Raw genomic sequence first — 40848 nt, forward strand, 5'->3', positions numbered from 1 at the left:
GAACCCTCACCCGAACCCCCCAAGGCGGCCTTGGGTGCGTCAGACGCACCGAAGGCCGCCTTGGGTGCGTCTGACGCACCGAAGGCCACATTGGGGCGCTCGGGTCAGGGGCGCAGCGGGCGGCCTTCGGCGTCGAGACCGCCGTGGGCCAGCAGCGCGATGCCGTCGATGATCGGCCAGATCACGCCGAAGCCGAAGGTGATCATGCAGACGAACAGCTGCAGCAGGCCCAGGCCGATCTGGCCGGTGTAGAACCGGCCCACGCCGAAGGGCAGCACGATCTGCAGCACGCCGGCGACGGTCTTCGACCGGTAGGAGTAGGGGACCGGCATCGGCTGCGAGTAGGGCATCGGCATCGGGGGCTGGGTGTACATCGGCACGGGCATCGGCATCGCGGTCGATGGCGGCCCGAAGAACCCCGGGTGCGGCTGCGGCAGGTCGGCGAACAGCGGCCGCAGGTCGCCCAGGGTGGCCGCCGCGTAGGCGTCCGTCACCCGCGTCTCGTACTCGTCCGGCGTGATGCGGCCCATGCCGAAGTGGTCGGCGAGCAGCCTCGCCGCTTCTTCGCGCTCGGCCGTGCCGATGCGGAGCTGGTCCGACTCCATGAATCCAAGGTAACCGCGTCAAGCTGAGAACGGGGTTTCTGCCGGGTCACAGGTCTCGCGCGGCCTAAGGTGTCCGACGTGGCAGTCGCGGGCAGCACGGCCGAGGCGATCGCCGCGTACCTCGACCACCTGGTCGTCGAACGCGGGACCGCGCGCAACACGCTGGACAGCTACGCCCGTGACCTGCGCCGGTACGCCGCGCACCTCGACGGCGCGGGCATCGCGAAGATCGCCGACGTCACCGCCGCGCACGTCACGTCCTTCGGCGCCGCTCTCCGGGAAGGCGACGGCGAGCACAAGCCGCTGGCCGCGTCGTCGGCCGCGCGGGCGCTCGTCGCCGCGCGGGGCCTGCACAAGTTCGCCCACGCCGAGGGCCTCACCGAGCACAACCCCGCCCGCGAGGTCCGGCCGCCGACCCCCGCGAAGCGGCTGCCGAAGGCACTGCCGGTCGACGACGTCCTGCGGTTGCTGGAGACCCCACCGCCGGACGGCGAACGGCCGTTGCGCGACCGGGCGCTGCTGGAAGTGCTCTACTCCACCGGCGCCCGGATCTCCGAGGCGGTCGGCCTGGACGTCGACGACGTCGACGACACCGAACGCACCGTGCTGCTCGACGGCAAGGGCGGCAAGCAGCGGCTGGTCCCGATCGGCCGTCCCGCGCTCGCCGCGTTGCACGCCTACACCGTCCGCGCGCGGCCCGCGCTGGCCGCCCACGGCCGCGGCACCGCGGCGCTGTTCCTCAACGCCCGCGGCAGCCGGCTTTCGCGGCAGAGCGCGTGGCAGGTCCTCAAGGACACCGCCGAACGGGCGGGGATCGTCGCCGCGGTCTCGCCGCACACGCTCCGCCACTCCTTCGCCACGCACCTGCTCGAAGGCGGCGCGGACGTCCGTGTCGTCCAGGAACTGCTCGGCCACGCTTCGGTGACCACGACGCAGGTGTACACGCTGGTCACGGTCAACACGCTGCGCGAGGTGTACGCGACGGCGCATCCGCGGGCGTTGGGCTAGACGGCCCTATAGAGGGCGAACAGCCTTCCTACGCTGGACCGACGGTCGAGTGACATTGCCCCCTCGGGTCCGGCGCGTTGCTTTGCCGGGGCTCCGGCTCCGCGCATAGGCTGCGGCGGACTCGACCAACAAGGAGCTTTCCCGCCATGTCGACACCGAACCAGCCGGCCCACCCGGCCGAGTCCGCCGGGTCGGCGGCGGCGAACCTCAACGACATCAAGATCGCGACCCCGGCCGTGCACGACGGGGACGACCCGGGCGAGCGCAACGGCAAGAAGGTGAAGCTCGAAGGGATCGGGCCGACCGGCCGCCCGATCCGCGAGCACGCCGATCCGGCGCCGCTGGAGCGGCACGGCCCGGCCAAGATCATGGCGATGTGCAACCAGAAGGGCGGCGTCGGCAAGACGACGTCGACCATCAACCTGGGCGCCGCCCTCGCCGAGTACGGCCGCAAGGTGCTGCTCGTCGACTTCGACCCGCAGGGCGCGCTCGCGGTCGGTCTCGGCATCCAGCCGCACGAACTGGACCAGACGGTCTACAACGCCATCATGGAGCGGTCGGTCAGCGCGACCGACGTGCTGATGAAAACCCGCGTCGACGGCGTTGACCTGCTGCCGAGCAACATCGACCTGTCCGCGGCGGAGGTCCAGCTCGTCGCTGAGGTAGGGCGCGAGCACACGTTGTTACGGGTCCTTCGTCCGGTCATGAACGACTACGACTATGTTCTTGTCGACTGCCAGCCCTCACTCGGCTTGCTCACGGTGAACGCGCTGACCGCCGCGGACGGCGTGATCATCCCGCTCGAGTGCGAGTTCTTCAGTCTCCGAGGCGTCGCGCTCCTGATCGACACGATCGAGAAGGTGCAGGAACGCCTCAACCCCAAACTGGACATAGTCGGGATTCTCGCCACCATGTACGACCCGAGAACCCTGCACTCGAAGGAGGTCATGGCTCGCGTGGTGGAGGCATTCGGCGAGACCGTGTTCGACACGGTCATCAACCGCACGGTGCGGTTCCCCGAGACGACGGTCGCGGGTGAGCCGATCACGACCTGGGCGCCCAAGTCGGCCGGCGCCGCGGCGTACCGCCAGCTTGCTCGCGAGGTGATCGCTCGGTGAGCAGGCGCGCCTCCCTGCCCGGAGCGTCGGAGCTCTTCCGCCTCACCTCCAGTCCCGCTCTCGACCTCCCGCCCCAGACGCCACCGGCGCCCGCCGAGCCCGTCGAACCGGCGGGCAACGGCCGGACGGAGCAGCTCGCCCGCAGCGCTGCCCCGCACGGGTCCGGCCGGACCAAGCACGACGCGAAGATCACCGTGTACGTGTCCGGGGACGAGCTCGTGGCCATGGAACAGGCCCGGCTGACGCTGCGGGCCAAGCACGAGCTGGTCGTCGACCGCGGCCGGCTGGTCCGCGAGGCCGTCGCGGTGCTCCTGGCGGACTTCGACCAGAACGGCGAAGAGTCGGTGCTGGTGCAGCGGCTGCGGGTGGTCGGCTCAGACGGCGGCGAAACCGAGGGCTGATGGACGAGTCGGCACCGGCCCCGGCTGACGCGCCGGAGGCCCCGGAGCCGCATCAGACGGTGCACGGCGGGATGATTCCCGAAGGCGTGAACACCGAGGAACTGAGCACGTCGAAGTTCAAGGTGCGGCTGGCCAACTTCGAGGGGCCGTTCGACCTGCTGCTGCAGCTGATCTCGCAGCACCAGCTCGACGTCACCGAGGTGGCCCTGCACCGGGTCACCGACGACTTCATCGCGTACACCCGGGCGCTGGGCACCGACTGGAACCTCGACGAGACGACCGAGTTCCTGGTCATCGCGGCGACGCTGCTGGACCTCAAGGCGGCGCGGCTGCTGCCGTCGGCCGAGGTGGAGAGCGAAGACGACCTCGCGCTGCTCGAAGCCCGCGACCTGCTGTTCGCGCGGATCCTGCAGTACCGCGCGTACAAGCAGGTGGCGGCCCTGTTCGGCGAGCTGGAGCAGGGCGCGCTGCGGCGCTACCCGCGGTCGGTGGCGCTGGAGGAGCGGTTCGTCGGGCTGCTGCCCGAGGTCATGCTGGGCGTGACACCGGCGAAGTTCGCGGAGATCGCGGTGGCGGTGTTCCGGCCGAAGCCGCCGCCCACGGTGTCGATCGCCCACATCCACATGGGCCGCATCTCGGTGCGCGAGCACGCGGCGATCCTGCGGGTGATGCTGGCCGAGCGCGGCCAGGCGACGTTCGGCGAGCTGGTCGACGACTGCGAGCACACGGTCGAGATCGTGGCGCGGTTCCTGGCGCTGCTGGAGCTCTACCGCGAGGCGACGGTCCAGTTCGAGCAGACCGAGGCACTGGCCGAGCTGCACGTCCGCTGGACGGGCGGCTCGAAGGAAGAAGCCTCCGCGGCGGCCGAGCTGGACCGTGCTGCCGGAGACGAAGAGGAGTACGGGTGACCTCCGAAGAGAACGAGCCGTCGGCTGAGCCGTCGGCGACGGCGGCCGAGGTGGCGCTGGAAGAGGCCGCGGCGGAGCTGGCACTGGACGAGGCCCTGTCCGGCGAACCGGTGACCGAAGACGGCGACCCGGTGGAGCCCGTGGCCGAGGTGTTCGCCACCGAGCCCGCACTTTCACGTGAAAGTGCGGGTCCCGAGGTGGACCTTTCACGTGAAAGTGCGCCCGCGGGGGAGCCCGAGGCCGCCGATGACCCCGCGTCCGACCTGGTCGCCGCCGGGGACGCCGACGCCTTCCCCGACCTCGCCGCCGACGAGGCCCTCGAAGCCGCCCTCGAGGCCCTTCTCCTGGTCGTCGACTCTCCCGCGAGTGAAGAGCTCCTCGCCGAAACCCTCGGCCAACCCAAGTCGCGCATCGTCGTGGCCCTGCGGACCATGGCGCAGAAGTTCACCGACCGGACCAGCGGGATCGACCTGCGGCGCGTCGGTGAAGGGTGGCGGTTCTACACTAGGGACGTCCATGCCCCGTTCGTGGAGAAGCTCCTGCTGGACGGCCAGCGGTCGAAGCTGACCCGGGCCGCGCTGGAGAGCCTCGCCGTGATCGCCTACCGGCAGCCGGTGACCCGGGCCAGGGTCGCCGCGGTGCGGGGTGTGAACGTGGATGGCGTCATCCGGACGCTGCTCGCGCGCGGCCTCATCGAAGAGATGGGGACCGACCCCGAGACGACCGGGACGCTGTACGTGACGACCGAGCTGTTCCTGGAGCGACTGGGGCTGTCGTCACTGAACGACCTGCCCGCGATCGCTCCGTTGCTACCCGAAGTGGACACCATCGATGACATCCAGTGAACACCCCGACGGCATCCGCCTGCAGAAGGTGCTGTCGCAGGCCGGGGTCGCCTCCCGGCGGGCGGCGGAAGACCTGATCGTGGCCGGCCGGGTCGAGGTGGACGGCCAGGTCGTCACCGAGCTGGGTCGCCGCGTCAACCCGGACGAGGCGGTCATCCACGTCGACGGCACCCGCGTGAACCTGCGCGACGACCTCATCTACCTCGCCCTGAACAAACCCAAGGGCGTGCACTCGACGATGTCGGACGACCGCGGCCGCCCGTGCGTGGGCGACTACCTGGCCGGCCGCTACGAGGAGACCCCGGGCGTCGTCCACGTCGGTCGGCTCGACGAGAACACCGAGGGCCTGCTGCTGCTGACCAACGACGGTGACCTCGGCCACCGGCTGATGCACCCGTCCTACCGGGTGCTCAAGACCTACCTCGCCGAGGTCGACGGCCTGGTGCCGCGCGGGCTCGGCAAGGAGCTGCGGGGCGGCTGGGAGCTGCCGGACGGCATCGTCAAGGTCGACCAGTTCCGGGTCAAGGACATGCACTCCGGCAAGTCGCTGGTCGAGCTGGTCATCCACGAGGGCAAGAAGCACATCGTGCGCCGCCTGCTCAAGGACACCGGCCACCCGGTGCTGAAGCTGGTCCGCACCGCGGTCGGCGACGTCCAGCTCGGCAACCAGCGCGTCGGCTCGATCCGGCGGCTGACGAAGGGCGAGGTCGGCGCGCTTTACCGCAACGTGGAGCTCTGACCGCTTTTCGGGGGTCCGGGTGGCGAAGCCCCGGTTGGCACAGTCCCGACTTTCCGCCGTGGCGCGCGCCCGCCGCCACTGCCAGCGTGGAGCCATGCGACCCGGTCTGGCACTGCTCGCGCTCATCCTCTTCACGACGTTCCTCCCCGGGGTGGCGCACGCGGCGCCCAGGGCGAGCGAACCGGTCTACGACTACACGAAGGCGATCCGCGAGACCGTCTGGGTGGACATCGGCCACGACGGGGACGGTGACGGCAAGCCCGACCGCGTCGCCGCCGACATCGTGCGGCCCAGTGAAGCGACCGGCCGCGTCCCGGTGATCATGGACGCGAGCCCGTACTACTCGTGCTGCGGGCGCGGCAACGAGAGCGAGCTGAAGACGTACGACAGCGCCGGGAAACCGGTGAAGTTCCCGCTGTTCTACGACAACTACTTCGTGCCGCGCGGGTACGCCGTGGTGCTCGTGGACCTCGCCGGGACGAACCGGTCGGCCGGCTGCGCGGACGTCGGCGGCAGCTCCGACGTCGATTCGGCGCGCAAGGTCGTCGACTGGCTCAACGGCCGCGCGACCGGCTACAGCGCGAAGACCGGTGGCAGCGCCGTGAGCGCGGGCTGGAGCACCGGGAACGTCGGCATGATCGGCAAGTCCTACGACGGCACGATCGCCAACGGCGTCGCGGCGACCGGGGTCGCCGGGCTGAAGACCATCGTGCCGATCTCCGCGATCAGCTCCTGGTACGACTACTACCGCTCCGACGGCGCGACCTTCGGCTTCAACCCGGACGGGCTGGCGCAGACCGTCGAAGCGCGCAACAGCGGCCAGAACTGCTCGGCGCAGAACCAGGTGCTCCGGCAGGGCGCGACGGCCAACGGCGACTACGGGCCGCTCTGGGCCGATCGCGACTACGTCACCCACGCGGGCACCGTGCGGGCGAGCGTGCTGCTGTCCCACGGGGTCAACGACCTCAACGTCAAGACGATCCACTTCGGGCAGTGGTGGGACGCGCTGAAGGTCGAGAAGAAGATCTGGCTGTCGCAGACCGGGCACGTCGACCCGTTCGACTACCGCCGCGACGGCTGGGTGGACCTGCTGCACCGGTGGTTCGACCACTACCTGCTCGGCCTCGACAACGGCGTCCAGAACGGGCCGCAGGCCAGCGTCGAGCGGCAGCCGGACCAGTGGGTGGACCAGAGCGCCTACCCGGCCGCCAACGCCGTGACCACGGCACTGCGGCCGCACACCGGTGGCACGCTCGGGACGGCGGCGGCGAGCGGGACGGCGTCGTTCACCGACAACCCGAACCTCGGCGAAGACACCTGGGTGACGAACCCGGGCACCGCCGCGCTGACCTACTCGACCGGGACGCTGGCCTCGGCCCTGCAGGTGTCCGGGACGTCGAAGATCACGGTGACGGCGACGCCGAGCACGGCGTCGGCGCGGCTTTCGGCGCTGCTGGTGGACCTCGGCCCGGCGACGATCCGCAACTTCGCGGGCAGCGGCGAGGGCATCAAGACGGGGACGACGGAGAACTGCTGGGGCTCGTCGACGACGGGCGACGACGCCTGTTACCGCGTGGCGTCCGCGGACGTGAAGAAGGTGAACTACACCATCCTCAGCCGTGGCTGGGCGGACCTGGCGAACTACGCTTCCCTTTCCCAGGAACAGGTCCTGACGCCGGGCACGCCGTACACGATGACGTTCGACCTGGCTTCCACGGACCACGTCGTGCCGAAGGGCCACGCGCTGGCGTTGGTCATCGGCGGCACGGACGGCAGCTTCATCCGCGGGCCGGCCCAGCCGGGCCGGGTGACGCTGGACCTGGCGAAGACGTCGGTGTCGGTCCCGCTGGCCGGAGTCGTCCCGGCCGCCTCGACCCACCCGTCCCTCGGCGGTGGCGTGTTCGTGCCGTCGGCGGGCCGGGCGGACCTGCGCTAGTCGTACTCGCGGGAAAGGACGTCGACGCGGCCGGTCGCGTGGTCGGCCCGGACGGTGTCCAGGCCCATGCCGTCCAGCTCGGCGATGGCCGCGGCGTGCGCCGTGGTGTTCACCGGCAGCATGCCCACCGGGCCATGGCTCCATCAGCCGGCTCGCCGACGCCGAGGGCAGGTCCTCGTCGACGGCGATGTGCACCAGCAGGTGTTCCCTCGCCGTGTCGAGCCGGCGCGCGTGGGAGACTCAAACCGTGCGGACCGCCGGGAACTCGCGGATCCGGCGCATCGCGGCGTCGCGCAGGGCCACCGCCGCCGGGTCGCGCGACCAGGTGAGCTCCAGCCGCTCGCCGGGGAGCTCGGGCCCAGCCGCCCGGCGAGTGGAGCGCCAGGGTCTCGACCCCGGTGTTCAGGACGATGTCCAGCAGCCGCACTGCGTCGCAGAGGACGGCCCCGGTCGCATCGGAAGCCGGTCCGCGCAGTACGCCTCGCTGACGAAGCCCGGGATCGCGGGCGTGCTGGGCGGACCTGCGCTGACCCCAGCACCCCAAGGCGGCCCTGGTTGCGTTCAACGCACCGAAGGCCGCTTTGGGTGCGTTGAACGCACCGAAGGCCACATTGGGGCGCTCGGGACCTGCGTCAGCTTGCCTCGGCGGGAGCGGTCTTCGCAGCCGATTTCCGTTGCAGGGCGCGGGAGACCGGCTCGACGACGCGCGCGGCCGTCGGGCCGAGGATGGCCATCAGCAGGACGTACGCCGTGGCCAGCGCGGCCAGTTCGCCGTCCACCGCGCCCGCCGTCACCGCCAGGCCCGCGATCACGATCGAGAACTCGCCGCGGGCCACCAGCGCCGCTCCGGCGCGGGCCCGGCCCATCTTCCCGATGCCCTGGCGGCGCGCGGCCCACCAGCCGGTGCCGACCTTCGTCAACGTCGTCACCACGGCCAGCACGACGGCCCAGCCGAGCACCGGCGGGATCGACGCCGGGTTCGTGTTGAGGCCGAACACCACGAAGAACACCGCGGCGAACAGGTCCCGCAGCGGCTCGAGCATGTGCGTCGCGTTCTCCGCCGTCGAGCCGGAGATCGCGATGCCGAGCAGGAACGCGCCGACCGCGGCCGACACCTGCATCGCCGACGCCAGCCCGGCCACCAGCAGCGCCGCGCCGAGCACCTTGAGCAGGAACACCTCGCGGTCCGGGCTGTCGACGGCGGCCGAGACGTACCGGCCGAACTTCAGCGCGATCACCAGCACGACCGTGATCACCATGAGCGAGATCCCGACGGCTTCCAGGCCGCCGAGGAAGCTGACGCCGCCCAGCACCGCCGTGAGGATCGGCAGGTAGAGCGCCATCACCAGGTCTTCGAAGACGAGGATCGACAGCACCACCGGCGTCTCGCGGTTGCCGAGCCGGCCGAGGTCGCCGAGGACCTTCGCGACGATCCCGGACGACGAGATGTACGTGACACCCGCCATCACCATCGCGCCGACCGGGCCCCAGCCCAGCAGCAGCGCGACGGCCGCGCCGGGGGCGGCGTTGAGGACGATGTCGAGCACCCCCGCCGTCCAGGAGCGGCGCAGCCCGGTGAACAGCTCGGCCGCGGAGTACTCCAGGCCCAGCAGCAACAGCAGCAGGACAACGCCGATTTCGCTGGCCAGGTGCGTGAAGCCGCCGATGTCGGTCAGCGGGATCAGCCCGCCGGAGCCGAAGCAGAGGCCGCCGAGCAGGTAGAGCGGGATGGGGGAGAGGCCGATCTTCCCGGCCAGGCGCCCGAGTGCGCCCAGCACGAAGAAGACCGCCCCCAGTTCGATCAGGGACAGCGCGGTGTGGTCCATCGTGCGCTCAGCCGTACTTCAAGATCTTGACGGCGGCCTCGAGACCCTCGCTCGTCCCCACCGCCACCAGCAGGTCGCCGCCGGTGAGAGCGAAGTCCGGCGTGGGCGAGGGGTGGACCTGACCCGCCCGCGCCACCGCGACCACCGAGACGCCGGTGCGCGTGCGCATCGCGGTGTCGCCGAGCGTCCGGCCGTCGAACGGGCCGGACGGCTTGATCGGCAGCTGCTTCGTGCTGATCCCCGGCAGGTCCTGGTGCTCTTCGGTGAGCTGGGCGACCAGCTGCGGCGCGCCGAGCAGGTTGGCCAGCGTGCCCGCCTCGTCCGCGGTCAGCGGGATCGAGGCGGCGCAGGCGTCGGCGTCATCGGCCTTGGACACGATGAGCTCGGTGTGGCCGTCCCGCTGGGTCACGACGCCGATGCGGCGGCCGGTCCGGGTGCTGAAGTCCTTGCGGACCCCGATGCCGGGCAGGGGGGTTACTTCGACGTTCACCCAACCACCGTAACCCACGTGTCCGATTCGCGACGTTCAGCCGAGCAGGAGCAGCAGTGCGGCGACGATCATCACGACGGAAGTCAGGCCGTGGACGCCGAAGGCGATGACCTTCTTCCCGTGGTGGCGCAGGACGATCAGCATGTCGAAGAGGGGCCAGGCGGCCGCGACGAGGAAGGCCCAGCCCAGCGCGTGCGGGTCGCCGTAGACCATCAGGGCCAGCGGGACCAGGCCCGCGCCGATGTCGCGGCCGCCCTTGACGTTGAGGAAAGCTTCGGCGTTTTCGGGGACGTCGGTGAAGCCGAAGCCCGCGGCGAACTTCGTCGGCGCGAAAAGGTAGTTGAGGCCGACGTAGATGATGCCGAGCGAGACGAGCGCGACGAGGACGTAACCGGTGACGATCATGGTGTTCCCTCCAGTTTTCTAGCGTTGCTAGCGATACTAGCAACGCTAACCTAGCGGCGCTAGTTTGTCTAGCGGTGCTAGTATCACCGGCATGACCCAGCGACAGCGCCGAGTGCGCGACCGGACCGAGCGCGGGCAGCGGATCGTCTCCGCGGCCCGCGAGCTCGCCGAAGCGGAGGGCTGGGACGCGGTCACCACCCGGAAGCTGGCGGCGCTGATCGAGTACAGCCAGCCGGTGCTCTACAGCCACTTCCCCGGCGGCAAGGACGCGATCATGACGGCGGCCGCGCTGGAGGGCTTCGGCGAGCTGGCGACGGAGCTGGCTTCGGCCGGCGACGGCGGCGTCGCGGGGGTGTCGGCGGCGTACGTGGCGTTCGCCGAGGCCAGGCCCGCGTTGTACGACGCGATGTTCACGCTGGCTTCGGAGCTGCCGTTCGCCAGGGACGAGACCCCGGACGTGATGAAGGCCTGCTTCACGGGGCTGCTGGCGGTGATCGAGCCGGTGGCGGACGGCCAGGACGCGGGCGCGCTGACGGAGGTGTTCTGGAGCACCCTGCACGGCTTGGTGACCCTGGACCGCGGTGGCCGCCTGTCCCCGGAGTACCGGAAGGAACGGCTGGCGCTGGTGGTCACCCGCTTCGGCGCGCGGGGCGACTGATCTCCTCCGCGGCCCGACCGGCAGAATGGACCCCGGCGGAGACCAGGACGAGTACGCGAGGAGAGTGCCGGTGACGGGAGCCCTACGAGGTGTGGTCGCGCTGGACGGCCCGTCGGGGACCGGGAAGACCACCGTCGCCCGCAAGCTCGCCCAGCGTCTCGGCGCCGGGTACCTCGACACCGGCGCCATGTACCGGATGGTGACCCTCGCCGTGCTGCGCGCGGGCGTCGACCCGGCCGATCCCCAAGCCGTCGCGCAGCTCGCCGACACCGCCGACTTCGCCATCGGCACCAGCCCCGACCGGCTCGAGATCCGGCTCGCCGGCGAGGACGTCGCCGCCGACATCCGGGGGCCCGAGGTCACCAAGGCCGTTTCGCCCGTCTCGGCCGTGCCGCACGTGCGTGAGCTGCTGGTCGCCCGGCAGCGGCGGATCATCGGCGAGGTCCTCGAGGGGCTCGGCGGCATCGTCGTCGAAGGCCGGGACATCGGCACCGTCGTCGCGCCGGACTCGCCGCTCAAGGTCTACCTGACCGCCTCGGCCGACGTCCGCGCGTCGCGGCGCAGCACCCAGGACAGCGCGGCCGGGCGGAAGTCGTCCGTGGCCGACGCCCTGGCGAGCGTCGAGCGCCGTGACCACCTCGACTCCACCCGCGTGACGTCGCCGCTGCGCGCGGCCGACGACGCCGTGCACGTCGACACCTCGGAACTGTCCATCGACCAGGTGATCGTCGCGCTCAGCGAACTGGCCAGCCACCGCGGCCTGCTGGCGGGGTGCAACGCCGAGGTCGCGCGATGAAAGCTGACGGACTGCCGGAAGGCTCCGTCGGCGCACTCCACGACGCCGGGCGGACTTTCGCCCGGTACCATCTGCGGTCGGCCTTCCGCATCCGCGTGCACGGTCGTGAGCGCATGCCCGCCACCGGGCCGGTGCTCGTGATCGCGAACCACAGCTCCATGGTCGAACCGCAGCTGATCTTCGGAATGCTGCCGCGGCGTTCGGCGTTCCTGGTCAAGGCCGAGCTGTTCAAGGGCCTCGCCGGGAAGTTCCTGGTGGCCATCGGGCAGATCCCGGTCAAGCGCGGCGAGATCGACCGCAAACCGCTGATGACGGCGGTCGGCGTGCTGAAGGACGGCGGTGTGGTCGGGATCTTTCCCGAGGGCACCCGCGGCGCCGGTGACGTCGGCGCGGCCGAGCGTGGCGCGGCGTGGCTGGTCCGGGCGTCCGGCGCGGTCGTGCTGCCGGTCGCGACCCGCGGGACGCTCAAGCCCGCGGACGGCAGGCGGCGCTGGCGCCCTCGCGTGGACATCCTCGTGGGGGAGCCGTTCTCGCCGAAGGTCGGCCCCGGCAAGACCGGGCTCGACCAGGGCACCGAAGAGCTCCGCGGGGAGCTCGCGGCGCTCGTGAAGACTTTGGACGATTGGCGTGGCGAAAACGGATTCGCCACGCCATAAGGGAAATTGGGTTCTGATGGATGAGTTGGACGGCGTCGGCGAGATCGACGGCACCTGGTCGGACGAGACCGAGTTCGCCAGGCTCGACGCGCAGGTCGAGGCGGCGGAAGCAGCCGAAGAGGCGGCTCTCGCGCAACCGGTCCTCGCCGTGGTCGGCCGGCCGAACGTGGGCAAGTCCACGCTGGTCAACCGCATCATCGGCCGCCGCGAAGCCGTGGTGCAGGACGTGCCGGGCGTGACCCGTGACCGCGTCGCCTACGACGCCTTCTGGGGCGGGCGCAAGTTCACCCTGGTCGACACGGGCGGCTGGGAGCCGGACGCGACCGGGCTGCAGGCCTCCGTCGCCGCCCAGGCCGAGCTGGCCATGCAGACCGCGGACGCGATCCTGCTGGTGATCGACGCCTCGGTCGGGGCCACGGCCACCGACGAAGCCGCTTCCAAGGTGCTGCGCCGCTCGAAGAAGCCGGTGCTGCTCGTGGCGAACAAGGTGGACGACGACCGGCTGCTCGCGGACACCGCGTCGCTGTGGTCGCTCGGCCTCGGTGAGCCGCACCCGGTCAGCGCGCTGCACGGCCGCAGCTCCGGCGACCTGCTCGACGCCATCCTCAAGACCCTGCCCGAGGCGCCGCGCGAAGGCGTCGCCGCGACGGCGGGCCCGCGGCGCGTCGCGCTGGTCGGGAAGCCGAACGTCGGCAAGTCGAGCCTGCTGAACAAGCTCTCCGGCGAGCAGCGCTCGGTCGTCGACTCGGTGGCGGGCACCACCGTCGACCCGGTCGACTCGCTGGTCGAGCTGGACGGCGAGACCTGGCGGTTCGTCGACACGGCGGGCCTGCGCAAGCGCGTCAACTTCGCCGCCGGCGCCGAGTACTACGCCTCGCTGCGCACCAAGACCGCGATCGACGCGGCCGAGGTCGCGGTCGTGCTGCTGGACGCGGGCGAGCCCATCTCGGAGCAGGACCTACGGGTGCTGACCATGGTCGTCGAGGCCGGGCGCGCCTGCGTGCTCGTGTTCAACAAGTGGGACCTGGTCGACGAGGACCGGCGGCACGCGATGGTCCGCGAGCTGGAGCGCGGCCTGGTCCGCGTGCCGTGGGCGGAGAAGGTCAACGTCTCGGCGCTGACCGGTCGTTCGGTGCGCAAGATCGCCCCGGCGCTGCGGACGGCGCTGGCGTCGTGGGACAAGCGGGTGCCGACCGGCCAGCTCAACGCGTGGCTGTCCGACCTGATCGCGGCCACCCCGCCGCCGGTGCGCTCCGGCAAGCAGCCGAAGGTGCTGTTCGCGACACAGGCGGGCATCCGGCCGCCGACGCTGGTGCTGTTCACCACCGGGTTCCTCGAGGCGGGCTACCGCCGCTTCATCGAGCGCAAGTTCCGCGAGCGGTTCGGCTTCGAAGGCAGCCCTGTTCGGGTGAATGTGCGCGTCCGCGAAAAGAAGGCAAAGCCGAAGGTGGGCGGAAAAGCGGCGCGGCCCGCCAAATCCCGGTGATTTCCTGACGTCCAGCCTGACGCCCTGGCCTGCGTGCTCTCCGGTGCGACCTGGATCACGCTGGTCAGGGCGGTCTCGGTGAGGTCCGACACTCCATCGTGATCTGGCAGATATGTTTCCTTCACCCGGGAGTATGGTGGAGGGTCGTTGCGGGCGCCTCATTCAGGAGTGCAAGCCCGGTGAGGCTTGCGGAAGGTGAGTGATGGGCTTGCGCGCCCATAGTTCGTCCCTGTTCGTCTTCGTCGCGGTCGAGGTGACGGCCCGATGACGGTGACTGTCGAACCTGCTGAATCGGCCGCGGAAATCACCGCGCCGCTCGCGTGTGTCGCGGAGGTGACGCACGCGCCCTCGACGGCCCCGGTCGCCGACCGGGCCCTCTTCTGGTCCGGTCTCGGCGCGAGCGAGCGCACGCTGCTCGACATCCTCGCCGCCACGGCCGAGCGCCACCCCAACGCCGCCGCGATCGACGACGGCGCCACCTCCCTGACCTACCGCCGGCTCCTCGAAGAGATCGACGCCTACGGCCGCCGCCTGCGCGGGTACGGCGTCGGCGTCGGGGACCGCGTCGGCATCCGGATCTCCTCCGGCACCGCCGAGCTGTATGTCGCGATCCTCGCCACCCTGTCCGTCGGCGCCGCCTACGTGCCGGTCGACGCGGACGACCCGGACGAGCGCGCCGAGCTGGTCTTCGAAGAGGCCCAGGTCGCCGCGGTGGCCACCGACGGCAAGATCACCGTCCACAGCACGCCCGGCGGCCGTGAGGGCACCCCCGGCCCGGGCGAGGACGCCTGGATCATCTTCACGTCCGGCTCGACCGGCAAGCCCAAGGGCGTCGCCGTGAGCCACGCGAGTGCCGCCGCGTTCGTCGACGCCGAAGCCGAGCTGTTCCTCACCGAGGAGCCGATCGGCCCGGGCGACCGCGTGCTGGCCGGGCTGAGCGTCGCCTTCGACGCCTCCTGCGAAGAGATGTGGCTGGCCTGGCGCCACGGCGCCTGCCTGGTGCCGGCGCCGCGCGCGCTGGTCCGCACCGGCGTCGACCTCGGCCCGTGGCTGGTCGCGCAGCAGATCACCGTCGTCTCGACCGTGCCGACGCTGGCCGCGCTGTGGCCCGCCGACGCCCTCGAAGACGTCCGCCTGCTCATCTTCGGCGGCGAAGCGTGCCCGCCGGAGCTGGCCGAGCGTGTCGCCGTCGAAGGCCGCGAGGTCTGGAACACCTACGGCCCCACCGAAGCCACCGTCGTCGCCTGCGCCGCGCAGCTGACCGGCGAGGGCCCGGTCCGGATCGGCCTGCCGCTGTCGGGCTGGCAGCTGGCCGTCGTCAACGACGAAGGACAGCCGGTCCCCATGGGCGAGACCGGTGAGCTGGTCATCGGCGGGGTCGGGCTGGCCCGCTACCTCGACGCCGCGAAGGACGCCGAGAAGTTCGCGCCGCTGCCGTCGCTGGGCTGGCAGCGTGCGTACCGCTCGGGTGACATGGTCCGCGCGGAAGCCGACGGCCTGCTGTTCCTCGGCCGCCTCGACGAGCAGGTCAAGCTCGGCGGCCGCCGCATCGAGCTGGGCGAGGTCGACGCCGCGCTGCAGGCCCTGCCGGGCGTGCAGGGCGCGGCCGCCGCGATCCGCCGCACCAAGGCCGGCAACCAGGTTCTCGTCGGGTACGTCGTGCCCGCCGCGGGCGTGCCGTTCGACCACGAGCAGTCCGCGACCCGGCTGCGCGAGCACCTGCCCGCCGCGCTGGTGCCGCTGCTCGCCGTCGTCGAAGACCTGCCGACCCGCACCTCCGGCAAGGTCGACCGCAACGCCCTCCCGTGGCCGCTGTCCACTGTGGACGCCACCGGGCTGTCGCCGACCGAGACGTGGCTCGCCGAAGGCTGGGCCGAGATCCTCGGTGTGTCGGTCGACGACCCGAAGGCCGACTTCTTCACCCACGGCGGCGGCAGCCTGACCGCCGCCCAGGTGGTCGCGCGCATCCGCACCCGGCACCCGCAGGTGTCGGTCGCCGACATCTACGCCCACCCCAGGCTGGGCGCGCTGGCCGCGATGCTGGACGCGCTCAGCGGCCAGGCCACCGAACGCCGCGACATCGCGCCGGCCCCGCGTCGCGCCGGAGTCATCCAGACGGCCCTGATGGTCCCGCTGATGGGGCTGGTCGGCCTGCGCTGGGCGTCGCTCGCCGCCGCGCTGTCGAACATCCTGGCGCTGCTCGGGTTCGCCTGGGCGCCGACGCTGAACTGGGCGTGGATCGGCCTGGCCTGGGTGGTGCTGTTCAGCCCGGCCGGCCGGATCGCGATCGCCGCGGGCGGTGCGCGGGTGCTGCTCTCCGGCGTGCGCCCCGGCACCTACCCGCGCGGCGGCAGTGTCCACTTGCGACTGTGGACGGCCGAGAAGCTCGCCGAGTTCAGCGGCGCGGACAGCGTTGCCGGCGCGTCCTGGATGACGACGTACGCCAAGGCGCTCGGCGCGCGGATCGGCAAGGACGTCGACCTGCACTCGCCGCCGCCGGTCACCGGCTTCCTCAAGCTGGGCCGCGGCGCCGCGATCGAGCCCGAGGTCGATCTCACCGGCCACTGGGTCGACGGCGACGTCGTGCACATCGGTAAGGTCCGCGTCGGCGCGGAAGCCCGCATCGGCGCGCGCAGCACGCTGTTCCCGGGCGTGCGCATCGGCAAGGGCGCGGAGATCGCGGCCGGCTCGACCGTCCGCGGCGCCGTCCCGGCCGGGCAGCGCTGGGCCGGTTCGCCCGCCGCCCGTGTGGCCAAGGACGAGCGCGACGCGCTGAAGTGGCCGTCGAGCCGCCCGCCACGGTCGCACTTCTGGGCCACCGTCTACGGCGCGACCTCGCTGCTCCTCGGGTTCCTGCCGGGCATCGCCGCGCTGGCCGGTGTCGCCGTGCTCGGGTCCGCCATCACCGGCGCCCCGACGCTGCTCGCCGCGTTCACCCAGGCGCTGATCTTCGTGCCGGTCGCGACCGCCGCGTACTTCCTGGCCTACATGCTGCTGGTGCTCGTCGGTGTCCGGTGCTTGAGCATCGGCATGGTCGAGGGCTACCACCCGGTGCATGGCCGCGTCGCGTGGCAGGTCTGGGCCACCGAACGCCTCATGAGCATGGCCCGCGAAGGTCTGTTCCCGTTGTACGCCAGCCTGTTCACGCCGGTGTGGCTGCGGCTGCTCGGCGCGAAGGTCGGCCGCAACGTCGAGGCGTCGACCGTGCTCGCGCTGCCGAAGATGACCAAGGTCGACAGCGGCGCGTTCCTGGCCGACGACACCATGGTCGCCACCTACGAGCTCGGCCACGGCTGGCTGCACGTCGCCCCGGCCCGGATCGGCAAGCAGGCCTTCCTCGGCAACTCGGGGATGACCGCACCCGGCCGTTCGGTGCCCAAGCGCGGGCTCGTGGGTGTGTTGTCCTCGACGCCGCTGAAGGCGAAGAAGGGCTCGTCGTACCTCGGCATGCCGCCGCTGCCGGTGCGCCGCGCGATCGGCGACGCCGACACGAGCCGCACCTACACCCCGGCGCTGCACCTCAAGGCGGCGCGGGCGCTGGTCGAGCTGTGCCGGATCATCCCGGTCATGTGCGGGGTCGCGCTGACCGTCTCGGTCGCCTTCGGGCTGCTGTGGGTCGCGTCCGTGCTCGGCTTCGGCGTCGCGTTGCTGCTGGCCGGGCCCGCCCTGCTGGCCGCCGGGATCGTCGCGGCGCTGACCGCGACCGTCATGAAGTGGCTGCTGGTCGGCAAGTTCCGCGAGGTCGACCACCCGCTGTGGAGCTCGTTCGTCTGGCGCAACGAGCTGGCCGACACCTTCGTCGAGGCCCTTGCGGTGCCGTGGCTGATCGGCTCGATCGGCGGCACACCGCTGCTGAGCGCCTGGCTGCGCACGATGGGGGTCAAGATCGGCCGCGGGGTGTGGCTGGAGACGTACTGGCTGCCCGAGGCCGACCTCGTCGAGCTCGGTGACGGCGCGACGATCAACCGTGGCTGCGTCGTGCAGACGCACCTGTTCCACGACCGGATCATGAGCATGTCGCGGGTGGTGCTCGGCCAGGGCGCGACCCTCGGCCCGCACGGCATCGTGCTGCCGGGCGCCGGCATCGGCGCGCGCACCACGGTCGGCCCGGGGTCCCTGGTGACCCGTGGCGACGAAGTGCCCGCCGACACCCGCTGGCTCGGCAACCCGATCTCCGCGTGGACGGGTAAGTAGAAGGTCACGAAGTATCCGCCTGGCTCGCCGGACTCACCCGTGGCGTGCGAGCCTGGTTTGGTACGTCGGCACGAGGAAAGGTTCGACACGGGTGATTGCGAAGGCTCCGGCACCGGCACCCGGCGCGGACACCTCCGGTGATCCCTACCTCCCGACCCACGGCAACGGCGGTTACCGGGTCCGGCACTACGACCTGACCCTCGACTACAAGGTGGCGCCGAACCGGCTGTCGGCTTCGGTGGTGATCACCGCGGAGGCGACGCAGGCGCTTTCCCGCGTCAGCCTGGACTTCGGCGAGTTCCGGATCAACCGCGTGCTGGTCGACGGGAAGCCCGCGAAGTACCTGAAGCGCGGGGTGAAGCTGCACGTCCGGCCGGCGAGGTCGATCGCGGCGGGTGCTGCGTTCACCGTCGAGGTGAACTACGTCGGCAACCCGCGCCCGGTGCACAGCCGCTGGGGCGACGTCGGCTGGGACGAGCTGACCGACGGGGTGCTCGTGGCGAGCCAGCCGGTCGGGGCGCCGTCGTGGTTCCCGTGCAACGACCACCCGTCGGACAAGGCGACCTACCGGGTGAGCATCACGACGGCGTCGCCGTACCTGGTCGCGGTGACCGGCGACCTGGTCGGCCGGTACACCTCGGCGAGCACCACGAAGTGGGTCTACGAACGCTCCGAGCCGACGGCGACGTACCTGATGAGCGTCCAGATCGGCCGCTACGACGACGTCGACCTCGCCGGCGGGGGCTGGTTCTCGCGCGTCGGGGCGGCCGCGCGCCGGCTGAGCGTCGACATCGGGCGCACGAGCGGGCAGGTGGAGGCGGTCCACGAGACGGTGCCGCAGCGGGCGGCCGTGCCGCCGCGGCTGCGCCGGCTGTTCGACCGCGACTTCGGGCGGCAGGGCCGGATGATGGAGGTCCTGCAACGGCTGTTCGGGCCGTACCCGTTCGGCGAGTACGTCGTGGTGGTCACCGACGACGACCTCGACGACCCGATCGAGGCCCAGGGCATGTCGATCTTCGGCGCCAACCACGTCGACGGCCGCCGCACGCACGAGCGGCTCGTGGTGCACGAGCTGGCCCACCAGTGGTTCGGCAACAGCCTGACGGTGGCCGACTGGCGTCACATCTGGCTCAACGAGGGTTTCGCGACGTACGCGGAGTGGCTGTGGTCGGAGGAGTCCGGCGGCCAGTCCACGCAGACGCTGGCCCGCGGCTGGCACACCCGGATCAAGGCCAAGCCCGCCGACGTCCGCATCGCCGACCCGGGGGTGTCGCGGATGTTCGACGAACGGGTCTACAAGCGTGGCGCGCTGACGCTCCACGCGTTGCGCGCGGAGATCGGCGATCCGGCGTTCTTCGCGCTGCTGAAGGCGTGGACGGGCGAGCACCAGCACGGCCTGGTCACGACGGACGCGTTCGTGCTGATGGCGGAGACGTACGCGGGGCGGTCGCTGACGCCGTTCTTCACCCGCTGGCTGATGACGCCGGCCTTGCCGCCGCTGCCCGGTCCGTAGACCTCAGGTCGCGCAGCGGAACAGCGAGCCACACGTGCAGCAGCGGACCCGCACCCGCCGGTCGACCGGCACCCGCGTCCCGTGGCCGCAGGCCGGGCACGGAAACGTGACCTGGCCCGCCTCGAAGCGGTAGTTCTCGGTCGGCCGGCCCACGCGCTTGTGGTGGGCGTACCGCTCGCGTGAGGCTCCGGCCAGCGGTGGGCGTGCGTAGTCCGCGAGAGCCAGCTGGTGCCCCAGCCGGTAGGCGCTGTCGGCCGCGCCGGTGAACGGGGGGACCTCCTCGCCGAACGCCAGCGACCGCTTGGCGAGCACGTACCCCATCTCCGGCGGGGACAGGTACCCGACGCGCGATGTCGTCCGGCGGCGTGTGTAGCTGCTCTGCAGCACCTCGACGCGGTACGCGGCCAGCATCGCGCGGCCGATGCCGAGGTAGAGCGTGGCCGTGTCGGTGAAGATCTCGTCCTGACGGAAGCCGTGGCGGTGCAGGAAGACGTGCATCACCTCGTGCGCCAGGATCGCCGGGACGTCGCGCGGGTCGTCCTGGTAGTGCGCGCTGAGCGTGACGAAGTACTCCGGCCCCGGGCCCAGCTCGACCTCGCCGACGTGCGTGCCGAGCGTGCCGAACCCGACGATCACCCGCGCGTCGCCGATGCCGAGGTGCCGGGTCAGCGCCGGGGCTGCCTGCTGGGCCTCCAGCAGCGGGTCGCGGCCCGGCAGCGGTGGCAGCTCCAGCGGGCCGAACGCCTTGACCACCGGCCCGGACAGCTTCGTGTAGAGCTCCCGGATCGAGCTCCGGACGTCGTCGATCCGGTCGAACGTCCCCGGTGGCGCCACCGGCCGGGGCCGCCGGAGAAAGGCCATACCGGGAGGACGTCCGGCGCGGGCGACGAGTTCCCTGCCGGAGATACATCGGATGTCTCTGCCGCTTTCTGGGTGAACAACCCTGGCCTTCTAGGGCACCGTCTGCAAATATGGCCGCACGCCGCCTGTGGATCTCGTGAAACGTAGTATGAATGCGAAAGGACGCTTCATGGACGCAGTGTCGCGGCGTACCGTGCTCCGCTCTGCCTCGGTCGTGGCGGGCGCCGCCGCGTTCGGCGGCCTGTGGGCCCGGGCGGCCCCGCCGGCGCTCGCCGCGGCGAACCCGCACCGGGACGTCGCCGTGGACGCGCGGATGGTGTGGAAGCGGCTGCCGAAGAACTGGCGCGAAGGGCCGTTCCTGGCCAACGGCTACCTCGGCGCGCAGGTCTACGCCGGGCGGACGCCGCAGGAGCTCAAGGTCATGCTGAGCCACACGCAGGTGCAGGACCAGCGGGTCCAGTGGGAAGCCGGGATCGGGCTGTCGCGGCTGCCGATCGGGTTCCTCACCCTCACGCTCGCCGGCGCGGTCACCGCCGTCGACTGGACGCTCGACCTGTACAACGCCGAGCTCGGCGGCACGATCACCACCACCCAGGGCTCGGTCGCGTTCTCCGCCGTCGTGCACAACGACCTCGGCGTGCTGCTCGTGTCGCTGACGCCGAGCGCGGGGGAGACCGGGGCGGCGTGGGCGTTCCAGCCGCTGGAGTCGGCGACCACCCGGACCGTCCGCAAGCCGCCCGAGTACGTCGCCAACCCGGCGCCCGGGATCGGCGACGGGTACTGCGCGCAGCCGATGCTCGCCGGCGGCGGGTACACCACGGCCTGGCGCGAACGCACGATCGGCGCACGACGGCTGTTCGCGGCCGCCATCGCCTACAGCTTCCCGGGCACCACGCACACCGCGGACGCGCTCGCCGCCGTCCGGAAAGCGCTTGCGGCGAACCCGGACGCGCTGCTGGCCCGCCACCGCCGCTGGTGGAACGACTTCCACCGGCGCAGCTTCGTTTCGGTGCCGGACAAGCAGGTCCAGCGCTTCTACTGGATCCAGCTGTACAAGATCGCGGCCGCCACCCGCGCCGGTGGCCCGGTCGTGTCCGAGTGGGGCCCGTGGTTCCCCGAGGTCGGCAACAGCTGGACCGCGGTGTGGTGGAACCTCAACGTCCAGGTCACCTACCCGATCGTCAACAGCAGCAACCACCCCGAGCTCGACGCCGTCACCGAGACGTTCCGGCGCGACCACGCCAACCTCGAGACGTCGGTCCCGCCCGCCTACCGCGACGGCGACACCTACGCGCTCTCGCACCCGGGTGACTGGCGGCTGCGCCCCGGCGGCACGCGCTCGGTCGGCGTCCCCGGGACGACGTCCAAGACCGACCAGACCGGGAACCTGCTCTGGGGCCTGCACAACGTCTGGCTGGCCTACCGCCACCACCTGGACCGGCGCGTGCTGCGCGACGTCCTGTACCCGACGCTGGCGAAGGCGCTGAACTTCTACCGCCACTTCCTCTTCACCGGCCCCGACGGCCGGCTGCACCTGCCGCTGACCCGGTCGCCGGAGTACGCCGACGCGCCCGACTGCACCTACGACCTCTCGCTGATCCGGTGGGCGGCCCGCACGCTCGTCGACTCGGCCCGCGTCCTGTGCCTCGACGAGCCGCGCGTGCCGATCTGGCGGGAGATCAGCGCAAAACTGGTGCCCTACCACGAAGATCCCGCGAACGGCGTGCTGATCGGTGACGGCGTGCCGCTGGCCGAATCGCACCGGCACTTCTCGCACCTGCTGTGGCTGTACCCGTTGCGGGAGAAGGTCTGGGACACGCCCGCCGACCGGGACGTCATGACCCGGACGTTCGCGCACTGGGTGGCCGACCAGAAGGCCTGGCACGGGTACAGCTACGCGGCCGCGTCGTCGATGAGCTCGGTGATGGACGCGCCGGAGGAGGCGTTGCGCTACCTGAAGTTCTTCCTCGACCGCAACGTCGTCGCCGACACCGAGCTGACCGCGAACACGATGTACCGCGAGGGCTCCAACTTCGCGATCGAGAGCCCGATCACCGCCGCCCAGTCCGTTGTGGACATGCTGATGCAGGGATCCGGTGGCGTGCTCAAGATCTTCCCGTCGGTGTCGGCTACCTGGCGGGATGCCTCGATAGCGGGCCTGCGCGCGGAAGGCGCGTTCCTCGTGGACGCTTCCCGTCGCGACGGGAAGACGGATTTCGTCCGCGTGCACAGCGAAGCCGGTGAGCCGCTGGTGCTCCAGCACGGTGTCGCCGGCGACGTCGACGTCCGCGACGAGCACGGCCGGCGGCTGCCGTGGCGCCCGGCCGGGCCCGGCCGGATCGCGATCGGGCTGCGTCGCGGCGGCACCGCCGTCGTCACCCCGCGCGGCGGGCGCCCGGACCTCGCACCCCGGAACGTCCCCGCCCTCGGCCCGGCTCCGGCGTGGGGCCTGCCCAGCTGAACTTCGACAAGGAGGCCGGAATGGACATCTCGCGAAGGACCGTGCTCGGCGGGGCGCTCGCCGGGATCGCGGCGGCGAGCGTCACTCCCGCGTTCGCCGACGAGCCGGGTGGCGACGACTTCGGCTGGGCCGGGTTCCTGGGCACCGCCGACCTGCGCTGGCGGCGCATGCCGGCCACCTGGTACGAGGGACCGTTCCTGGGCAACGGGTTCCTCGGCTCGGGCAGCTACGCCGAGCCGGGGCAGAACGCGATCCGGTTCACCGTCCAGCACAGCCAGGTGCAGGACCACCGCCCGGAGTTCGGCTCGCTCTTCGGCCTGGCCCGGCTGCCGATCGGCTACTTCACGCTCGAGCCGGTCGGCGCGATCACCGCGCTCGACTGGCGGCTGGACCTGTGGAACGCCGAGCTGACCGGCACGATCACGACGGCGTCCGGCAGCCTGAGCCTGTGCGCGATCGTCCATACCGGACAGTCACTGCTGGCCGTCGAGATTCGCCCGTCCGAAGGGGAACGCGGCTTCAAGTGGGTGTTCCACCCGGCGGTGGCGGTGAGCCCGCGGGCCGACCCGGTGTGGAACAAGCCGCCGCCGGACGGGTACACCGCGAACCCGCCGGTCCAGCTGTCCGGCAGCGGGGACGCCCGGCTGGCCGTGCAGCCGCTGCTGGCCGGCGGTGAGCACGTGACGGCCTGGCGCGAGGTCACCCGCGGGGGCGCGCGGACGCTGTACACCTCGGTGGCCTGGTCGCACCCGGAGAAGACGTCGGCGGCGCGGGCGCTGGCCACGGTCCGCCGGGCGCCGGCGTTCGACGCGCTGACCCGGGACCACCGGCGCTGGTGGCACGGCTACTACCGGGCGAGCTTCCTGTCCGTCCCGGACACCCGGCTGCAGAGCTTCTACTGGATCCAGCTGTACAAGGTGGCGTCGGCGGCGCGGCGGGAGGCGCCGGTGATGGCGACGTCCGGGCCGTGGCTGGAGAACACGCCGTGGCCGGCGACCTGGTGGAACCTCAACGTGCAGCTCGAGTACTGGCTGATCCACGGCTCGAACCACCTGGAGCTGGACGCCGTCAGCCACGCCCTCGGCAAGTACCGCGCCAACTTGACCGGTCAGGTCGCGCAGCCGTACCAGGCCGACTCCGCGGGCATCCCGCGCACGACGGACATGACGCTGCTCAACGGCGTCTCGAACGCCACCAGCGGGTTCCCCGTCGGCATCCCGGGGAAGGACACGCCCACGCCGGAGGTCGGCAACCTGACCTGGGCGCTGCACAACGTATGGCTGTCCTATCGCCACACGATGGACGCCGGGCTGCTCCGGGGCACGCTGTTCCCGTTGCTGCGCAAGGCGGTCAACTACTACCTGCACTTCCTCGCGCCGGGCCCGGACGGCAAGCTGCACCTGCCGCCGACGTTCTCCCCCGAGTACGGGGTCAACGCCCCGGACTGCAACTACGACCTGTCGCTGATCCGCTGGGGCTGCAAGACGCTCCTGGAGATCCAGCGGGACGACCCGCTCGCGCCGAAGTGGCGGAACGTGCTCGCGAACCTCGTCGCCTACCCGGCCGACGCCAACGGCTACATGATCGGCGCCGGTGTCCCGTTCGCGAAGTCGCACCGGCACTACTCGCACCTGCTGCAGATCTACCCGCTCCACGACGTCACCTGGGAGCAGCCGGAGCACCGGCAGATCATCGAGACGTCGCTGAACCACTGGGTCGGCTTCGAAGGCGCGCTGCAGGGCTACACGTTCACCGGGGCGGCGTCGATCTCGGCGCAGATGCTGCGCGGCGAGCAGGCGGCGTTCTACCTGGGTGAGCTGCAGCAGCGGTTCATCCAGCCGAACACGATGTACAAGGAGTCCGGGCCGGTCATCGAGACGCCGTTGTCGGCGGCCAAGTCCCTGCAGGACATGCTGGTGCAGAGCTGGGGCGGGGTCGTCCGGCTGTTCCCGGCGGTCCCCGCCGCGTGGGGCGACATCGCGCTGCGGGACTTCCGCACCGAGGGCGCGTTCCTGCTCAGCGCGTCGCGGGCGGGCGGGAAGACGCGGTGGCTGAAGGTGCACAGCGAGGCCGGGGCGCCGTGTGTGCTGCGGCCCGGCATCGAAGGCGACCTGGCGGTGACGGACGCGCGGGGCCGCGCCCGGCGCTGGCGGCGGCTGCCCGGCGGCGACGTCCAGGTCGAGCTCGGCCGGGACGAGGACGCCTTCGTGTACCGGAAGGGGGACAAGCCGGACTTCGGCGTCCGGCCGGTCACGCCGGCCGGGCCGAGCGCGCCGTGGGGGATGCCCTGATCGGGCGTTCCCACCCGGGCCGGCGGTCTTCGCGGCAGAATGGTGCTCTCGACGAGGGGAGCGCTGATGAGCGAGCCGGGGGAACGGCCTGACCAGGGCGGCGGCCACCCGTACGAGTACCCGCAGTGGCAGCCGCCGGTGCCGCCGAAGAAGACGTCACCGGCGGCCGTCGTGCTGATCACCGGCTCGGTCGTCGTGGTCGTCGTGATGGCGCTGGCCTTCCTGGCCTGGGGCTATCCCGGCTTCTTGCGCGAACCGGACGCCAAGGCCGGCGGCGGGTTCTTCCCCACGTCGTCCTCGCCGACGTCGTCCGCGCCGCCGTCGGTCACCCCGAGCGCCCCGGTGTCGATCGCGGGTGGCCGGGCCCCGATGCCGACCCGGCCGCGGCCGCTCGCCGACCCGATCGGGTGCGCGTTCACCCCCGCCCCCGGCTCACCCGCGCCGAAGCCGGCCACCCCGCCACCGGACGGCCCGGCGCCGTCGTCGGGCACCGTGAACGTGCAGCTCGCGACCAGCGCGGGCGCCATCGGGCTGACGCTGGACCGCGCGCTGGCGCCGTGCACCGTCGTGAACTTCCTGAGCCTCGCGAAGCAGGGCTTCTACACCGGCACGTCGTGCCACCGGCTGTCCGTGACGACGGGCCTGCAGATGCTGCAGTGCGGCGACCCGGTCGGCGACGGCACCGGCGGCCCCGGGTACACGATCAAGGACGAGACGTTCGCCGAGCTGACCTACGGCCGTGGCATCCTCGCGATGGCGAAGACGGCCGAGCCCGACAGCGGCGGCTCCCAGTTCTTCCTGGTCTTCGGCGAAACCCAGATCCCGCCGGAGTACACGGTGTTCGGCCGCATCGACGACGCAGGCCTGCAGGTCCTCGACACGGTGGCCGAGGGCGGCGTCGACCCGTCCAAGCCCGCCATCGGCGACGGCAGCGGCCCCCCGAAGATCCCGGTCACCTTCACCGCCGTCACCACGCCGTAACTCGCGTGTTCCGAGGGGCATCACGCGTGACCAGAGGGGCATCACGCGTGATTGGCGGGGCATCGCACGTGATGCCCCGCCAATCACAGGTGATGCCCGCTCAATCACGCATGATGCCCCTTCAATCACGGGCCAGGAGCGTGGTGAGAGCCTCCAGGAGGGACTTCGCCGCTTCAGGAGCGGCCGTGCCGTGGCGCCAGGCGACGTAACCGTCCGGGCGGACCAGGAGGCAGCCGTCCTCGTCGATCCCGCTCAGGCGGGACCAGTCGCCGTACGCGTCGCGGGTGCCCGGCTCGCCGACGCGCACCGCGCGCAGGTCGAGGCCCAGCTCGGCGCCCACCTTGGCCGCCGCGTCGCGCCAGGCCGTGCCGGTGAGGCCGGTCAGCACCGTCCAGCGGCCGCCGCCCACGAGGTCCAAAGTGGACACCCGGCGGCCGTGCGGGCCGACCAGCCACGCGTGCGGCAGCTTCGCGCCCGGCTCGGTGCTCGGCCGGTGGAACAGCTCGGGATCGCGGTCCGACGCCGCCACGACGCCGTCCGGCAGCACCGCTCCCGAGACGTACCGCTGGTCCAGCTCCACGCCGTGCGCGTTGAACTCGTAGTGCTTCAGCTCGATGGCCTTCTCCAGCTCACGCCGTTTCAGCGCGCCCTCGGCCGTCGGCGCGAGGCAGGTCTCGAGCCCGGCCGTGATGCCGTCGGCGTCGGTGTCCCCCGCGATCCCGAGCGCGGCGAAGATCGGCCCGAACTGGTCCCGGCTGAGGTTCGCCCGGTCGACGATCTGCTTGCCCACCGGCGCGCGCTCGGCCGTGTAGCTGTCCAGCAGCCCTTCGCCCGCCTCACCCCGCAGCACCATCGCGAGCTTCCACGCCAGGTTGTACGAGTCCTGGATCGACGTGTTCGACCCCAGCCCGTTGGACGGCGGGTGCCGGTGCACGGCGTCCCCGGCGCAGAACACCCGGCCGCTGCGGTACTCCGTCGCGTAGTTGTGGTTGACCGTCCACAGTGACGTCGAGGTGATCTCGACGTCCAGCCCGGGATCCCCGACGAGGTCGCGCACCAGCCGTGTCGCCTCCTCGACGTCGACCTCCGGTGGCTCCTGCGAGATGTCGTAACCCCAGGTCAGCAGCCATTCGTTCCACGGCCGCACCATCCGGACCAGGCCCATCCCGATGCCGCCGAGGTGCGCGCCCGGCCGCATCACCCAGTAGAGGACGCTCGGCCGGTGGGCCACGTACGGCCCGAGGTCGGCGGTGAACGTGATGTTCATGCTGCCGGCCTTGCCCGTCTGCCCGGCGATCGGCAGCCCGGCCTGCTCGGCGACCCGGCTGCGGGCGCCGTCCGCGCCGATCAGGTACTTGGCGCGCAACGTGAACTCGTCACCGCGGACGCGGTCGAGGAACCGGGCCGTGACGCCGTCGGCGTCCTGGGTGAAGTCGAGGAACTCCGTGTCCAGCCGCAGTTTCGCGCCGCGCGCGGCGGCCTCGCTCGCGAGGATCGGCTCCAGGTAGGTCTGCGGCAGGTCGATCATGTGGCACGGGCTCGCCGCGGTGTACTCCGACGCCGACCGGTCGCCGGTGCCCCAGCTCGCGATCCGGCCGATCTCCGGCCCGGTCAGCGACGTGCACAGCACGGTGTCGCCCATCAGCTCCGGCGGGGTGCCGACGGCGAGGGCCTTGTCTTCGACACCGACGTCGCGCAGCACCTCCATGGTGCGCTGGTTGGTGATGTGCGCGCGGGGTGTGTTGGCCATCCAGCCGTACTTCGTGGCCAGCACGGTCGGCACACCGTAGGTCGCGAGCAGCAGCGCAGCGGAGCCGCCGGCCGGGCCGCTGCCGATCACGAGGACGTCGGTGTCGTAGCTCATTCGCTGCTCCCTGAGATCCGGAAGGTGAACTCGAGCCGCTGGTCGGCGAAGTCGACGATCAGGCCGTCCTTGACGCCGAACACGGTGTCGGAGTCCAGGTAGTCACCGCCGGCGACGAACAGCTGCGTGATCAGCGTGCGGTAGCCGGGCTTGGCGATCATGAAGTGCACGTGCGGGGCCCGGTACGGGTGCCGGCCGACGGCGTTCAGCATCTCGCCGACCGGGCCGTCGGCCGGGATCGGGTACGCGCTGGGCACGATGGTCCGGAACCGCAGCCGTCCCTCGGTGTCGGTGCGGAACCTCGCGCGCAGCACCGGGCCGTCCAGGTCGGGCAGCTGGACGTCGTAGAAACCGTCCTCATTGGACTGCCAGACGTCGACGATCGCGTCCGCCACGGGCTTGTCGTCGGTGTCGGTGACCCGGACGTCCGTCCACAAGGGAGTCCCCGGCAGGCCTTCCGCGATGTCGGCGCCCTGCGGGGTCTCCGGCGGTCCCTCGACGTAGAACGGGCCGAGCACCGCCGACGGGGTCGTGTCCGGCGTCCGCGAGTTGGTCAGGACGTCGACGACACTCGACACACCGAGCGTGTCCGACAGCAGGATGAACTCCTGCCGCGTGTCGGTGGTGATGTGCCCGGCGCGGGTCAGGAAGCCGATCGCGTACTCCCACTCGTCCTGGGTGAGGTCGGTGCGGATCGCGTACCCGTGCAGGGTTTCGACGAGGTCGGTGAGCAGCTCGCGGACGCGGTCCGGGGCGCCCGCGAAGCTGTCGACCACCTGCTTCGTCAGCGCCTTGAGGCTCGGGCGTGCGGCCGGGCGGGCGCCGGTCAGCGCCTGGCGGAGCAGGTCTTCCTCAGGCTCACCTGCGATGTCTGCCTCGGTGAGGCCCAGTTCGGCCAGCGAGTGCGGGACCGGGAGGTTCGCGGTGAGCTCGAAGACGTCGTCCGCGTCGTCGAGGCCCTGGTGCGCCATGACGTACGGCAGCAGGACGGCATGGGTTTCGGCGTGCGGCAGCCCGAACTTGCCGCCGAGGTGGTGGCACAGTTTGTGGTGCAGGCCCATCGAAACGCTGTCGAGGCAGGTGCCGGCGAGCCAGGCGCCGCGCAGGGCGTCGGCGCGCGCGTCCCGATCGGACGGATCCGCGGCGATGCGGGGCAACGCGCTCATGAGCAGCCTTGTCGCCTCCGCGGCGAGCAGGTCGGTCAGCGGGTTGGCGTCCGGCGCGTACCGGGCTTCCACGGCGTGGGCGAGCGCGTTGAGGCCACTGGCCGCGGAGACGTCCGCGGGCAGCGACAGGGTCAGGCCGACGTCGTAGAGGACGGTCTCGGGCCGGACCTTCGGGGACTTCTGCGTGGTCTTGCGGCCGTCGGCGGTCTGGCCGAGGACCGACGTCAGCTCCGAACCCGCGTACGTCGTCGGGACGATCAGCTGCGGCAGGTCGGTCCGCAGCGCGATCGCCTTGGCCAGCCCGGTGGCCGAGCCGCCGCCGACCGCGACCACACCGTCGACGTCGTGGTCGGCGACCACCTTGAGCGCGTGCTCGGTGACGTCGACGGGCGTGTGCATGGCGGCGTCCTCGAAGCGCGCGGCCAGCCGCGGGCCGAGCGCCTCGGCGGCGCGGTCGGCGTACCGCGGGCGGCCGACCAGGAGGACCCGGCGGAGGCCGAGCCGATCGGCTTCGGCCCCGACGTCCTCGAGGGAGCCGAAGACCACCCGGACGGGGTTCGCGGCGTAGCTGAACGAGGTCATGCGGGGGAGTATCCGGCTCCCGCGTGGCCCGGGTCCTGCACGAACGCGGCGTGCGACGGCACAAAACGCGCGTCTGTCAGCCTGCCCGGCGCAGCGCCGCCGGGGTGGTGCCGAGCTGGGCGCGCAGCACCCGCGTCAGGTGCTCCTGGTGGGAGAAGCCGCAGCGGAGGGCGATGTCGGCGATCGGGTCGTCGCCGGTGCGCAGCAGGAGCCCGGCCTGCTCGACGCGCAGCCGGAGCAGGAAGCGGTGCGGCGGCAGGCCGGTGCGGGCCTTGAACTGCCGCGAGAACTGGCTGACGCTCAACCCGGCGAGCGCGGCCAGCTCGGTCAGCGGCACCGGCTCGGCGAGGCGTTCGGCCATCAGGTCGCGGACCCGCGCGAACTGCTTGTCGGAGAGGCCGCGGGCCGGGGCGGGCCCGGCCGCGCGGCCGGCGCTGTGCCGGCGGACCAGCTGCGCGGCGACCAGCGCGCCGAGCTGGTCGGCGTAGGTGCGGGCGCTCGGCTCCCAGTCGCGGACGACGCCGTCGAGACTGAGGACCAGCTGTTCGAGCAGGGGATCGGTGCTGCCGAGCTCCTCGGCCAGCCGCACCGGCGTCCGCCCGCCGGCGGCTTCCTGGACGGCGTCGTCGGCGAGGTAGACGTGCACGGTGTCGAGATCCCCGCCGAGCTCGACGGACAGGTCCGCGTGCGACGGCTGCAGGAACAACCCGCCCGCGGGCATCCGCCGGCTCTGCTCGCGCGGGGTGCCGACCCCGCGCCGGACGGTCACCGGCCCGTCGAGGTGCAGGATCAGCAGGTGGCTGCGCGCGGCCCCGAACTCGGCGCGGTAGGGACGTTCGCGCTGCTTGGAGAGGTAGAGCCGGTCCCAGCCGAGGCCGGCGCTGGTCCGGTCCGGGCGGACCCAGGGCAGCGCGAGGATGCCGTTGGTGTCGGCCAGCCCGAGTTCGCCCACGCCTGCCTCCTCGACGTCGAGGCTTCCCGCGATGGTACGCGACCCGACCCCCCGAACGGACGACTCGCGCACCCAGCCCGTCGGGGTCAGCCGGGGGAGGAGCGGCCGTGGCGCCAGTAACCCAGGAACGCGATGTCCGGCTTCGGCCAGCCGCGGTCGCGCACGAGGTGACGTCGGACGCCGGTGGCGAGCGCGGCCTCTCCGGCGACCCACGCGTAGGCCCGGCCACCCGGCAGTTCGGCGTCGCGGACCGCCGAAAGCGCCAGCACGCCCGGGCGGCCCGGCCGGGACCGCGGCAGCCAGTGCGCCCGCACCCCCGGCGGCGCGCAGCCGCCGGACCGGACGTCCGCCGCCGACGGCACCTCCAGGAACACCTCCGCCACCAGGTCGGCCGGCGCGTGCTCCAGGATCGCCGACACCGCCGGCATCGCGCTCTCGTCGCCGACCAGCAGCTGCCACGACACCTCGGCCGGCGGCAGGTAGCTCACGCCGAGGTCGAAGATCCCGGCCGGGTCGCCGGGGCGGGCCAGGCGCGCCCAGTCGGCGGCCGGGGCGTCGCCGTCGTGCAGGGCGAACTCGATGTCGATCTCCCCGGGCCGCGCTCGCCGGACCGTGTAGTTGCGGACCCACGGGCGGCGGCTCTTCGGCATCATCAGCACCTCGGCCATCCAGCCCTCGTGGTCCAGGGTCGGCATCCGCAGCCGGTCCTGCCCGGCCCGCGGGAAGAACAGCCGGACGGCCTGGTCGTCACCGACCGGCTCGAAGTCCGCCAGCCCGGGCCCGCCGAGCGTGACGGTCCGGAACGCCGGGCTCGGCGCGGTGTTCGCCCGGACTTCGAGCGTGATCATCTTCCGGGTCTTCGCCCGGCGCACCTTCGGGATCATCAGACGTCCAGCACCAGCCGCGGCGACGTCGCCCGCGACACGCACGGGTACATCCGGCCCGCCGGCGCCCCGATGTCGTCGCGGTGCTCGGGCTCGCCGGCCAGCACCGTCAGCTCGCAGCTGCCGCAGACGCCTTCGCGGCAGCCCGAGGGCACCTGCCGTCCCGCGTGGTTCAGCACGTCGAGCAGGGACTCGTCGGCCGGCACCTGGATCGTCTGCCCAGACCGGGCGCACTCGACCTCGAACGCCGTGTCCGGCCCGAAGACGCGGCGCGTGGGCTCGAAGCGTTCGGTGTGCAGACGCGGAAACACCGCCTCGGCGGCGGCCAGCATCGGCGCCGGGCCGCAGCAGTAGACCTCCACGTGCGGGTCCAGCTCGGCGAAGTCCGGCCGGCCGCGTTCGTCGGTGGGGTACAGCCGGACGCGGTCGCCATACGTGGCAAGGAGTTCCGCCGCGAACGGCATGCTCGAAGCCGACCGTCCCACGTAGACGAGCGAAGCGGCGGCCCCGCCGGCGACGGCCGCCCGCAGCATCGGCACGATCGGCGTGATCCCGATGCCACCGGCCAGGAAGAGGTACTCCGGCGCCGGCACGAGCGGGAAGTGGTTGCGCGGTGAGGAAACTTCGAGCGCCCGGCCCGGGCTGAGGTACCAGTGGACGTACTCGGACCCACCCCGGCTCAGCGGGTCGAGCCGGACCGCGATCCGGTACGCCGAGAGGTCGCCGGGGTCGCCGCACAGCGAATACTGCCGCGTCAGCCAGTTCGGCAGCGCGAGATCGATGTGCGCACCCGGCTCCCACGCTTCCAGTGGCCCTTCGTCACCGCGAAGCACGAGGGAGACGACGTCGTCGGTGACCCGCTCGATGCGGTCCAGCAGCGTTTTCTGCATGGTCAGTACAACTTCCGGTAGCTGTCTTCGAGGAGCTGCTCGAACACCGCCGGGTCGACCGCGACGCCCAGCTGGTCGGTGACGATCTCGCCGGCCGACGGCAGCTCGTCCGCGAGCGCCTGGCTCGCCGGATCCCACAGCCGCGACCGCAGCAATGCCCGGCCGCAGTGGAAGTACGCCTCGGCGACCTCGACGATGATGGCCAGCGTCGGCGCCTTGGCTTCGGTCCGCATCCGGGCGAGCACGTCCGGGTCGTCGGTGACGTACGCGCTTCCGTTGACGCGCAGCACTTCCCGCACACCGGGGACGAGGAACAGCAGGCCGACGCCGTCGTTCTCGGCGATGTTGCGGAAGGAGTCGGCGATCTTGTTGCCGGGCCGGTCGGGCAGCGCGAGCGTGTGCTCGTCGAGCACCTTCACGAAGCCGGGGTAGTCGCCGCGGGGGGAGCAGTCCCCGCGGCCCGTGGCGTCTGAGGTGGCCAGCGCGAGGAACGGCGCGTGCGCGATGAAGCGCCGGGCGTGCTTGTCGACGTGGTCGAGCTTCTTGTTCTCGAGCATCTCCTCGGGTGCGCCCAGCCGGCTCCTGACCTCGGCCATGGAGACCCGCCGGTACCGAGTGCTCAGCGTGTTTGTGCTGGTCATGCCATAATTATGAGCAAATACTCAGATCTTGCGCTACTCGCTTTTCGGGCCGCGCGGAAGGGAGCGACGTGACCTCTGACCCGCGCCGCATCCAGCCACGTAAACAGCCGCGCCAGGTCCGCGCCGAGCTGACCCGGCAGCGGATCCTGACGGCGGCTGCTCACGTTTTCGGCGAGCAGGGGTACGCCGCGGGCACCACCAACCGCATCGCCGAGCGGGCCGGGATCTCCATCGGCTCGCTGTACCAGTACTTCCCGAACAAGGACGCGATCCTCGCCGAGCTGCTCGTCCGCCACCTCGACGACGGCGCCGCGATCGCCGAGCGGGTCCAGCGCGAAGAGCTGCCCGGCCCGATCGAGGAGATCTTCCGCCTGTTCGTCCGCGGCGCGATCGAAAGCCACCTCGACGAGCCTCGGCTGCTGCGGGTGCTGCTGGAACAGGCCCCGAAGTCGACCGACGTCCTCGAGAAGGTCGAGCGGCTCAAGAAGAACCTGGTCGCCTACATGCGGGAGCTCCTGGACGAGCACCCCGAGGTCCGGGTCACCGACACGGAGACGGCGGCCCGGCTGATCGTCACGACGGTCGAGCTGGTCATCCACCAGCTCGTGGCCGACCACGAGCCGGTGGAACTGGGCAGGCTGGAGGACGAGCTGGTCGCGATGCTGACGCGGTACGTCCGGGCGTGAACGGGCGAGCCCGGCGCCTCGGCATCACCGTCACGGGGACGCGGCCAAGCAGGAGGGGTCCAGGATGGACTACACATCGGAGATCGCGGAGTTGCTCTCACGGCACGGGTTCCGCCGGTTCCGGATGTCCCGGACCGGTGTGGGACACCTGGTGCTGGCCGGGCACCTCGACGACCGGCCGATCGACATCGTGCTCGACACCGGGGCGAGCAAGACCTTCGTCGAGCTGGGCTACTGCCGATCCGAAGGAATCGCCGTGACCGACACCGGGCAGCCCGGTGCTCCCGCAGCCGGGGCGGGAAGCGACACGGTCTCCACCGTCCACATGCTGGGGGACGTTCGGTTGACGCTCGAAGGGCTGCCAGTGCGGTCCGAGGGCATATTCGCGATCGACATGACCCACACCAACCAAAAGCTGACGATGAGAGGGTTCGACCCCATCCGCGCTGTCATCGGGCAGGATGTCCCGCGCTACCACCAGGCGGTGATCGACTACGCGACGTTGGGTCTTTTCCTCAAGGAGGAACCGGCTCCCTGAGGTGGACCGCCGTCAGCAGGCCGGGCAGCCGATCACGCCCCCGCGCGGCGGAGCCGTTCGGCGGCCTGGGCGCGGACCGCGTTCCCGGACACCGGGGGATCGCCGTGCAGGGCCTCCCACCGCGCGTTGTGCGCCGCCGCCCACAGGCTCGCCGCCCACGCGATCTCCAGTTCCTCGCCGGTGAACCGGCGACCGCGACAGTCCTGGTAGGTCACCAGGAACACCTCGGAACCGGCGATCGAGGGCAACGTCGGCGGTGAGGCGCTCACGAAGGCGCCGGAGGCCGCGCCGGCGAGCGCGGCTTCCGGTTGCCACGCCAGGCTGTCCCAGTCGTGCACGGCCCAGATCTCGCCGTCGCGCCACCGGAGGTTCTGCGCTTCGAAGTCGGCGTGGCCGAGCACGCACGGCAAGCTGGTGGCCAGCAACCGTTTCCGGGCCCGCGCCGCCGTCTCGACCACCACGGCGGGCACGGCGCTCTGGTCTTTTTCGTCGAGGAACCCGATCGACGGCCACCGGCCCGGATCCGCGTGGTCCCACCGGGCCCAGCGCGGGTTCGGCACCGGCGGCGGAACGTCGACGCCGGTCAGCTCCGCCATCAGCCGGGCGAACACCGCCGCGTAGCGCTCAGCGACGTCCGGGGCGTCGCCGAGCAGCAGCTCCCCGCCGGGCCGGGACTCCTCGGCGTGCACGGCCAGCGCGCCGACGACGGTCACCGGTGTCACCGGCCGTGCGCACGGGAACCCGCGCTCGGCCAGCCGGGCCTGCGCGGCGACGCAGGATTCCGCGCGGCCGTCGTCTTCACGGGCCTTCACCACGACCTCCCGGTCGTCGGCCAGGCGCAGACCCCACACCGACGAGAGGGACCGCCGTTCGAAGAGCACCTCGACCGGAGTGCTGCCCAGCTGCGCCGCGCACCAGGGCGAAAGCCAGCTCACGACAGCCACGGCTCAGAGCGGGTTGAACACACCGAGCGGAGCGGTGCAGAACGGGCCACCGACGTACTCGGCCGCGATGCCCGTCGGGGCCGGCTTCGAGGCCAGCTGCTCCGCGTACACCTCCGCGTCGTCGTGCGACTTGTAGCCCAGCGCTTCGGCCTCCTCCAGGGAGTAGATCCGGCGCGTGTTGTCGGAGACGCCCCAGATCAGCCGGTAGCCCGGCGACGGCGCCGACAGGCACGCCTCGAACAGCCGGGCGCCGTCGTCGGGGGAGAGCCACGTCGTCAGGCCGCGGGGGCCCAGTGGCAGCGGTGTCTCGAAGCACGAGCCGATGCGGATCACGATGACGTCCATGCCGAACCGCGAGTGGTACAGGCTGCCGAGCGCCTCGATCGCCGCCTTCGAAACGCCGTAGTACGTGTCCGGGCGCGGCGACGAGTCCGCCGGGAGGTCCGAGTCGTTACGGCGGAAACCGACCGCGTGGTTGCTCGACGCCAGGATCACCCGGGAAACCCCCGCCGTCCGCGCCGCCTCCAGGACCGTCTGGGTCCCGTTGATGTTGACGTCGAGGGTGGCTTCCCACGAGTTCTCGCGGCTGTGCCCGCCCAGGTGGATCAGCGCGTCGACGCCTTCGCACGCCTCGGCCATCGCCGCCGCGTCGGTGACCGACGCCGTCACGACCTCTTCGGACGCGTCCGACGCCGTCTGCGGCGCGAGGTCGAGCAGGCGCAGCACGCGGCCGTCGCGCTTCAAGCGGGGCCGCATCAGGGTGCCGACGACACCCGCCGACCCGGTGATGAGCACACGCTGGTCCGTCATGGGTTTCCTCTCGGTAAGGGCGGCGGTCAGCGAATACCGGCGCGGCGCAGCTGCTGCCCGAGCTCGGTGGTGGTTTCGGCGAGCAGCTCGCCGACGCGCTGGGCGTCGGCGTCGGTCACCTGGGAGATCGGCATCGAGCAGCTGATCGCGTCGGTGCCCGGGATCCGGTAGGGGATCACCGCGGCGACGCAGCGCACGCCCAGCGTGCCCTCCTCGACCTCGGCGGCGTACCCGCGTTCGCGGGTCGCGGCGCACTCGGCGTGCAGGGCTTCGAGCGTGGTGATCGTGTTCGGGGTCAGCGCGGTCAGCGACGCCGGCATCAGCGTGTCGATCTCGTCCTGGGTCAGCTCGGCCAGCAGCGCCTTGCCCAGCGCCGTCGCGTGCGTGGGCAGCGTGCGCCCGACGCGGGAGACGAGGTGCGTGGACCGCTGCGACTCGCGCGTCTCCAGGTAGACGACCTCGGTGCCGTTGCGGCGCGCGAAGTGCGCGGTGAAGCCGGTCTTCTCCCGGATCCGCTCCAGGGCCTCGGTGGCGAACGGGACGACGGCGTCGCGGTCCAGGTAGGCCGTGCCGCAGATCAGCGCGCGGACGCCGAGGCGGTAGCGGGCGGTGTTGGCGTCCGCCTCCAGCCAGCCGGCCTCCAGCAGCGTCCGCAGCAGGCCGTGCAGGGACGACCGGGGGAACCCCGTGCGCGCGTGGAGATCGGAGAGGGACAACCAGACGTCGTTCGCCGCGAAGGTCTCGATGAGGTCGACCGCGCGGCGCGCCGACTTCACTCCCGAGGACTCGGCGGGAGCGCCGTCGGCCACCGCCGGATTGTCCACCTTTTGCGGCATTTGCTGGCCTCCGTCCGGCCGTTGACTTGTGACTCCGGCCATATTAGCGTCCCGAACAACGTTCTTATGGATGAACATAATCACTATAACAGACTCCGTTCATGGATGTGAACATCTCGTTCGAGACCGCATCACTGTGGACGCGGAAAGGAGCCTGCGGTGCACGCACTCGACTGGGCGATGGTCTGCGCGTACTTCGCGCTGATGATCGTGATCGGCTGGTGGTCGCACAAACGGGTCAGCGACGTGAAGGACTTCTTCACGGCCGGCGGCAAGATGCCGTGGTGGCTGGCCGGCATCTCGCACCACATGTCCGGCTACAGCGCCGTGCTGTTCGTCGCGTACGCGGGCGTCGCGTACACCAGCGGCGTCACCGTGTACTTCTGGGGCTTCGCGAGCATCGGCATCGGCGTGGGGATCGGCAGCTGGCTGTTCGCCGCCCGCTGGAACCGGTTGCGCTCGAAGCTCGGTGTCGCCTCCCCGCTGGAATACCTGGCCAAGCGGTACAACGTACCGACGCAGCAAGCGCTCGCCTGGAGCGGCAGCATGCTGAAGATCTTCGACATCGCGGCCAAGTGGTTCGCCGTCGCGACGCTGCTGCACGTGTTCGCCGGCCTGGACTACAACCTCGGCATCCTGATCACCGGCGCGGTCACCCTCGTCTACTGCACCATCGGCGGGCTCTGGGCCGACGCGCTCACCGACTTCGGCCAGTTCGTCATCCAGGGCATCGCCGCGATCGTGATGATCGTCGTCGTGCTCGGCAAGCTGGGCGGGATCTCCGCGCTCTGGACGATGTGGGACAAGCTGCCCGAGAACCACATCGACCCGGTGACGTCCAAGTACACCACCATCTTCTTGCTCGTTTACGTGCTCGTGAAGACGCTGGAGTACAACGGAGGCATGTGGAACCTGGCGCAGCGCTACATGGCGGCGCCGAACACCCACGAAGCCCGGCGCGGCGCGCGGCTTTCGTCGGCGCTGTACCTTTTGTGGCCGCTGGTGCTGATGTTCCCGATGTTCGCCGCGCCGCTGCTCATCCCCGGCATCAAGGACCCGACGCAGTCCTACGCGATCATGACCACGACGTTCCTGCCGCCGGGCCTGGTCGGCCTGGTGCTGGCCGGGATCTTCTCGCACACGATGGCGATGGTCTCTTCCGACGCCAACGCGATCTCCGCGGTGATCACCCGCGACATGATCCCGGCGATGGTCCGCCGCACCCGGCAGTGGACCGACGTCCAGGGCCTGAAGGCGGCCCGGATCACCACGGTCGTGTTCGTCGCGCTGACCATGCTCGTGGCGACGCAGGCGCAGAACCTCGGTGGCGTGCTGCAGATCGTCGTCAACTGGGTCGCCGCGCTGATGGGCCCGATCTCGATCCCGCTGCTGCTGGGCATGCTGCCGTGGTTCCGCAAGTGCGGCCCGCGCGCGGCGCTGGTGTCCTGGGCGGGCGGGCTGATCGCCTACGGCCTCTGCTACTACGTCTTCAACGCGAACCAGACGGTGCTCATCGCAACGCCGATCCTGGTCTCGCTGGCCCTCTTCACCGGCCTCGGCCTGATCGCGCCCGAGCGCAGCGCGGTCGCCGATGAGATCGTCGACACCGTGAACACCGACGACGACGTCGACAGGATGAAGGAAGGCACGACCGTGCCCGCCTGACCGAGGCCACACCCGGCCGAACCGAACAAGGACGAGAGAGCAGAAAACTGATGGCACAGACCGAGATCGAGCTGGACGGCCTGCTGGCGTTCCCCCTCACCCCGTTCACCGAGGACCTCGAGGTCAACCTCGACGCGCTCGCGGAGAACGTGGAGAGCCACATCGCGGCGGGCGCCGGTGCGCTGTTCGTCGCGTGCGGCACCGGCGAGTTCAGCTCGCTCTCGCCCGACGAGCACGCCGCGGTGCTCGCCAAGTCCCGTGAGGTGGCCGCGGGCCGGGTGCCGGTCTGGGTGGGCGCCGGCGGTGGCGCCGCTTCGGCGCGGGCCGGGGTCGCGGCGGCCGAAGCCGGTGGCGCCGACGGTGTCCTGCTGCTGCCGCCGTACCTCGTTTCCGGGCCGCAGGCGGGACTGGTCGACTTCGTCCGCTACGCCGTCGGCGACACGAGCGTGCCGGTGATCGTCTACCACCGCGGCACCGGCGTCTTCGGCGCGCCGGCCGCGGCGTCGCTGCTCGACATTCCTTCGGTCGTGGGACTCAAGGACGGGTACGGCGACGTCGAGGTGATGACCCGGATCGTCACCACGATCCGCGCGCTGGACACCGAGCGGTCGCGGAACTTCCTGTTCTTCAACGGCTTGCCGACCGCGGAGGTCTCCGCCAAGGCGTACGCCTCGATCGGCGTCTCGCGGTATTCCTCGGCCGTGCACTGCTTCGCGCCGGAGATCGCGCACCGCTTCCACCGCGCGCTCAGCGAGGGCGACACCCGCGTCATGGACGCCCTGCTGACCGGCTTCTACCTGCCGCTGGTGGCGTTGCGGGACGAGACACCGGGCTTCGCCGTCTCGCTGGTCAAGGCCGCCGCCCGGCTGCGTGGTGACAAGGTCGGCCCGGTCCGGCCGCCGCTGGTCGAGCCGACGCCGGAGCAGGTCCACCGGCTGGAGAAGATCGTGGAGGACGGCTTCGTCACGCTGAAGGCGCTCGGCTGATGAAGATCCTCGATGTGGTGCTGACCCCGGTCGCGTTCGCCGACCCGCCGCTGCTCAACGTCATGGGCGTGCACGAGCCGTTCGCGCTGCGCAGCGTCGTGCAGGTCCGGTGCGAGGACGGGGTCGTCGGGCTCGGGGAGTCCTATGGGGACGAAGCGTTTCTCGGCGAGGTCCGCAAGGTGCTGCCGCAGCTGCGGGGGCACGACGTCTTCGACCTGCCCGGCCTGCAGCGGCTGGTCGCCGAGGCGCTGTCGGGCACCGTGCTGACCGACGCGCACGGGCTGATCGGCGGGTTCTCCATCCGCAAGACCATCGCGAGCGTGTACTCGCTGTTCGAGGTCGCCTGCCTGGACGCGCAGGGCCACTACCTGGGCCGGTCGGTCACCGACCTGCTCGGGGGCAAGGCCCGTGACGCCGTCGAGTTCTCCGCGTACCTGTTCTACAAGTACGGCAAGCACGTCGACGGCCGCGAGGACTCGTGGGGCGAGATCACCACACCGGAAACCCTGGTGGGTTCGGCGAAGCGGATGATCGACGAGTACGGCTTCCGCTCGATCAAGCTCAAGGGCGGCGTCTTCGAGCCCGGCCAGGAGGTCGACGGGATCCGCGCGCTGGCCGAGGCGTTCCCGGGCCACCCGCTGCGGATCGACCCGAACGCCGCGTGGACGGTCGAAACCAGTCACCGGGTCGCGGCCGAACTGGACGGCGTCCTCGAGTACCTCGAAGACCCGACACCGGGCATCGAAGGCATGGCGCAGGTGGCGTCCGAAGCTTCGATGCCGCTGGCCACCAACATGTGCGTGGTGAACTTCGGTGACGTCGAGCCGGGCTTCCGGGCGCGCGCGATCGGCGTGCTGCTCTCGGACCACCACTTCTGGGGTGGCCTGCGCGCGACGCAGTCGCTCTCGACGACGTGCGAGAGCTTCGGGGTCGGCCTGTCGATGCACTCCAACAGCCACCTCGGGATCAGCCTGGCCGCGATGGTGCAGGTCGCCGCGGCGACCCCGCACCTGACCTACGCCTGCGACACGCACTGGCCGTGGAAGGTCGAAGACGTCATCGAACCCGGCGTGCTGGAGTTCCGGGGGGGGGGGGGGGGGGTGGGGGGGGGGGGGGGGGGGGTGGGGGGGGGGGGTGGGGTGGGGGGGGGGGGGGGGGGGGGGGGGGGGTGGGGGGAGGGGGGGGGGGGGGGTGGGGAAAATAGTGTCGCGAGCAGAAGACGGAGG

At 71.5% G+C, this 40848-nt stretch carries 36 protein-coding genes; 21 read left to right on the forward strand and 15 right to left on the reverse strand.

The window, feature by feature from the left end:
- Positions 1 to 104: 104 nt before the first annotated feature.
- Complete coding sequence (locus tag ACZ61C_RS41675; protein ID WP_465313473.1) at positions 105 to 605, reverse strand: DUF1707 domain-containing protein; 501 nt, start codon at positions 603 to 605, stop codon at positions 105 to 107.
- Positions 606 to 683: 78 nt separating this feature from the next.
- Here ACZ61C_RS41675 and xerD point away from each other — a divergent pair, with 78 nt between their 5' ends.
- From xerD to ACZ61C_RS41710, 7 genes are all read left to right on the forward strand, one after another.
- A complete protein-coding gene (gene xerD / locus ACZ61C_RS41680; RefSeq protein WP_465313474.1) occupies positions 684 to 1613 on the forward strand; it encodes a site-specific tyrosine recombinase XerD in 930 nt (309 codons plus the stop codon).
- Positions 1614 to 1759: 146 nt separating this feature from the next.
- Complete coding sequence (locus ACZ61C_RS41685; protein ID WP_465313475.1) at positions 1760 to 2731, forward strand: ParA family protein; 972 nt, start codon at positions 1760 to 1762, stop codon at positions 2729 to 2731.
- Positions 2728 to 3132, forward strand: coding sequence for a cobyrinic acid a,c-diamide synthase (locus tag ACZ61C_RS41690; protein ID WP_465313476.1), 405 nt, complete (start codon positions 2728 to 2730; stop codon positions 3130 to 3132). The genes ACZ61C_RS41685 and ACZ61C_RS41690 overlap by 4 nt, the downstream gene beginning before the upstream one ends.
- A complete protein-coding gene (locus ACZ61C_RS41695; protein WP_465313477.1) occupies positions 3132 to 4040 on the forward strand; it encodes a segregation and condensation protein A in 909 nt (302 codons plus the stop codon). The genes ACZ61C_RS41690 and ACZ61C_RS41695 overlap by 1 nt, the downstream gene beginning before the upstream one ends.
- Positions 4037 to 4885: an SMC-Scp complex subunit ScpB gene (scpB, locus tag ACZ61C_RS41700; protein ID WP_465313478.1), complete on the forward strand. Its 849-nt coding sequence runs from the start codon at positions 4037 to 4039 to the stop codon at positions 4883 to 4885. Before ACZ61C_RS41695 ends, scpB begins: the two co-directional genes overlap by 4 nt.
- Positions 4872 to 5624, forward strand: coding sequence for a pseudouridine synthase (locus ACZ61C_RS41705; protein WP_465313479.1), 753 nt, complete (start codon positions 4872 to 4874; stop codon positions 5622 to 5624). Before scpB ends, ACZ61C_RS41705 begins: the two co-directional genes overlap by 14 nt.
- 94 nt (positions 5625 to 5718) lie before the next feature.
- On the forward strand, positions 5719 to 7560 hold the full coding sequence (locus tag ACZ61C_RS41710) for a Xaa-Pro dipeptidyl-peptidase (RefSeq protein WP_465313480.1): 1842 nt from the start codon (positions 5719 to 5721) through the stop codon (positions 7558 to 7560).
- Here the strand turns inward: ACZ61C_RS41710 and ACZ61C_RS41715 are convergent.
- From ACZ61C_RS41715 to ACZ61C_RS41730, 4 genes are all read right to left on the reverse strand, one after another.
- Positions 7557 to 7688: a hypothetical protein gene (locus ACZ61C_RS41715; protein ID WP_465313481.1), complete on the reverse strand. Its 132-nt coding sequence runs from the start codon at positions 7686 to 7688 to the stop codon at positions 7557 to 7559. The two genes, ACZ61C_RS41710 and ACZ61C_RS41715, sit on opposite strands and share 4 nt — an antisense overlap.
- 504 nt (positions 7689 to 8192) lie before the next feature.
- A complete protein-coding gene (locus tag ACZ61C_RS41720; RefSeq protein ID WP_465313482.1) occupies positions 8193 to 9386 on the reverse strand; it encodes a cation:proton antiporter in 1194 nt (397 codons plus the stop codon).
- Positions 9387 to 9393: 7 nt separating this feature from the next.
- Positions 9394 to 9876: a cation:proton antiporter regulatory subunit gene (locus ACZ61C_RS41725; RefSeq protein ID WP_465313483.1), complete on the reverse strand. Its 483-nt coding sequence runs from the start codon at positions 9874 to 9876 to the stop codon at positions 9394 to 9396.
- A gap of 36 nt (positions 9877 to 9912) precedes the next feature.
- Positions 9913 to 10281 carry a DUF4267 domain-containing protein gene (locus tag ACZ61C_RS41730; protein ID WP_465313484.1) on the reverse strand — a complete coding sequence of 123 codons (369 nt, stop codon included), beginning with the start codon at positions 10279 to 10281 and terminating at the stop codon, positions 9913 to 9915.
- A 112-nt stretch (positions 10282 to 10393) separates the two neighbouring features.
- Between ACZ61C_RS41730 and ACZ61C_RS41735 the strand changes: the two genes are divergently transcribed.
- From ACZ61C_RS41735 to ACZ61C_RS41760, 6 genes are all read left to right on the forward strand, one after another.
- Positions 10394 to 10939, forward strand: coding sequence for a TetR/AcrR family transcriptional regulator (locus ACZ61C_RS41735; RefSeq protein WP_465313655.1), 546 nt, complete (start codon positions 10394 to 10396; stop codon positions 10937 to 10939).
- 91 nt (positions 10940 to 11030) lie between these two features.
- Complete coding sequence (gene cmk, locus ACZ61C_RS41740) at positions 11031 to 11735, forward strand: (d)CMP kinase (protein ID WP_465313656.1); 705 nt, start codon at positions 11031 to 11033, stop codon at positions 11733 to 11735.
- Entirely contained in the window at positions 11732 to 12391 is a 660-nt protein-coding gene (locus tag ACZ61C_RS41745) for a lysophospholipid acyltransferase family protein (RefSeq protein WP_465313485.1), read from the forward strand. The genes cmk and ACZ61C_RS41745 overlap by 4 nt, the downstream gene beginning before the upstream one ends.
- Before the next feature lie 16 nt (positions 12392 to 12407).
- Positions 12408 to 13877, forward strand: a complete 1470-nt coding sequence (gene der, locus ACZ61C_RS41750) for a ribosome biogenesis GTPase Der (protein ID WP_465313486.1) — start codon at positions 12408 to 12410, stop codon at positions 13875 to 13877.
- Between the two features lie 264 nt (positions 13878 to 14141).
- Positions 14142 to 18071, forward strand: a complete 3930-nt coding sequence (locus ACZ61C_RS41755) for a Pls/PosA family non-ribosomal peptide synthetase (protein WP_465313487.1) — start codon at positions 14142 to 14144, stop codon at positions 18069 to 18071.
- A 91-nt stretch (positions 18072 to 18162) separates the two neighbouring features.
- Positions 18163 to 19584, forward strand: coding sequence for a M1 family metallopeptidase (locus ACZ61C_RS41760; RefSeq protein ID WP_465313488.1), 1422 nt, complete (start codon positions 18163 to 18165; stop codon positions 19582 to 19584).
- 3 nt (positions 19585 to 19587) lie between these two features.
- Here ACZ61C_RS41760 and ACZ61C_RS41765 read toward each other — a convergent pair whose 3' ends face one another.
- Positions 19588 to 20445: a hypothetical protein gene (locus ACZ61C_RS41765; protein ID WP_465313489.1), complete on the reverse strand. Its 858-nt coding sequence runs from the start codon at positions 20443 to 20445 to the stop codon at positions 19588 to 19590.
- A 169-nt stretch (positions 20446 to 20614) separates the two neighbouring features.
- On the opposite strand from ACZ61C_RS41765, the gene ACZ61C_RS41770 reads away from it, so the two are divergent.
- The 3 genes from ACZ61C_RS41770 to ACZ61C_RS41780 all read left to right on the forward strand — a co-directional run bounded on the left by ACZ61C_RS41770 (position 20615) and on the right by ACZ61C_RS41780 (position 26178).
- Positions 20615 to 22906, forward strand: coding sequence for a glycosyl hydrolase family 95 catalytic domain-containing protein (locus tag ACZ61C_RS41770; RefSeq protein WP_465313490.1), 2292 nt, complete (start codon positions 20615 to 20617; stop codon positions 22904 to 22906).
- 20 nt (positions 22907 to 22926) lie between these two features.
- The gene (locus ACZ61C_RS41775; RefSeq protein WP_465313491.1) at positions 22927 to 25197 is read left to right on the forward strand and encodes a glycosyl hydrolase family 95 catalytic domain-containing protein; all 2271 of its coding nucleotides are present in this window, start codon (positions 22927 to 22929) and stop codon (positions 25195 to 25197) included.
- A gap of 66 nt (positions 25198 to 25263) precedes the next feature.
- Positions 25264 to 26178, forward strand: a complete 915-nt coding sequence (locus tag ACZ61C_RS41780) for a peptidylprolyl isomerase (RefSeq protein ID WP_465313492.1) — start codon at positions 25264 to 25266, stop codon at positions 26176 to 26178.
- A gap of 121 nt (positions 26179 to 26299) precedes the next feature.
- Here ACZ61C_RS41780 and ACZ61C_RS41785 read toward each other — a convergent pair whose 3' ends face one another.
- The 6 genes from ACZ61C_RS41785 to ACZ61C_RS41810 form a co-directional block, all read right to left on the reverse strand.
- Positions 26300 to 28042 (reverse strand): FAD-dependent oxidoreductase, encoded by a 1743-nt coding sequence (locus ACZ61C_RS41785; RefSeq protein ID WP_465313493.1) that lies wholly within the window; start codon positions 28040 to 28042, stop codon positions 26300 to 26302.
- Entirely contained in the window at positions 28039 to 29790 is a 1752-nt protein-coding gene (locus ACZ61C_RS41790; RefSeq protein WP_465313494.1) for a maleylacetate reductase and hydroxyquinol 1,2-dioxygenase domain-containing protein, read from the reverse strand. The genes ACZ61C_RS41785 and ACZ61C_RS41790 overlap by 4 nt, the downstream gene beginning before the upstream one ends.
- 76 nt (positions 29791 to 29866) lie before the next feature.
- Complete coding sequence (locus tag ACZ61C_RS41795) at positions 29867 to 30742, reverse strand: helix-turn-helix domain-containing protein (protein ID WP_465313495.1); 876 nt, start codon at positions 30740 to 30742, stop codon at positions 29867 to 29869.
- 86 nt (positions 30743 to 30828) lie between these two features.
- On the reverse strand, positions 30829 to 31626 hold the full coding sequence (locus tag ACZ61C_RS41800; protein WP_465313496.1) for a siderophore-interacting protein: 798 nt from the start codon (positions 31624 to 31626) through the stop codon (positions 30829 to 30831).
- Positions 31626 to 32516 (reverse strand): PDR/VanB family oxidoreductase, encoded by an 891-nt coding sequence (locus ACZ61C_RS41805; protein ID WP_465313497.1) that lies wholly within the window; start codon positions 32514 to 32516, stop codon positions 31626 to 31628. Before ACZ61C_RS41805 ends, ACZ61C_RS41800 begins: the two co-directional genes overlap by 1 nt.
- A gap of 2 nt (positions 32517 to 32518) precedes the next feature.
- Positions 32519 to 33157 carry an MSMEG_1061 family FMN-dependent PPOX-type flavoprotein gene (locus ACZ61C_RS41810; RefSeq protein ID WP_465313498.1) on the reverse strand — a complete coding sequence of 213 codons (639 nt, stop codon included), beginning with the start codon at positions 33155 to 33157 and terminating at the stop codon, positions 32519 to 32521.
- Between the two features lie 68 nt (positions 33158 to 33225).
- Here ACZ61C_RS41810 and ACZ61C_RS41815 point away from each other — a divergent pair, with 68 nt between their 5' ends.
- Entirely contained in the window at positions 33226 to 33843 is a 618-nt protein-coding gene (locus ACZ61C_RS41815; protein WP_465313499.1) for a TetR/AcrR family transcriptional regulator, read from the forward strand.
- A gap of 151 nt (positions 33844 to 33994) precedes the next feature.
- Positions 33995 to 34381, forward strand: a complete 387-nt coding sequence (locus ACZ61C_RS41820; protein WP_465313500.1) for a hypothetical protein — start codon at positions 33995 to 33997, stop codon at positions 34379 to 34381.
- A 32-nt stretch (positions 34382 to 34413) separates the two neighbouring features.
- Here ACZ61C_RS41820 and ACZ61C_RS41825 read toward each other — a convergent pair whose 3' ends face one another.
- The 3 genes from ACZ61C_RS41825 to ACZ61C_RS41835 are packed head-to-tail and all read right to left on the reverse strand — an operon-like array spanning position 34414 to position 36971.
- Positions 34414 to 35316 (reverse strand): phosphotransferase, encoded by a 903-nt coding sequence (locus ACZ61C_RS41825; RefSeq protein WP_465313657.1) that lies wholly within the window; start codon positions 35314 to 35316, stop codon positions 34414 to 34416.
- A 12-nt stretch (positions 35317 to 35328) separates the two neighbouring features.
- On the reverse strand, positions 35329 to 36135 hold the full coding sequence (locus ACZ61C_RS41830) for an NAD-dependent epimerase/dehydratase family protein (RefSeq protein WP_465313501.1): 807 nt from the start codon (positions 36133 to 36135) through the stop codon (positions 35329 to 35331).
- Positions 36136 to 36161: 26 nt separating this feature from the next.
- The gene (locus tag ACZ61C_RS41835) at positions 36162 to 36971 is read right to left on the reverse strand and encodes an IclR family transcriptional regulator (RefSeq protein ID WP_465313502.1); all 810 of its coding nucleotides are present in this window, start codon (positions 36969 to 36971) and stop codon (positions 36162 to 36164) included.
- A gap of 159 nt (positions 36972 to 37130) precedes the next feature.
- Between ACZ61C_RS41835 and ACZ61C_RS41840 the strand changes: the two genes are divergently transcribed.
- From ACZ61C_RS41840 to ACZ61C_RS41850, 3 genes are all read left to right on the forward strand, one after another.
- The gene (locus ACZ61C_RS41840) at positions 37131 to 38636 is read left to right on the forward strand and encodes a sodium:solute symporter family protein (protein WP_465313503.1); all 1506 of its coding nucleotides are present in this window, start codon (positions 37131 to 37133) and stop codon (positions 38634 to 38636) included.
- Positions 38637 to 38686: 50 nt separating this feature from the next.
- Positions 38687 to 39622, forward strand: a complete 936-nt coding sequence (locus tag ACZ61C_RS41845; protein ID WP_465313504.1) for a 5-dehydro-4-deoxyglucarate dehydratase — start codon at positions 38687 to 38689, stop codon at positions 39620 to 39622.
- Positions 39622 to 40848 (forward strand): enolase C-terminal domain-like protein (locus ACZ61C_RS41850; RefSeq protein ID WP_465313505.1); only part of this gene is annotated, 1227 nt, incomplete at its 3' end. The genes ACZ61C_RS41845 and ACZ61C_RS41850, both read left to right, overlap by 1 nt.

Source organism: Amycolatopsis sp. NPDC104587, from assembly GCF_055583645.1.

Bases quoted from the DNA above. Each gene is read 5' to 3' on its own strand.
- ACZ61C_RS41845 (WP_465313504.1), top strand. From the start codon at position 38,687: ATGGCACAGACCGAGATCGAGCTGGACGGCCTGCTGGCGTTCCCCCTC.
- ACZ61C_RS41800 (WP_465313496.1), bottom strand. From the start codon at position 31,626: ATGATCCCGAAGGTGCGCCGGGCGAAGACCCGGAAGATGATCACGCTC.
- ACZ61C_RS41765 (WP_465313489.1), bottom strand. From the start codon at position 20,445: ATGGCCTTTCTCCGGCGGCCCCGGCCGGTGGCGCCACCGGGGACGTTC.
- ACZ61C_RS41720 (WP_465313482.1), bottom strand. From the start codon at position 9,386: ATGGACCACACCGCGCTGTCCCTGATCGAACTGGGGGCGGTCTTCTTC.
- ACZ61C_RS41775 (WP_465313491.1), top strand. From the start codon at position 22,927: ATGGACATCTCGCGAAGGACCGTGCTCGGCGGGGCGCTCGCCGGGATC.
- ACZ61C_RS41790 (WP_465313494.1), bottom strand. From the start codon at position 29,790: ATGACCTCGTTCAGCTACGCCGCGAACCCCGTCCGGGTGGTCTTCGGC.
- ACZ61C_RS41745 (WP_465313485.1), top strand. From the start codon at position 11,732: ATGAAAGCTGACGGACTGCCGGAAGGCTCCGTCGGCGCACTCCACGAC.
- ACZ61C_RS41730 (WP_465313484.1), bottom strand. From the start codon at position 10,281: ATGATCGTCACCGGTTACGTCCTCGTCGCGCTCGTCTCGCTCGGCATC.
- ACZ61C_RS41805 (WP_465313497.1), bottom strand. From the start codon at position 32,516: ATGCAGAAAACGCTGCTGGACCGCATCGAGCGGGTCACCGACGACGTC.
- ACZ61C_RS41780 (WP_465313492.1), top strand. From the start codon at position 25,264: ATGAGCGAGCCGGGGGAACGGCCTGACCAGGGCGGCGGCCACCCGTAC.
- ACZ61C_RS41685 (WP_465313475.1), top strand. From the start codon at position 1,760: ATGTCGACACCGAACCAGCCGGCCCACCCGGCCGAGTCCGCCGGGTCG.
- ACZ61C_RS41785 (WP_465313493.1), bottom strand. From the start codon at position 28,042: ATGAGCTACGACACCGACGTCCTCGTGATCGGCAGCGGCCCGGCCGGC.
- ACZ61C_RS41710 (WP_465313480.1), top strand. From the start codon at position 5,719: ATGCGACCCGGTCTGGCACTGCTCGCGCTCATCCTCTTCACGACGTTC.
- ACZ61C_RS41675 (WP_465313473.1), bottom strand. From the start codon at position 605: ATGGAGTCGGACCAGCTCCGCATCGGCACGGCCGAGCGCGAAGAAGCG.
- ACZ61C_RS41695 (WP_465313477.1), top strand. From the start codon at position 3,132: ATGGACGAGTCGGCACCGGCCCCGGCTGACGCGCCGGAGGCCCCGGAG.
- ACZ61C_RS41770 (WP_465313490.1), top strand. From the start codon at position 20,615: ATGGACGCAGTGTCGCGGCGTACCGTGCTCCGCTCTGCCTCGGTCGTG.
- ACZ61C_RS41835 (WP_465313502.1), bottom strand. From the start codon at position 36,971: ATGCCGCAAAAGGTGGACAATCCGGCGGTGGCCGACGGCGCTCCCGCC.
- ACZ61C_RS41705 (WP_465313479.1), top strand. From the start codon at position 4,872: ATGACATCCAGTGAACACCCCGACGGCATCCGCCTGCAGAAGGTGCTG.
- ACZ61C_RS41755 (WP_465313487.1), top strand. From the start codon at position 14,142: ATGACGGTGACTGTCGAACCTGCTGAATCGGCCGCGGAAATCACCGCG.
- ACZ61C_RS41810 (WP_465313498.1), bottom strand. From the start codon at position 33,157: ATGACCAGCACAAACACGCTGAGCACTCGGTACCGGCGGGTCTCCATG.
- der (WP_465313486.1), top strand. From the start codon at position 12,408: ATGGATGAGTTGGACGGCGTCGGCGAGATCGACGGCACCTGGTCGGAC.
- ACZ61C_RS41830 (WP_465313501.1), bottom strand. From the start codon at position 36,135: ATGACGGACCAGCGTGTGCTCATCACCGGGTCGGCGGGTGTCGTCGGC.